The sequence below is a fragment of the Arthrobacter sp. LFS091 genome, from assembly GCF_047977885.1.
Classification (GTDB): Bacteria; Actinomycetota; Actinomycetes; order Actinomycetales; family Micrococcaceae; genus Arthrobacter.
In genome coordinates, this window is record NZ_JBFPFP010000003.1 from 337,402 (window position 1) to 390,936 (window position 53,535).

Sequence of the window (53,535 nt, forward strand, 5' to 3'; positions counted from 1 at the left end):
CTTTTCATCATCCTTTGCGCCACGTTGTTGGCCCGTGGGGAGCATGCGTGGGGCCTGGACGCCAACTCGTATTCCTGGCTCCTGATCGTTGCGACCACCATCGTGGCCGGCGCCTGCTCCGTAGTGGTAGCTGCCTGGCGACTCCGCCCCGGCGGCTCCCTCTTTCACATTTTTGCTTTTGCCGCGATCGCTTCGATACCCACGCAACCGCCTCTGTGGGAGGCAATGCTGGTGGCAATCCTGACCACGGTTTTCTGCCTGTTGGTAGGGATGTCGTCCCGCGTGGTCAAAAGCCACCGGACGCCATGGAAGAAACCGCCGCGCATCCGGCACACGCCTGCCGAACTGCGGGCCATCTGGCTTGAAGGAGGTGGATACCTGGTAGCGGCCGGGCTCGCGGGGACCTTGGCGACGCTGGTGGGCCAACAGCTTGGCTTTGGCCACACGTACTGGGCCATGGTGGCAGCCGTGGTGCCGCTGGTGGGCCATTCCACCCGGCATCGGGTGAGCCGGGGCATCCAAAGGATCGCGGGAACGGTGCTTGGCCTGGTGCTCCTGGCAGGCATCCTGTGGCTCAATCCGGCTCCGTGGGCCATGGTCCTGGTCATAGCGGCGTGCCAGTTCGGGGCCGAGATGTTCATTGCCCGGCAGTATTTCATCGCACAGCTCTTCGTCACCCCGCTTGCCTTGATTGCCACGCTCCTCGCCGCGCCGGTGGACCCGAGTCTGCTCCTCCGGGACCGGATCATCGAGACCGTCATAGGTGCCGCCGTCGGTGTTGCAGTCGTGGTGGCCCCGGCAGTGTGGCGACGTGTACGGCTGCGCCAAGTCTCGTTCAGCGAACGGTAGTCCGGGATCTTCGCTTCATGGACTAGTATCAATTGGTTAGACAATCAAGATACATGTCTACCAAAGGACTGGTGTGAGCGACAAGGATGAACGCAAGGGATATTGGTACGGGCTGGAGAGCCGTAAGCAGATGGGCGCCGTGGACGTCCTGAACGCACTCAGGGACTACCGGACGGCCGAAGCTGACATGCGGCGGCGAACGCGCGCCTCGATGGGCATGGGGGAGACCGACCTGATGGCGTTGCGGTACCTGCTTGAAGCCGAGCGTGCCGGCCGGGAGGTGGGCCCGAAGGAGTTGGCGGTACGGCTTGGGGTGACCTCGGCCTCCATGACGTCCTTGGTGGACCGCCTGGTGAGGTCCGGCTACGTTACCCGAGAGCCCCACCCGACTGATCGTCGAGCCCTCATTCTCCGCCCGACGCCGGGGTCGGAACAGGAGGTCCGCAGCACCTTGGGCGACATGCATTCGCGCATGATGGAAGCCGCCGAAACGCTGAGCAGCAAAGACTCCGCGGTGGTGGTTGAGTTCCTTCGGCGTATGCGCAAGGCGATCGACAGCGTCTCCTCCTGAAGCTGAGTTGGACATTATTGATAAGTACACATATAACTAGATAGCCAAGCTACTTACTAGGGAATGTGTGGGCAAGCGATGACAATCGTGCTGCGTGAACCGAGTTCCACCCCCGTCGTCCACGATGACGTTGACGTCATCACTGACCAGGTCATCCCGGCAGGCCCCGTACATTGCGGTTCACGCATGGCGATTTCCGCTGGCCCGGCCCACGATGCCATGCAGTGGGTTTCCGTCGAACCGATCTGGCCCGAGTGGGCCTGCGGTTGCGGCTTCCGGATGGACATCGACGCCATAGATCCGGTGAGTGGCGTCTGGATCGCCGCCCTTCGTCGCCAGAGCCTGCAACATGAGCTGGCAATCTCCCAGAACACCCTGGCGCTCGCCTTCAAGAGGGCAGTCGATGCAGGAGTGGACCCCGTCGCCCTCGCCGAGGTGGCAGGTGTGCCTGCTGCCGAGATTGAATCACTGCTCCAATGACGCTCATGGAGACGGCGGCCGACCGCGCTGATCGCGGGGCCGCCCCTTCCGACGTGATCCTTGGAGGACGATATCGGCTGGGCAAGCAGCTGGGCGGGGGATCCGAGGCCTACGTCAAGGAAGCCCGGGACCTGGAGTCAGGCACCACTGTGGCCGTCAAGATCTTCAGGACCACAGCCAAGGACGCTCCCTTTCGACGCGAACTGGACATCCATGGCCCTTTGCGCCACAAGAACATCGCCAGGGTGGTGTCCTCCGGAAGCACCGAGGGCGACGACGTTCAAGGCGCCCACAACTACCTGGTGATGGAACTTGTGCGGGGCCAGGACCTGCGGACCCTCCTTGAGGAAGGGCCAGCCACGCCGGTTCAGACCGTTGGGTGGATGACCGGGATCGCAAGGGCATTGGCGTTCCTGCACCGGCGCGGGATTGTCCACAATGACATCAAGCCCGGCAACATCCTGGTGGATTTCGCCGGCGATCAGGGCGGCGCAGGAGTGGCCAAGCTGACCGATTTCGGCATCGCACTCAATGGGCGGCATCCTGCGCCGAGCTCCTCCTCCGGGACGCCGCACTATCTGAGTCCGGAAGAAGTCTGTGGAGGCACCTCAACTGCTGCCAGTGACATCTATTCGTTGGGCCTGGTTGCCCTCGAATGCCTCACGGGAACAAAAGCCTTTCCCGGCCCTCCCCTTGAGTCCATGGTTGCGAGGACCCTGGGCGAACCACGAATTCCCGGAACGGTCAGGCGGCGATGGTCCATGGTGCTTCATGCCATGACAGACCCCGACCCGGCGGGTAGACCGTCTGCCAGCCACGTTGTCGGTATGCTCCGACGGCTCGGCTGGTAGCCAACAATCAGGTCGATAGCGGCGTGCGCTCTCATGCCGAACTGGGACCTCATCACGAAAGAGAGATAAATAATGGGAATCATTGGCTGGATTATTCTGGGTCTGATCGCCGGCGCTATTGCCAAGGCCATCATGCCGGGCCGTCAGGGTGGCGGCTGGATCGCTACCCTGCTCCTGGGCATCGTTGGCGCCATCCTGGGTGGATGGATCGGCAGCGCGCTCTTCAACGTTGGCATCAACGAGTTCTGGTCGCTGTCCACCTGGTTGCTGGCCATCGTGGGCGCACTGATCGTCCTGGCCATCTGGGGCCTGCTCACGCGCAAGAAGGCGTAATCGACTGACAGCAAGGGAGGCCCCGACGCCGCGTTTCACGACGCAGGCGCCGGGGCTTTCTGGTTTTAAGGGGCCCTTTGAGTTTGAGGGGCCCTTTTGAGTGTCCCCTTTGATCTTCCCCCTTTTGAGGGCCGCCTGTTGAGGGGCCATGCACGGCGCTTTTCTGACCGCGGCCGGTCATATATCCCCCAGCCAGGCCCCGGCTGGGTGTGGCCCCGGGCCCTCCGCTACGCTGCTCGACGTCACCACCCACCGCACGCTAAGGGCCAACGATGTACTCTTCAGCCGCCGCCATCAAAGGTCCGCCGGGACAGAGCCCCAAACCAGGCACCCTCGGGACAGCCTTGGGCGCCTTCGGAGTCGCCGGCATCATGGGCATCGTCGCTGTGGTCCTGCATGGCTTGGGGCAGCAATCCCCGTATGTTGGCCCCGGTTACTCCGGCTGGGCCCAAGCGGCCGCGGATTCCCCGGCGGCTGCTGCAAGGTGGTTCCTGGGGGACATGACGGAGCCGCTCTTCTACAAGTCCGACCTCGCAGCCCTGGGGCTGTTGGCGGGAGCAGGGTTGGCCCGGTGGGTCGGCCGCCGACAGGGCCGCGTCGGGCGGCGGGAGAGCCTGGGTCCCTGGATTCTTGCGTCGGCTTCGCTGAGTTTGCTGCTGTCCAACGTGGCGTTCGGATGGTTGCTCGACGACGGGTGGCAGCCAACGTTCGTGCCTTTCGTTTGCGTGGCTCCGGCCGTGGTGATCCTCTACGGGGCCGGGTGGCAAACGTGCCTCACGGGCGCCGTGCTCGGTGCGGCCACCGTCACGCCCTTGGCGTTGATATTCATCCCCATCCTCGCCAACCCCCTTGGCCTGCCGCCCGTGGTGGCAAACGTCCTGGCGATGTCCGGGGGGTCCATTCTCTCTTTCCTGGTCGCACGACGGTTGCCCTGGCTTGTCCTGCGCGAGCGCGAGCCGGACCTCGGCGCGGAACGGAACCTGCCGGCGTCGGGCTTTAACCAGTCGCTCCTCGGGGAAGCCCTGTGGGCTGCGCGACGGGTCATCAGAGACTTCACGGAGACGCACTTCATCGCCAAGGGGTTCGCCAGCGTCGGCATGCTTTCCGGGGCTGTAGTGGCGCATGTCCTTAATCCTGGGTTGCCGTCCTACGGGTCCGGCCTGCTTCCGCACATCCTCTTTGCGCAAGCACTTACCTCCGCCATCGGCGTGGTCCTTTGGCGGGGCTGGTACCTGGATGGCGGCTGGGCTGCGACGTATGCGTCCGTGGTGTCCGTCGCCCCGGCGGCCGTCCTCGCCACCGGTGGTTCCTTTTTTGGCGTTGTGGGCGGGGCGATCCTGGGCGCTGTACTGGCCCCGCCGCTGGCCCGGGTTTTCTCCGCAAAGCTCCCCGCGGACTTCCACCCTGTCGTTGGCAACACTGCAGCCATGGCGGTATCGACGGCGGTAGCCGTACCGTTGCTTGGACTGCTGCCTGCCTGAGGCCGGGAGGCGGCCGGGTTGCGTCCGGAGGTCAGCCCCCGATGTGGTGGATCGTGAAGGCGCTAAGGAATCCGACGGCGGCCGTCAGGCCGGTCATGTTGTGGTGCTCCTCGAACGCCTCGGGAATCATCGTGTCTGCCAGCATCGCCAGGATGCCGCCGGCCGCAATGGCTGTAATGAAGGCGATTACCGATTCAGGCGCGTCCTCAAGGGCGGCGTACCCCACTAGGGCCGCAAGTCCGCTGAAGACTGCGATGCCAACCCAGGTTCCAAACACGTAAGCGGGGCTGCGGCCGGACTTCTTCATGCCGGCCGTGCTGGACAGGCCTTCGGGGACATTGGAGATGAAGACGGCGGCAAGCATCGCCGGACTGACGGCGCCACCGGCCAACAGCCCCACGCCAAGGACCACGGATTCGGGGATGCCGTCGATGAGCGCGCCCACGGCGATGGCCGTACCGCTGCCCGGGGAATCCTTCTCGGTGGGTTGGGGCTCACTGGAGCGCTTCCTGTGCTTCGCCCCCGCCCGGGCCAGGAGAACGTTGGACCCAACAAAGATCAGTGCCCCCAGAAGGAAGCCGAGGACCGTGGGGAGCAACCCTCCGCCGTTCACGGCCTCGTCCACCAGTTCGAAGGCGAGTGCGGAAATCAGGACCCCGGCGCCGAAGGCCATGACAGTGGAAACCACCTTGGCGGGCACTTTCCACATCCACGCCACACCAGCGCCAAGAACCAACGCCCCGCCTGCCAGCGTCCCCCACAGCAGGGCCTGTAACCACATCGGCATTGACTTGCCCTTTCATCGCCGGTCCATATGCATCAAGCAGTGTTTCATAAGGAACCTTAGAAACTGTAAAAAGTCTTGAGGTTTTCCTGAGGGACTGTTGCGGGTTTGCAGGATTGGTTCTTGAGGGTGGCCCTGCACAGTAGTTCTTGTCAGCCAGAGAGGCTGGAACGAAGAACGGCCGGCCGGTCTCACGGTGGCCTACCGAAAGGACACTGATTCCCATGGCCATCAGCCTCAAGACCACCTCCGGCAAGATCCTCGCTTCCGTCGCACTGGTCGGCACCGCAGCCGCCGTCGCCGGCATGGGAACCTACGGCGCGTTCACCTCCTCGACCTCCGCCTCACAGGCCGTCACCGCAGGAACCGTCACCATCGCCCTGGGCACCGGCGCCAACAACACCCTCAACGTCCCCGTCGCGGGCCTGCTGCCCGGGGACAAAGTCGAAAAGCTCGTCACCCTGGCCAACACCGGCAACTCCGACCTGAACAACGTCACCCTCACCACCTCCGCCGGTGCCACCGGATCCCTGCTCACCACCGACACCACCAACGGCCTGCAGCTGACCATCGAAAACTGCTCCGTTGCCTGGACCGGCGCCACCGCTCCCTACACCTGCGCCGGCACCAAGACCACCGTCCTGGCCTCAGGCCCGGTCATCGCCGCGAACAGTGTCCTGAACAACCTGACGTCCCTGACGAGCACCAAGACCGACAACCTCAAAGTCACCACCGCTTTGCCCGCCACCGCGGACAACACCTTCCAGGGCGCCACCTCCACCGTCGGGTTCTCCTTCACCGGCACCCAGCGCACGCAAACCACCAAGTAATCACCACGGCCCCGCGAAGGTCCCGAGAAGGCCCCGCGAAGGCCCCACGAAGGCCCCGCGAAGGCCCCACGAAGGCCCCGAGAGGGGGTCGGAAGGGGGCCGCACCAGACTCCGCCGGGCCTGATCGGCCACCCCCCTGCCTGATCAGGCCCGCCGGGTTTTTCCTGAGCCAGACTTGAGGAATTTCCGCAGTAAGCCTGAGCCACGCCCTGCAGACTAGAAGCAGAACAACAACCCCTCCCGGAAGGAACGCCAGGACAATGAGCGCACTGAGCACCATCACCACCCCCGCCCTTCGCGGCCGGCGTTCCGCCGCTTCAAAGCCTGCACCATCCCCAAAGACCGCCGCTGTGAAGCAGCCCGCAGCGGCCACAACCGTCCCCGCCGGTGAACGGAGCACGTTCCGCCGGATCACAAGCCTGGCTGTTAAGTCCGTCGGCGTTGGCATGCTGGTCCTGGCGGCGCTGGTTTTCCTGTTCCTAGCCATCGGCCCGCGGGTCCTGGGGTACCAGACTTCCACCATGCTGACCGGGTCCATGGCACCGCTGATCAACCCGGGCGACGTCGTCGTGACGGTTCCGACTCCTATCGCGGACGTCAAGGTGGGCGACATCATCACCTACCACATCCCGGTCGAAGATCAGCGGGTGGAAACCCACCGCATCACCGAAATCACCGCTACGGCCGATGGCGGCGTAGCTGTGCAGACCAAGGGCGACGCCAACAACGGCATCGACCCCTGGATCGCCACCTTGCAGGGCAAGACCGTGGACAAGCAGGTCGCAACCATCCCGTACGTCGGCAACGCAATCCGTGCACTCCGCGAACCGATGGTCCGGAACATCCTGATGTACGGCGCACCGGCGATCCTGGTCATCGGTATGCTCGCCTCCATCTGGACCAAGGACGGCAACAAGACGACGCCGAAGGGCGCCGCGGTGCCGCAGGCGGCCAGCGGTAAGTGAGGGACGGGGTGCTCCTGCCCTGGAACGGTGCAAGACGCAGGCGCCGGCCGAGGAGTTGGGCGACTCCCGGCCGGCGCTCCGTTTTCTCTCGACCTATCTCTCCATGCTGCTGGGAAGGATCCTGAGGAACTCCACCGCGCTCCCCGAACGCCGTCGTGGGGTTAGCGTCCGGCGAGCACGTTTGCGACGGCGGTTTTGACTTCGCGGGGCACCAGGACCAAGGCGGCAACGGCCAGCAGGCCGGCGATCGCGAAGACATAGAAGCCAGCAGGGTAGGCGATGTTGGCGGCAACCAATGTTCCCGTCACTGCCGGGCCGACGATTGCGCCGAGCCTGCCGACGCCGGCGGCGAAGCCCAGCGCAGTTCCCCTGAGCCGTGGCGGGAACAACTGGCTGACCCACGCATAAACGAGGACCTGGGAGCTGAAAACGAAAATGCCGGTTACGAAGACGGCGGCATTGAGCAGGAATTCGTTCGGGATCTTGACGCTGAGGATCGCCAGCAGCACTGCGGACAGTCCAAACCACAGCAAAACAATCTTCTTGGTACCGTGCTTGTCGGCGAGGAATCCGGCCAGGAACAGGCCTGCTACAGCGCCCAGATTAAGGACCAGCAGCAGCGTCAGTCCGGTGCTGACCGGGTACCCGGCGGCAGCCATCAGCTGCGGAAGCCAGGTGTTCAGCCCGTAAACCAACAACAAGCCCATGAACGACGCGATGCCGATGCCAACCGCAACCAGGGGGTACGGCTTCTGCAACAGGTCGCGGAACCCGGTCTTGGGTGCGGTTTGGCTGCTTTTAGCAGAAGGCACGACGGCGGCAGGCGCCTTGGTGGGCTGGCTGGACGCACCGGGGGCGGCTTCGGGCAGTGACTCGGGCAGCTTGGCCCAAAGGAACGGCAGGAGAACCAGCCCGGCAGCGCCGCCGATGATGAACATGAGCCGCCAGTTCGGAACGATCAGGATTGCCAGCAAAGCGGTGGCGACGGCACCAACGTGGTAGCCAGTCATGGTCCGGGTGGTGGACTTTCCTGCTGAACCCGCTGGCGCGTAGTCGTTCATGTAGGCCAAGGCTGCGGGAAGGCATGCGCCCAGTCCCAGCCCGGCGAGAAGGCGCAACACCGAGAACACTGCAACGTTCGGTGCGAACGCGACCCCAATGGTGAAGATTGAGAAACCGGCAACGCACGCGATCAGCAGCTTGCGGCGGCCGAACGTGTCGGAGAGGGGTGCAATGAACAGTGCGCCAAGTCCTACGCCCACCAAGGAGATGGTGGCGGCGAAGGTGGCTCCGACTGCATCGAATCCCAACTCCCCGGTCTTGATGAGTGTGGGTATGACGGTTCCCAGGACCACCAGGTCGAAGCCGTCCAGCACCATGGCTAGCCAGCACAGCCACACGGGCCATTGAGATCGGTGGGCAGATGGCATCGTTGGCATAGCGTCCTCGGTACGTCTGGGCAGTGCGTCTTGGTGATGGTCCCGGGCCAGCGGCGCGGCCTTTCGGGTATGAGAGTTGTATCACCGTCGCGTGTTGCCTGGCACACGTTCTACCATTGAATGAAGGCACCTCCGTGCTTTTTCTCAAGGACGCTCCAAATGAGGATGGCATCGTGGCTAACTCCGCATCCGGCGATTCCGTGGTGGACCGGGTCGTGCGGGTCATCGAGGCATTCCCTGAAGGTGTCACCACTCTTCAGCTGACGGAGCTGGCCGACCGGGCTGAGCTCCCTTTGTCATCGGCCCACCGGCTGATCCGTCAGCTTTCCCACCACGGGCTCCTCGACCTGGGGGCGGGCGGAACCGTCAGCCTGGGCTTGCGGCTCTGGGAACTCGTCAATCGAAATTCACCCACGCTGGCCCTCCGCCAGGCGGCAATGCCGTTCATGGAGGATATTCAGCAGGTCCTCAACCAGAACGTGAACCTTGCTGTGCTCGATGGCTGGGAGGCGCTTTTTGTTGAACGGCTCTCCCGTCGCGGATCGGTGGCCAACCGCGCACAAATCGCAGGTCGCATGCCCGTACACATTTCCTCAGCTGGCCTGGCCCTGATGTCCCACCAGTCGCGGGAGATGCAGGCCGAGTACCTCCGGCAGTTCCACGACCCGGCCGGGAAGGTGAGTGCCGACGTCGTACGCCACCTGCTGGCCGAGGCCGCCCAGCAGGGGTATGCGCAGCTGGCTGGCGTCGTGGATCCGGATACTTGGGGCATCGCCGTACCCGTGATGAACGGTAAGCGGAAGACGGTTGCCGCGTTGGGGGTCGTAGTGCCCCTTGCCGAGATGCGGCTCCAAGCGCTGGTTCCGGCCCTTCAGACTGCGGCCCGCGGAATCGGACGCCAGCTCGCCTAGCTGTCGGCTTCCGTTGAACGGAATTGCTGTAACGGTCATCACGCCTATGGGGACAGACTGATGCCAGACCAATACAGCCCTGGCCGAAGCGCCGGGATCCGCAACGAAGCGAGGAACAACCATGGCACGCACGCCCATCAAGACCCAAGTGGCCATTATGGGGGCCGGCCCCGCGGGCCTCATGCTCTCCCACCTTCTGGCCAAGCAGGGCATCGAGTCCGTGGTGGTGGAAATCCGCAGCCGCAAGGACATCCAGGAAACCGTACGGGCCGGCATCCTGGAGCACGGCACGGTGAACCTGCTGGTCGACTCGGGGGTGTCGGACCGAGTGCTCCGCGAAGGCGACCGGCACGACGGCATCGAACTGCGCTTCAACGGTGAAAGCCACCGCATCAACTTCAAGGAACTGGTCGGCGAATCCGTGTGGCTCTACCCGCAGACGGACGTTTTCATGGACCTGGCCGCCCGACGCGAAGCCGACGGCGGCGCCGTCCACTACAGCGTCACGGACACCACTGTGCACGACCTCGAAGGCAAGCCGAAGGTCTGGTTCACCAATGCCGACGGGCAGGAATTCGAGATTCAGGCCGACTTCCTCGTTGGCGCCGACGGATCCCGCAGCCACTGCCGCTTCCAGATTCCTGAAGCGAACCGCAAGTGGTACTTCCACGAATATCCGTTTGCGTGGTTCGGCATCCTTGCCGAAGCCCCACGCAGCTCAGACGAGCTGATCTACGCGAACTCGAACAACGGTTTCGCCCTGATCAGCCAGCGCACCGAGACCGTTCAGCGCATGTACTTCCAGTGCGACCCCAAAGAGAACGTTGCCGACTGGGACGACGAACGCATCTGGTCCGAGTTCCGCAAGCGCGTCAACGGCAACGGCTTCGAGCTCAAGGAGGGACCGGTCCTCGAAAAGATGGTCCTGCCCTTCCGCAGCTTCGTCCATACCCCCATGCGTCACGGAAACCTGTTCCTTGCCGGCGATGCGGCACACACCGTGCCGCCGACGGGTGCCAAGGGCCTCAACCTGGCCATCCACGACGTCAAGGTGCTCTTTGAAGGTCTCGACTCGTTCTACTCCAACGGCTCAACCACGCTGCTGGACTCCTATAGTGACCGGGCGTTGGAGCGGGTATGGAAGGCGCAGCACTTCTCCTACTGGATGACATCCATGCTGCACACCGTGCCCGGCGCCGGCGAGTTCGACCGCGCCCGCCAGCTTGGCGAACTCCACTCCGTGGTGACCTCGGAGCACGCCAAGGCGTACCTCGCGGAGTCGTACACAGGCTGGCCGACCTCACGCTGACGCTGCACCTGGCAGACCACCTCCAGCGCCCGACGTCGGGAAGTCCTCTTTGGGGCTCCCCGACAGTCGGGCGCTTGTTGCGTTAACTGCGCTCGACCTGAAGGTGGCCCAAAGGGTTTGCCTGGCTGGTCGCCGGCCCCACCAGCCTCAGGTTCTGAGTGGTGTGTGGTGGTGGTTGCGTCGTGGTGTTTGTGTGGGGTCGATGTGGGGTGGGGGGATGAACCAGGGGACGCCGGTTGTCGTGTTGATGGTCCATTGTTCTTGGTGGATGAGGTGGTGGTGGTGGGAGCAGAGGAGGGTTCCGTTTTCTGTTCCTGTGGTTCCGCCGTGGGACCAGTAGGTGATGTGGTGGGCTTCGCACCAGGGTGCGGGCATGGTGTAGTCGGGGAAGGCGCAGCCGCCGTCGCGGGCGGTGATGGCTTTGCGGATGTGGGGTGGGAAGATCCGGGTGGTGCGGCCGATGTCCAGGACGCGGGAGTCGGTGCCGAGCAGGACGGGGATGATGTCGGCGTCGCAGGCGATTTTGCGGATGGTGGTGGGGTGGAGGGGGCCGGTGAACGTCGCGGTGCCAGTGCCAGTGCCGGTGCCGGTGCTGGTGGTGGTCTTGGTGTCTGGGTTGGTGGGTGTGTTGGTGGGTGTGTTGCTGTGGGTGAGTTGGTCCAGGAGGTCTTGGTGGCTGATGGTGACGGTGAGTTGGGGTCGGAGTCCGCCGTTGGTGGGGAGTTTGCCGGTGGTCATCGCGAGGTTGCAGGCGCCGACGAGGCCGTCGAGGAGTTTTTGTGGCCGGGAGCGCCGGTCCAGGTCCGGTCCGGTGGTTTGGGTGGTGTGTCGGGGGTTGGTGGCGGTGTTCATGGCGGTGGTGAGGGTTTCGTATTGTTCGGTGGTGGCGAAGATTTCGAGGTGGTGCAGTCCGTAGCGGCGTCGGCGGCGGAGGAAGGTGCCTTGGAGTTGGCGGAGGGCTTCTTCGGAGGGTTCGGTTCCGTCTTGGTCGATCCTGTCGGTCCAGCGTTGGGCCATTTTGGTGAGGAAGTCCGGGTCGCTTTCGGTTGCGGTTCTGGTCAGGGCGTGTTCCATGCGGGTGGTGGTTTCGGCGTCGGTGAGGTGCCGGACTTTATCCAGGGCGGTGCTGATGATCGTGGCGGAGCGGGAGGGTATTTGGGCTGATCCGAGCGCGTCGGCGAGCGTTTCCCGTCGGGCGGGGAGGGGTTGTCCGGCTATTCCGGGCCGGGGGAGGACCTCGGCGGCGAGGGCGAGTCTGCGGCGGGCTTCGCTGATACTGATCCGCAACCGGGCGCGGAGGAACTGTGCGGCGTTCCGGTAGCCGTCATCGAGCAGGGCCGCGTCGCTGGTCCGGATGACCGCGTGAGCGTCGCTGGCCTCACCGGCCTGGCTGGGAACAGCCTGCTCCTGGGTGCCTGGCGAGGTGTCGGTCCATCCCGTGGACCAGCCGGGGGCGGCGGAGGACTGGGCGCCTCGAGCTTCATTCCGGGTCCGTTCCACAGCCTGGGCCGCGACCACCTGCAAATACTCCAACGACCGCGAAAGCTCCTCCACCCGCCCAGCAAAATCCGCAGCCTCAACCAGCCCAAGGAGCCGTGCTTGCCCAGGAGCCGACGCCCTCAGCCACCTCAGGGCGGACGCACTGTCCTCCAATGCGTCGGCCAGTTCAGGGGTGGAGTAATTTGTATCCGCAGGATCCAAGGCGCTTAACAGCTGTGAGACCTCGGACTGCGACGCCCCCGGATCGTTGGCACGGTCCGTGGTCGCCGTCGAACCTTCGAACAGGGCCCGCATCGGGTTAGTACCAGAATCGAGCGACAAGGCATCGCCGCGGGACGAACCCGTCCGCCTCTCCGCCTGCCTGCTGCTTCCCATACAGGAACCCTGTCACGCCGAACCTCCCCCGGATCAGCCCCTTTCCGGCCTATGTGGAAAACCCCGACAACGAGCCCGCACCACGAGCCCGCACCTCGAGCCCGAGCCACCACCCGCGGAGGCGGCAGGTCGCCGTCGAGCGTTACAGCCGTCGAGCGTTAGAGAGGTCCCAACCCGCAGCGGATTACGGCGTTTGCGAAGCCGCTGCCGTCGGTTCAAGATCCGCGAGCGTGAGGAGGCGGACGGGGTCGACGTCGAATGGCACCGTGGAGGTCACTGTAAGGTCCGCGCCAACATGGACCAGTTCGCCGGACGCCAGGGGGTGCCACCCAGGACTGTTGTCCATGGGCTCGGTAGCGAAGAGGACGTGAGGTGCTCGGGCAAGATCAGTGCTGCGGGAACTGATCCGCTTGCTCCTGGCATCGAGCGGGGCTCCGCGGTCCGGCGCTGTCGCGGGATTCCGCTTCAACATATAGAGAGGGTGGGTTGCTGGGTACCGGAGGGCCCACATGTCGGTCGCCGTGGAAAGGATGAAGTTGAGGCTGAAGACGGGCAGTTCCTGCGCAATCCAGTGGACAGCCTGCACAATGCCCGCACCAACATCGCCGCCGGCCAGCCGGGTTTCTGCAGTGATCAGCGCGAAGAACCGCTCGCTGTCGGATTGCCCCAGCACCAGTCCCGCGACTCCGAGCGATGTTAGTCGCCGGTCGAGTTCGTCCAGACCGTGAAGCACTCCGTTGTGGGCAAACAGCCGGTTGTCCTGCTCGAAGGGGTGGGTGTTGACCATAGTGAGCGCACCAGTGCTCGCGTATCGGACGTGGGCCAGGAAGGTGGTGCTCTTCAGGTCGCGCGCCTCGCGGGCGAAAGCATGATCCTCCCAGGCTGCCAACGGTTGCTTGGCCACGCGGGCCTCGCCCTCGGCGTCGTACGTGCCTATCCCGGCCCCGTCCGGCTCCCGGCGGCTTTGCACAGAGAGGCTGTCCGGGGCGTCCAGCAACCAGAAGGTGGCTCGTACCGGTCGGGCTCCGGCATGGAGTCCAAAGAGACGGCACATGGGTGCCTCCTGTTCACGGGGTCAGTGATGGAATCCTTCTGCTTGCTTGTCGCCGGGCATTGGCGCGGTGAGGCTGTCCAGGTAGTCGACCTCTTTCTTCAGGTCGGCGAGGAAACTTGAGGCGAGGTCGCGCGTGAAACCGTTTCGGACCACGATCCTTTGAACCGTGATGTCACTGAGGCCGTCGGGCAGGGGATAGGCAGGCACCAGCCATCCATTCATCCGCAATCGCTCCGACAAGTGGTGCAGGTTCCAGTGCTCGGTGTGGCCATCCGTGAGCTGCCAGGCGAAGACGGGAATGTCTGAACCATCGCTCCACAGCGTGAAGGCGTCCATGGCGCCGATTTCGTTGGACAGGTAAAGCGCGACGTCCCGGGAGGTCGCCTGAACCGACCGGTACCCTGCAAAGCCGAGCCGGAGAAAGAGGTAGTACTGCAACAGGACCTGGGCGCCGGGCCTTGAGAAGTTCAGCGCAAAGGTCGGCATATCCCCACCGAGATAGCTGACGTGAAAGATCAGGTCTTCGGGCAGTGCCGCTGCGTCCCGCCAGACCACCCAGCCCAAGCCGGGGTAGACCAACCCGTATTTGTGGCCTGAGGTGTTGATGGAAGCAACCCGCGGGAGCCGGAAGTCCCAGACCGTTTGTGGCTGCAGGAAAGGTGCCACCATGGCTCCGGAGGCACCGTCGACGTGGATGGGAATGTCCAGGCCGCGGCGTTCCTGGATGTCGTCGAGGGCCTGGGAAATCAGGTGGACAGGTTCGTAGACGCCCGTGTAGGTGACACCCATGATGGCTACGACGCCGATGGTGTTTTCGTCGACGTACCGGTCCAGGTCATGTCCGTCGAGCATGGGGTGTTCAGCGGAGACAGGAACGAACCTGGGCTCCACCTCCCAATAGTTGCAGAACTTTTCCCAGCACACCTGGACGGCGGAGCTGAGGATGAGGTTGGGTTTGTCGGTTGGCTTCCCTGCCTCGCGCCGGGCGTGCTGCCATCGGCGTTTCAACGCCAGGCCGCCCAGCATGCAGGCTTCGGAGGAGCCGATGGTGGATGTTCCGATGCTCTTTTCGGGATCCGGCGCATTCCACAGGTCCGCGAGCATCCGCCAGCATCGCGTTTCGATGAGTGCCGTTTGAGGGTACTCGTCCTTGTCGATCATGTTCTTGTCGAACGTTTCGGCATACAGCTGGGACGCTTCGGGTTCCATCCATGTCCCCACGAACGTCGCGAGGTTCAGTCGCGAGTTTCCGTCGAGCATCGCTTCGTCATGGACAACCTGGTAAGCCGTGGATGGCAGGGCCTCGCCCTCGGGCATGGTGAAGCGCGGAAAGATGGTTGACTCTCCGGGCCTGCTGAACAGGGGATTGAGCTCGACGGCGTTGTTCGGCTCGCGCTGTGACGTTCGATGGGATCTGCTCATGGGCTGGCTCCTAGGGGCTCGTCCTCGGGAATGGTCCGCGCGCTGCGGAGCAATACCTGTCTGTGGCTCACGCTACCTGCGGAAGCTGGCAAGCCCAAACACTGGCACGCGAACACTTGCGCCCACAATCACAGGTGCCTGGAGCGATCCGTGCGTCGGGCTTTGGCAGGCATACGAAAAGCGTCCGACGGCGGTGCTCGCCGACGGACGCTTCATGGCACGGGTGCCGCATGGGCGGCAGGCTAGTCCGGGATTTCCATCTGGAAGCCGCACTCATCGCAGTGCAGGACCCGGGTGTTGAGGTAGACCTCAAGCTCCGGATCGACGATGCGTCCGGTGGTGGCGGAAATCCGGTTTAGCTTCCCGGCGCCGGTGTGCATTGGTATCCCGCAGTGCAAGAAATGCTTTCCGAACTGCAGCAGTCCGGAGGATGGGTTAGGGGTGTTGAGGACATCGGCGACGTCGGCGACCGTTGCTGCATGCGCGCGGAAGGATCCGCACTTTCTGCAGTTGTAACCGACGCGGACAAGGCCCACCGAGAGGTCTGAATGGGCGTCGATGGTGTCGACCATGAGGTGTTGATTGGTGCGGCACTTTTCGCAACTGGGTTGGCGTGCCTGGTGGGAGGAAGAAAGAGGTTGCTGTGCTGACTGAGCAGTCATTGTGGACCCTGAAGGGTTAAAGAGAGGTGGATACCTTTGGCACAAGTACAGTTTCTCCTCATCGAGCGTAAGCTCCTGCTGGCCCGGATAGCAAGCGTGGGAATACTTGGCCCGGGGCCTTGCCAAGCAAATGCTAAGCATGCTTATCATTATTTGTTCCTTGAAGTCGATGGGTTGATTCAGTTCCCCGTCGGCGTCCGGAAATCCTGCCCGGTGATGCAGCCCGCTCGGCAAATCCACAGTAAGAGAACCGCATTCCAAGGAGACATCATGCTCGCGAGGGAAAACATTGACCGCCTGATGGGCCTGAATGGAAACGTCCGCACCACAGAGGGTGACAAGGTCGGATCCATCGGCACGTTCTACACCGACGATGACACCGGCGAACCCACATGGGTCACCGTCAAGACGGGCCTTTTTGGCAGTTCGGAATCGTTCATTCCACTCCAGGAAGCCACGGTGGACGGCGATGACGTGGTAGTTCCGTACAGCAAGGACCACATCAAGGACGCGCCGAGGGTTGCCGAAGACGGGCACCTCGACCCGGGCGAGGAAGCCCGCCTCTACAATCACTACCAGCTGGATGGTGGGACCGGATTTAGCGGACGGGATGACTACGCAACCCTCGACACCAACGCAACCCGCGACACGGAGGCGGTCCGCGACTCAGGGACAACCCGCGACGACGACGGCGCAATGACCCGCTCGGAGGAACGGCTCAACGTTGGCAAGGAAAGCCAGGCCACCGGCCGTGCCCGCCTGCGCAAGTACATCACCACCGAGAACGTCACCACGACCGTCCCGGTGCAGCGCGAGGAAGTCCGGGTCGAACGTGAACCGATCACGGACGGGAACTCGGGCGATGCCATGAGTGGTCCTGAACTCACGGAGAGCGAACATGAGGTAACGCTGCACGAGGAGCGTCCGGTGGTGGACAAGGAGACCGTGCCGGTGGAGCGCGTACGCCTCGAAAAGGACACGGTCACCGACGAAGTCCAGGTGGATGAGGAAGTCCGCGCGGAGCGCATCGATACCGAGGGCACCGTAACCGGCGAAACCCGCCGCTGACCACTCGTTGCTAGGCCCGCTCTGCGCCCAAAGATCACGTCGGAGGGTGCGGAGCGGGCCTCACAACACGGCTGCACGGTAAGTGCCGCTACCGCAAAGGCGCTGGCGATGGGACGATCTACGTATGGGCGAACAGGAGCGAGAGCAGCCCGACACGCCGTCGGGCACAGCGTCAGAGGACCGGGGAGACCCGACAACCCAGCAGATGAGGACCGTAGGGCAGCGCCGTCGGGAAGCCGAACGCAAGTTGGACCTGCACCTCGAAGAAGCCAGCCACAAGGGTGAACCGTCCGCTAGCGAAGGCGAGGATCATTCCGAAGCATAGATCCGCTGGCTGAGGCCGGATGCTTGGGATGGCCCATCGGCTGGTCGCTGCTGTGGGCCTCTCCGTGGTGCAGCTGCATGGCACTGTGGATGAGCGGGAAGTGGCTGAAAGCCTGCGGCGTATTGCCCAACTGCCGTTGGGTGCGCGGGTCCCATTCTTCGCTGAGCAAGCCAACATCGTTGCGTAGCGTCAGGAGCCTTTCAAAGAGTTCCGTAGCCTCATCCTTGCGGCCTATGCCCAACAAGGCGTCGACCAGCCAGAATGAGCAGGCCAGGAAAACGCCTTCGTCGCCGGGCAGTCCGTCGTGGCCGGAATCGGTGCGGTAGCGCAGCACGAAGCCGTCCTCGGTGAGCTCCTTTTGGATGGCATCTACCATCCCGACCACTCCGGGGTGCCTGTGCGGCAGGAAGCCAACACGGGGTATCAGGAGCAGGCTCGCGTCGAGTTCCTTGCTGCCGTAGGCCTGGACAAAGGTGTTGCGGGTTGTGTCGAAGCCCTTGGCCATGACGTCGGCGTGTATTTCGCTCCGCAGGGCGGCCCAGCGGTCGTGGGGTCCCGGCAATCCGGACGTGCGCACGGCCTTGACCATGCGGTCGGCGGCAACCCATGCCATCACCTTTGAGTGGGTGAAGTGCTGCCGCGGGCCACGCATTTCCCACAGGCCGTTATCTGGCTTGTCCCAGGCTCCTTCGAGGTACTCCATCAGTGCCACCTGGATGTCCCAGGAATTGTCCACGGTGCCCGCGGGAGAAGCGGCACGCGTGAGGGAGAGGCCGTCCAGCACCTCACCCCAGACGTCCAGCTGCAGCTGCGGAGCGGCTGCGTTGCCGGTGCGGACCGGCTGTGAACCTTCGTAACCGGACAGCCACGGTACGTCTGCCTCGGGGAGTCTCCTGGCGCCGTCGAGCCCGTAGACAATCTGAAGTTCGGAAGGGTCTCCGGCGATGGCGCGGAGCAGCCAATCACGCCAGGCGGCGGCCTCTTCCGTGTACCCGGCCGCGAGGAGGGATTGCAGGGTCAAGGTGGCGTCACGCAGCCAGCAATAACGGTAATCCCAATTGCGGGGACCGCCGATCTGCTCCGGCAACGACGTGGTCGCTGCTGCGACGATCCCGCCGGTGGGCGCGTAGGTCAGGGCTTTGAGGGTGATCAGGGACCTCTCGACGGGTTCCTTGTATTTGCCCGCCATTTCACTGCGGCCGATCCACTCAAGCCAGAAAGACCCGGTGGCCCCAAGGGCACGGTAGGGGTCGATCCGCCGTGGTTCCTTCTCGTGGCTCGGGGCCCAGCGGAGCACGAATGGGACCTTGTCTCCGGCGCGGACGGTGAAGTCGCTGTAGGTCCGGCGATCCCGGCCTTCGAGCGGGGCGTGTGTTGTGAGGTAGGCGGAATCAGGGCCGGCCACCGCGCTTATGCCGTGCTTTCCGTGCCGTACCCACGGCACTACCCGGCCGTAATCGAAGCGCAGGACCAGCTCCATGTGCATGTCCACCTCGCCGGAGAGCCCCTCGACGATCCGCACCACGTCCACTGCGTCATCGCGGACCGGCATGAAGTCGATGACCCGCACGGAGCCGCCGTCGACGTCCCATTCGGTTTCCAGGATCAACGTGTCTTCGCGGTACTGGCGGCGGGTGCAGACTCCCTCGCTTGGTGTCCCGGCGGGTGCGATCAACCAGCGGCCCGCTTCGGGGGAGTCCAACAATGCCGCGAAGCACGCTGGTGAATCAAACCGGGGGAGGCACATCCAATCAATGGACCCGCTCCGCCCCACCAGCGCGGCAGTGTTCAGGTCCCCGATCATCGCATAGTCCTCAATCCTGGCCATGGAAACGATCCTAGTCCGCGCCACCCCGGCAATGACCACCACGGTGATGCGCGGGAGGGTCTGGCCTCGCGTGGGTGGTCGTGCTACCAATGACCCAGGAACTACTTCCGGGAGAATCCATGGCTGACGATCTGCCTGTCCTTGTAGTTGGCGCCACCGGTTTCCTGGGTGGCCAGGTTGTTGATGAGCTGCTCAAGCGCGGCAAGAAGGTCCGGGCCCTGGTCCGGCCGCAGTCCAGCGCGGCGAAGCTTGAGGCGAAGGGCGTGGAGGTAGTCCGGGGCGATATGCTCGACGCCGGTTCCCTGATCACCGCGATGACGGGCGTGTCCGCGGTCGTCTCGACGGCTGCCGGATATACGCGGAACGACAAGAACGCCAAAGCCATCGATACCTACGGCAACAGCAACCTCGCGGTTGCGGCCAAATACGCCGGCGTGCCGCGGTTCGTTCTCATCAGCATCGTCACCAGCGACCAAACACCACAAATCCCGCACTTCTGGAACAAGAAACTGGCAGAGGACAAGCTGGAGGAACTCGGAGTGCCATTCGTCGCACTCCGTCCCGGGGCTTTCTTCGACCAGGTGGCCACCATGGGTGGCGGCAACCCCTTCGATAGAGGGCGGCTTACGTGGCTGGGTTCCAAGGATGTGCCGCTCACGTTCGTGCTCGCCAGCGACCTTGCCGGGTATTTGGCGGAGGCGGTGGACGCCGACGTGGCTGACGGGGAGAGGATCGATATCGGCTGGACCCGCCCGGTCAGCATCCTCGAGGTGGCATCCCTGGTTGAGAAGCACTCCGATAAGCCGGTCAAGGTCATGGCCATGCCCGAGCCCTTGCTCATTGGCCTCGGCAGGGTCACCTCAAAGGTCGTCCCGCTGGTCAGTGACATGGCCAGCATGGTGGCATGGTGGGATACCGGGAAATACGTGGCCGACACCAGCCGCCAGGAGCAGGTCTTCGGCCCGGTTCCCACCCCGGAGGAAGCAATCGCCAGGCTGGCGGCCCGCTTCGGGCGCTGAACACGGCATTCAGCAAATGCTGGTGGGACCGGCAAAAGATAAGTATCCTGATGACACGAATCCGGCCGAGGGTGCTACCTCGCGCTGGACAAACATGAGGAGCACGTTATGAGAATCGGTTCTTCCATTGCCCTGATCGCCATCGGTGCCATCCTGGCCTTCGCGCTCGCCCCCGGACTCATCCCCTTCCTGGACCAGGTCTTGGTTGGGTACATCCTGATCGTGGTAGGCGTCATCGGCCTGATCATCTCCATTGCCATGTCCAACAGGACCCGCCGCACCGTCGTCGAGCGGCGCACGGCGCCGACGACAGTAGTTGAGCATCGTCCCGAGGTCTGAGCGGCTAAGATTCAGCAGCCGACCTTAAGGCAAGAAAGGCACGACGGCGACCTTCCGCCGTCGTGCCTTTCCTCATGTCCCGCGGTGGACAGCAGGACACTGCGCACAGCGTAGGCTGCTTCCATGGAGAAGACATTCGACATCGAGCCCGTGAACCAGAACGAATACCTGGTGCGCTGGAGATCTGAGGGGCAAACCGGGGAATCCCTGGTCCACACCAACCCGGAATTCCTCGCCGAAGCCGGCCTGGACGGCTTCGACGAGCAGCTGGTGGTTGAGGAAACCACCACCTATCTGGCGGAGCACCAGCCCGTGATCGACTTTCCCCAAACTGTGGACCTGGAAGAGATCGCGGCAGCCTACGGGGACTATGCGGAGCAGCTCAAAGCGCGGCTCGGGGCCAGGTAGTTGGCGGGGCCAAGGCGGTCATCTCAGGCGCCGACGTCGGCCGTCACCCGTTCGCCGTTGAAGTACTCCAACTCCCAGCCGTCCGTGACGTGGTGGTGGGCAAGGTTCAGGACAGCGTTCTGGACGCTGTCCAGCGTTCGGCCGATAGCGCGATTGAGCGTCAAACGGATCAGGGTGCCGTGCGCAACCACCAGGACGCGCTTGCCGGCGAACTCACTGGCCAGTGACTCAAGTGCCGCCAGTCCGCGCGTGGCAGCGTCGTCGTCGCTCTCGCCTCCGCGGAAGCCGCCGGGGATACGCAGTGCCTCCAGCTCGGGGCCCGCCTGCAAGCCTTCCGCAGGCCCAAAGCTGCGTTCGATGAGGTCGGGAACGAGCCGCGAAACAGTGAGTCCAAGGCCCTCGGCGATGATCTCCGCGGTCTCGGCAGCACGGCCCAACGGCGAAGACACCACCACATCCCACTGCCGGTCCGACAATGCGGCCACCGCGTCGCGCGCCTGGCCACGACCGACGTCGTTGAGCGGGATATCGGTGGAACCCTGCAACCGGCGCTCTGCGTTCCAGTCGGTCTGGCCGTGGCGGACGAGGGCGAAAGTTGTTCGGGTCATGCTTTCCATTGTGCCTTGCGCCCAGGCGGGTGGTCGAAGTCAGCTCTCCTGGACGGCGGTCTCTGTCGTCTCGCGCTGGGTGGCTGCCCAGCTGGCGAGCATTTTCAGGGCGTCTTCTGAAGGTGAGCCCGGATCGGCAGTGTAGACGTTGATGCGCAGTCCAGGGTCGGCGGGAAGTTCCATTGCTTCGTAGCTCAGGTCCAGGTCGCCGACGACGGGGTGGTGGAGCCGCTTGCGGCCGGTGCGGTGGTATTTCACGTCGTGCCGGGCCCACCGCGTGCGGAACTCTTCGCTGCGGGTTGAGAGTTCACCGACCAGGTCCGTGAGGTCTTTGTCGTAGGGGTTTTTCCCTGCTGCGGAGCGAAGGACCGCGACGACGTCGTCCGCGCTGCGTTCCCAATCTGCGAAGAACTCCTGCGCTTTCGGGTTCAGGAAGGTGAACCGTGCACTGTTCGGCGGGGTGACCTTTTCGGCCATCATGTCCAAGTACAGGGCCCGGCCGAGTTCGTTGGCAGCAAGGACATCGCCACGGTCGTTGCGCACCCAGGCGGGCGCGGCGGTGATCGCATCGATGACGCGCTGCACGCTGGGACGCACCGTCTGCGGGCTGCGCTTGCGCCGCACCCGCGGGGAAGCGGTGGCAGCGCGGGCGAGATCAAAAAGGTGGGCCGTTTCGGCGTCGTCGAGTTTGAGCGCACGGGCGAGGGCTTCAAGGACGCTGTCGGAGGCGCCGGAGAGGTTTCCGCGCTCAAGCCGGATGTAGTAGTCGATGCTCATCCCGGCGAGCATCGCGACTTCCTCGCGGCGCAGCCCGGTAACGCGCCGGTTACCGCCATAGGCAGGCAGGCCGGCCTCCTCCGGCGTGATCCTGGCACGGCGGGAACTCAGGAATTTCCGCACGTCATCGCTCTGTGTCATGGCATCCACGCTACGCGCCCCCACTGGGACCAGGGAGGGACTGGCGGTACCCGGATCGACAGTGACTCCCGGAGCATAAGGAACCACTGTTGCATTGAAAGCACGAAACCTGCCACGGCCCTAATCCGGCCCACCTGCATACCGTGAAAGGCATGATCATGGAACTTACCCTCAACAACGGCGTAACGATGCCGGCCCTTGGTCTTGGCGTCTTCCAAAGCGCCCCCGAGCAGACAACGGCGGCCGTTGAGGCTGCGCTCGCTGTCGGGTACCGGCACATCGACACCGCCGCAGCGTATGGCAACGAACGAGAGGTCGGCCAAGGCATCAGGAAATCGGGACTTGACCGTTCCGAAGTGTTCATCGAGACCAAGGTCTGGGTGAGCGACTATGGCTACGACCAGACGCTGCACGCCTATGAGAAGGCTGTCGGCAAGCTCGCAACGGGTTACCTTGACCTGCTCATCCTGCATCAGCCGGCCCCCGACCGCTTTGACAAGACCGTCGCGGCATATAAGGCACTTGAAACCCTTCTGGCCGACGGTCGGGTGCGGGCTATCGGGGTCAGCAACTTCATGCCACACCACATGGAGCAGCTGCTCGACTCCACGACCATTGTCCCTGCAGTGAACCAGATTGAGCTGCACCCGTACTTTGCCCAACTGTCCGTCCAGGCAAAGGATGCCGAGCACGGCATTCTTACCCAGGCGTGGTCACCGATCGGCGGCATCACTTTCTACCCCGGCTGGGGCGGTGAGGACCGCCGCAACGTCATGCAGGACCCGGAGATTGCCGTCATCGCTCAGGCCCACGGGAAAACCCCGGCGCAGGTCATGCTTCGCTGGCACCTGCAGCAGGGCCGTTCGGCTATCCCCAAGTCAACCAACCCGGCGCGCATCGCCGGGAACTTCGACGTGTTCGACTTCGAACTTTCAACCGGGGAACTCGCGGCCATAGACGCTCTCGACACCGGCGTCCGCAACGGGCCTGACCCCGACGTGGCACGCGAAGAACGCTTCGCCATGGCCATCCCCGAAGCCTAAGAGCACATCACCGACGACGAGTACAACGGAGGATGACGCCGCATTGCCCTTCCCCCCTCTTACTAAGTATCCTGATTACTAATCTGGTGAACCGGATGATGCTGTTTGGGCTGGGGGTCGCTCAAGCCGCGGTTGTTGAAGCAGTCGGCGACGCGCGGCTACCGTGAAAGTTTGATTGACGGCATTACTTGGTGACGGCGGACCCCCCGGGGTTACGTGCAGCCGGGTGGGGCCTGAAGGGCGTGACAATTCGTGGGCAACAATGACGAGGCCGTGGACTCCCGCGTCCCCGATTCCATCGACGACACACTGGATGGCCGATACCAGCTGGGTCCGGTTTTGGGCCGTGGGGCCATGTCGACCGTGTACCGGGCCACAGACCTGCTTCTTGGCCGTGACGTGGCCATCAAGATCTTCCTCCCGGGCTCAGGCGACGATTCGTTCCGTGCCCGGCAGGAAACTGAGATGCGTCTCCTGGCCAGTTTTGACCACCCCGGGCTCGTGGCTGCCTTCGACGTGGGCGTCGATACACGAAACGATGAAGAGCGGGCGTACCTGGTCATGGAACTCGCTGAAGGCCGTGACCTCCGGGCCCTATTGGCCGACGGTCCGCTCACCGTCCCCGAGGTTGCCCGCATCGGGGCGCAGATCGCGGGCGCACTCTCCCAGGTGCATGGCCACGGCGTCATCCACCGGGACATCAAGCCGGCCAATATCCTGGTATCCGACGACGCCGGGCTCGCCCAAAAGGTTAAGCTGGCGGACTTTGGCGTCGCCCTGGTGGTGAACGACAGCCGCCTGACGGCAACGGGCTTCACCGTGGGCACTGCCCAGTACCTCAGCCCCGAGCAAGCGCAGGGCCTGGGCCTGACTCCCGCGAGCGACATCTACTCCTTGGGGCTGGTGCTCCTGGAGTGCCTCACTGGCAGGGCTGAATACCCCGGAACGCCGATCGAAACAGCTTCCGCGCGCCTTCACCGCGCGCCCGAAATACCGGCCGGGTTGCCCGCGCCCCTGCGTTCGCTGCTGGAGTCCATGACTGACATGGATCCCGGAAAACGTCCCGCCGCAGCTGGCGTAGAGCAGGCCCTTGCTGATGACGGAATCCAGTCGGGGCGAAGGACAGCGGTGCTGCCGCCTTTGCCCTCCCGGCCGCCGGTGCGCGCTGCCGAAACCAAGGTTTCGATGGCCACGGTCATGACCCTTCATAAGCGGCGGCCCAAGACTGTCTGGGGTGTCGGAGCAGCTGCGGTGACCGTGCCTTTGGCGCTGGTGCTGTTTACTCAAGGCCTGGCTCCCTCAGGTTCCACGGCAGACAACTCCCTGCCCGCAGAATCGGAAGTGTCGCAAGCGGATCCTCAGCCTGCCGCGCCGGTTGTTCCGGTTGTGCCGACGCCCGCCGGTGTCACGCCCGTCGAGGCCGACCCCGCGGCCGCCGTTCCTGCTGACATCGTCAACCTGCCGGAACCTGCGCCAGTCCCCACCGTTCAGGCGCCCGCAGCCGTTCCCGCCGCCGTTCCGGCCGCAACGACGCCGGATAACAAGGGCAAGGAACACGGCGGCAACAAGCCGGACAAACAAAAAGGAAACGGCCCCGCCAAGCAGCCCAAGGACCGGTAAGAAAGGCACGACGGCGGGTGTCCGCCGTCATGCGGCCCCATCACCAGGTGCGTGGCTAGGGTTCGGCGGGAAAGCTGACGGCCACCGTGGTGCCGCCGCCCGGTGTTTCTGCGAGGTTGAGATCCCCGCCGTGTGCTTTGGCGATGTTGCTGCACGTAGCCAGGCCGAGGCCGGAGCCTGGTCCATCACCATTGCGTCGCAGGCGCACCAGGGGTTCCAGGACTTTGGCGCGGTCCTCCGGCGCGATGCCCTTGCCGTTATCGGCCACGAACACGGTGGTGCCGTGGTAGTTGGACACGCCGCTGATGCGGATCCTGAGTTCCCGCTCGGGGCTGCTGTAGTTCATGGCGTTGGACACCAGGTTCTGGAGCAGGATGCGGAGCTGGCCACGGTCCGCACGCAAGCTGATGTCTTCAACTTCCACGATTCCGGCGTGCTCCACCCCGAGGTCGCCGATGACCTCCTCCGTGACGTCCCGCAGGGAGATCTGTTCCGGCTGGATCCCGCCACCCACGCGGGAGTAGCTGAGGACGTCTTCGAGCATGCCCAGCATTCGCCGCCCGCTGGCACCGATCCGGTCCAGGTATCGTGCGGCAGTGCTGTTTGGTTCGACGTCGGGGTCGTCCTCCACCAACTCCACATAGCCAAGGATGGTGGTCAGCGGGATGCGGAGGTCGTGGCTGACCCTGCCCGCGAAACCGGCAAGCTTGGCGTTGCTGTCCTTGAGTTCGCTGTAGGTCCTGTCCAGCTGGACGGTGCGGTGCTGCAACTCAAGCAGCTCCACCACCTGCTTGGCGAGGACCTCTAGCATGCTCACCTGCTCAGGCCGCAGCTCGTTGGTCTTGTCGGAGAAAACACAGAGTGTGCCCGGGACAAAACCCGACTCTGTCTGCAGGGGCACGGAGGCATAGAAGCGTACTTTGCCGATTTCCCCGGTGACGAACGGGTTGTCGGCGAAACGCGGATCCTTGGAAGCGTCGGCCACGACGGTCCGTTCACGCGACAGGAAGACTTTTGCGCACATCGAATCTTCGCGGGAGCACACGCCCGGGTCAACGCCCCAGGCGCCGATCTGGTGCTGGTACTCGGCACTGATGATGTTCACCACTCCGAAGGGAGCGCCGCACAACTCAGTTGCGAGACGCACGAGGTTCTGCAGGGCGCTCATCACCGCAGCGTTGGGAAGCAAGGGGGAGCCTGCCTCGGGGTCCAATCCGTACTCCTGCAGTTGCAGGTCACGGCCAAGGTCCTCGGTGAAGGACAGCTGCCCCCGAACTTCCGTCATTAGAACATTCCCCCAAGCTTCTTCAGGATTCCTTGCCGATACTACCGGGGAAATAGCCCGGATGGTTTACTAAGGGGCATGAGCGAGCAGGTCCCGGCCCAGGCCGGCGATTCCGACGCCATCGACCTCTCCCTACGGACGCCGGCAGAGCGGTCCCGTACCTTTACCGGGATCCTGATCAACACTGCCCTGGCGAATATCACCACCAGCTATTTGTGGTTCGCGTTGACCTTCTGGGTGTACCTGGAAACCCGCAACGTCATTGCCACAGGGGTTATCGGCGGCGCCTACATGCTGTTGATCGCCCTCTCCAGCATCAGTTTCGGCACGTTCGTGGACCGATACCGGAAGCTTGCCGTGATGCGGTTCGCCGGAGCCTTCACCATGGTGATGTTTGTGCTCTCAGGCCTCATGTTCCTGGTGACGCCCGAAGCGGCGCTGCTGGACCTTGCCAAGCCGTGGTTCTGGATCTTCACGGTCATCATCCTCGTCGGTGCCGTGGTGGAGAACCTGCGCAACATTGCCCTCTCCACCACGGTGACCATCCTGATCGAACCCGATCGGCGGGCCAACGCCAACGGCCTGGTCGGGATGGTGCAGGGGCTGATGTTCATTGTCACTTCCGTGCTCTCGGGCCTCTCCGTCGGCCTGTTGGGGATGGGCTGGACGGTGGTGGTGGCCATCGTCATGACCGTTCTCGCCTTCGCTCATCTGCTGAGTCTCCGGCTGCCCGAAGAAGTGCGTGCTGCTGCGTCCGATGCCCAAGGCGGCTTTGACCTGCGCGGATCATGGGCGGCCGTCATGGCGATCTCCGGGCTGTTCGCACTGATCCTGTTCTCAACGTTCAACAACTTCATCGGCGGCGTCTACATGGCGTTGATGGACCCCTACGGCCTGGAGATGTTCTCCGTGGAAATGTGGGGAACTGTCTTCGCCATCGGAGCCACGGGCTTCATCCTGGGCGGCGCGTTGATCGGCAAATTCGGTCTCGGGCAGAACCCGTTGCGGACCTTGCTCCTTGCTGTGGCAGTCATGGGCTTAGTGGGTGCCGTGTTTACGTTGCGCGAATGGGCCTGGCTCTACATTGTGGGGATCTGGCTCTACATGGCCTTGGTTCCCGTGGTGGAAGCGGCTGAACAGACCGTCATACAGAAGGTGGTGCCGCTCCACCGCCAAGGCAGGGTCTTTGGCTTTGCCATGGCTTTCGAATCCGCAGCGGCACCCGTTACTGCTTTCCTCATTGCCCCGATCGCCCAGTTCTGGCTCATCCCCTATGCCCGCTCCGCGGAAGGTGCAGCCCGGTTGGAGCCGTTGCTGGGCGAGGGGACGTCCCGCGGCATCGCGCTGGTGTTCCTTGCGGCCGGCACCATCATGATCGTGGTGGCCGGGATCGCGTTCCTTACGCCGGTCTACCGGAGGGTCTCCGCTTCATACGCCGGGTCCGGGGCGAAGGAGACGGAGAGCGAGAACGCAGCGACCAATTGAAAGCCCCCCGCCGTGGGCGACAGCCCGCTGGACCGGACACCAAGGCAAGAGACGCGCGACGGCGGGAGGTCGCCGTCGTGCGTTGCGTCGGTCCGCGCCCGGGTCACCTACGCCATGAAGGCGAGGTCCTCACGCCTGACCCTGAACCGAAGGGGTTCGCCGCGTGCCAGCCGCAGTGCCTCGTCGACGGCGCTCGCCGCCATACGCTCAAGCTCACTGCCCAGGGAACCCGCCACATGCGGGGTCAGCAGCACATTGGGATGGGTGTAAAAAGGGGAGTCGGAAGGCAGCACCCAGGGCGTCGTGACGTCCAGGATGGCGTACAGGTCACCCTGTTGGACCCTGGCGAGCAGCGCATCCTGGTCCACCAGTTCGCCTCGAGAGGTGTTGATGAACGTGGCACCGGGCCGCATCCGCTGCACCATCGCAGCGTCCATGAGGTTCCTGGTGGAAGGCAACGACGGCGCGTGGAGGCTCACGACGTCGGAGGTCGCCACCAGTTCGTCCAGGCTGACGCTGACGACGCCGAGGGCCGCAGCCGCTGCATCGTCCAGGTAGGGGTCCGAAACCACGACCTCAAGATCGTAGGGGGCGAGCAGCCGGATGACGTGCCGGCCGATCTTTGAAGCCCCAATGATCCCTACTCTTTTGCGGTAGTTTCCCATGTCCGGAAAGAGCTGCTCGGGCAGCACCCCGGTCCGGGTGGAGTGCAGGGCCCGGGCAATCTGGAGGACCCGTTTATTGGCCAGGATGATCATGGCCACGGTGTATTCGGCCACGGGGATGGCGTTGGCGTCGGCCGCGGAGCTGACCTGGACACCACGTTCCCAGCAGGCTTCACCAACGTGGTGTTTCACGCTCCCGGCGGCATGCAGGACGTAACGCAAACGCGGCGCGGCATCCAGGACAGTTTCGTCGATCAGGGGGCAACCCCAGCCGGTGATGAGGACATCGGCGTCAGCCAGCAAGGAACGGCCGGCCGGTGAATGGAAGTCCTGGATGGGCGCGCGGCCCAGCAGGTTGACGGAAGGTTCCAGTGGGTCCAGGCTTCGCGGCGGAAAAACGGCCCGTGCTGTGTGGACCGGCATGGCCAAGGCAACGTTCAAGTTCACTTGACGCTCCCTGCGGTGAGGCCGGATTTCCAGAAGCGCTGGAGCAGGATGAACGCCACCAGTAGCGGAAGGATGGACAGCAGCGAGCCGGTGATGACCATGGGTGTGAACTCGGGTTGGGGCAGCGCGTAGCCCTGCCAGATGGAGATGCCTACACTGACCGGAAGCAACTTCTGGTCCTGCAGCATCACCAACGGAAGCATGAAGTTGTTCCACACGCCCACGAACTGGAACAAGGCGATGGTGACATAGCCGGGCATCATCATGGGCAGGCCCAGGGAGAAGAAGCTGCGGATGGGTCCCGCGCCGTCAACGCGGGCTGCTTCCAGGGTCTCGGCAGGGACATACGCCGCCGAGTAGACCCTGGCCAGGTACACGCCGAACGGATTGCAGAGCACTGGGATGAGGATGGCCCAGACGGTGTTGGTGATACCAAAGACGGAGGCCAGCAGGTACATGGGCAGGACGGTCGCGGTGTTGGGAATCAGCACGCCCACCAGGACGATGCCAAAGAACGAGTCCCGGCCGCGGAACTGGAATTTGTCGAAAGCGTAGCCGGCCATGACAGAGATCAGCCCACCGAACACCGCGCCGAAGGCGGCATAGAACATCGAGTTCGCCATCCAGCGAAGGAAGACTCCGCCGTCCTGGTTCAGCACGGCGGCGACGTTGTCGAAGAATGCCGGCTGGCCGAATGCGTAAGCGGCGGTGCCGTAGAGGTCTGCCGTGTTCTTGGTGGATGCAAAGAGCAACCACACCACGGGAAGGACCATGTAGGCGCAGCCCAGGATCAGGAGTGCGTTGACGGTGAACGAACTGGCAAAACCGCCGCCGCGGGCAGAACGCCGCCGTTTCAGTGGCGAAGCCGGGGCGGAAATCCCCGGGCGCGGCATCGTTGAGGTGCTCATGCTTTGTTCGTCCTTGAGCTGAAGCGGGTGACGGCCCAGGACAGCACGGCGGCCATGAGCGCGATAATGATGGAAGCGGCGGCGGCCTGGTTCAGGTTGTGCCGGTTGAACGCGGCGTCGTAGGCCCACATGTTGGGAACCCAGGTGCTGGTGACGGACGCCGTGGCCTTGGAAATAATCGACGGTTCCGTGAACAACTGAAGCGTTCCGATCACCGTGAACAGCATGATCACGCTCAGGGCCGGGAGGATCAACGGCAACTTGATGCTCAGGGCACTCCTGATTTCACCGGCCCCGTCAACGCGGGCTGCTTCCAGGATTTCCCGCGGAACAGCCTGCAACGCGGTGAAGAGGATGATCACGTTGTACCCGGTCCATTCCCACACAGCGATGTTCACGATGGAGGGCAGGATCATCTGGTGGTCCAGGAAGTTCACCGCAACCCCACCCGATTCCAGGGCTGAGACGATCGGGCTGACACCGGGTGTGTACAGGTACGCCCAGATCAGTGCGGCGATGACGCCTGGGACCGCATGCGGGAGAAAGACCAGCAACTGAAAGAGCTTCCTGGCCCGTGCCACGGCAGCATCCAGCAGGAGCGCGAAAGCGAGCGCCCCGCCCACCATGCACGGGATGTAGAGGGCACAGTACAGGGCGAGCCTGCCGATTCCTCCCACAAAGCTTTCCGACTGGAGGACCTGCAGGTAGTTTTCCAGGCCCACGAACGATGTTTTGGCCTCGCTGAAGCCAAGACCGGATTTCTGCTGGGCAAAGAAGCTCAGCACCACCGCGTAGATAACAGGTGCCACCATCGCGACGGCGAATACTGCGAAGAAGGGGGTTAGGAACAGTGCCGCGGTCCGTCCTCCCGTTCCGGACATGGGGCGTTGTTTGCGGGATCCCGGGCGTTTGGCGCCACGGACGGCAGGTACTTGGGTGACCATGGTTAATCTCCTCGCCGGCTGGTCGGCCCGGTGCTCCCGGGCCGACCAGCCTCGCGGGCCTACTCCTTGACGGAGAGGCCGTTCTGCTTGAGTCCGTCAACGGTGGCCTTCTGGGCCGCATCCACGGCATCCCGGACTTTGCCCCCGGTGCTCAACGTGCCGTAGGCGTCCTTGAGGGCCGTGTTGGTGATGTCCCAGTTGGGACCCCACTGCCAGCCCGGTGTGATGGTGGAGTAGGCCTTATTGAAGACTTCGTAGATGTCGTTACCGAAGTAGCTGGCATCGAAAGCGCTTTGCGCAACGGGGGTCAGCCCCGGCGAGGCGAGGAAAGCGGAGCCGGTGTTGCCGCGGGCCTTGATGGCGTCCGGGCTGGTGGTCAGGTATTCGATGAACTTCGCCGCCGCAGCAGGGTTCTTGCTGCTCTTGGTGACGTTGAAGCTGGAGCCACCGTAAAAGGCGTCCGACGGCGAACCCCAGTTGGGCACCTCCGCTGCGATCCACTGGCCCTTCTGCCCGCTGGCTTCGGTGCGCTTCTGGATGCCGGTTGCGCTCCAGTTGGCCCCCAGGACACCCACGACGGCGCCACTGGCCAGGTCCGCGGACCATTCGTCGCTGAAGGACTGCTGGACTTTGACGATTTTCTGGTCGATCAGCTTCTGCCAGTAGTCCGCTACCTTCCGCGTGGACTGGTCATTGATCCCGACCTTCCAGCTGTCCGCGTCGGTACCGAACCATTTGGCCCCGGCCTGCCAGGAGAGGGCGGCGGTCAGGGCAGCTTCGTTGGGGTTGAAGCTGGCCAGGTGGGCTTCGGGAGCCACGGCCTTGATCTTTTGGCCTGCGGCCTCGAACTCTTCCCAGGTCTTGGGCACCCCGACGCCGGCCTTCTCCAGCATGTCTTTGCGGTACCACATGATCATCGGGGCTGCGTCGTAGGGGAGCGCGTAGGTCTTTTCGTCGAACTGCACCAGGGCTTTGGTCTCATCGCTCAGTTTGTCGAGTGTTGCGGCCTTATCGATCAAGCCGTCCAGGGGCTGGAGTTGGCCGTTGCTGACGAACTGCGGCAGCTGGGGGTATTCGATGGTGGCAACATCGGGGCCGTTGCCGGCCGTGATGGCGGTGGACAGCTTTGCGTACCCTCCGCTCGCGCCGTTGGGAACGGTCTCGAAGGTGACTTTGATCTTGTCCTCGCTGGCGTTGAACGCGGCAGCCACTTTGTCCATTCCGGCCAGCGATGACCAGAAAGTGACGGTGCCGGTGGGGTCCCCGGTAGGGGCGGGCGCGGATGTCGCGGCCGGGGAACTGCCGCAGCCGGTGATGAGGGCGGCGCTGGCCATGAGGCTGACCGTTCCGAGCAGAAGCTGGCGACGCTTCATTCTGTTCTCCTTTGAAGTTCACGATGCGAAGTTGCGGAGTGCTCCGGGGCACTATCGAACTAACCACCATTGAATCCACAAAAGTGAACATTGACCACGAAGTGAACAGAAGTAAACAGATAGGTAGTGCCGAAGCTACCTTCGCGTCGAGTCCCGCACCACCAGCGCGGGCGAAAGGTTGACCCGCTGAAGCGCGGACGTGCCTCCACGTCCGGCTCCGATGCGGTCCAGGCACATCCGCAAGGCCTGGTGGCCGACGTCGTACTTGGGTGGTGCCACTGCAGTCAGGGGGACCGCTCCCAAAGCCGCAATCTCGTCGTCGTACGCGATGATCGCGAAGTCCTTCGGGATCCGGATTCCCTTTTCCTGACAGACGCTGGCGAACTGGAGGGCGTCCTCGTCCGTGTGGACGATTGCGGCCGTGACCTGCGACCCGGCACACCAGGACAGGATTCCGTCCACCATGACCCGGTGCGCCTGGGGATCGTTTTGCGCGCGCGGCATAGTGCGCACCAGGGAATCGTCCCGGGCATGGCCTGCCCGCTGCAGGGCCAGGTGGAAGCCACTGATGAGCTGTGGGGCGGTGGGGCTGTCCTCGCGCAGGCAGATGGCGATGCGTTGGTGGCCCAGCCCGAGGAGGTGGTTCACGGCGATTTCCGCGCCGCGGACGTGGTCGCTGCGGACCGATTCGAGGCGGCCGTGGTCCAGGGCGTCATCGATGGATCGCTCCACCACTACCACGGGAACCTCCGCTTCCGCGAGCAGCCCCAGTGTTTCCGTGCCCGCGAGCGACTGCCCTCCGGGCGTGACGAGGATCCCGTCCACGCCGTGCTCGTAAAGCCGTTTCAGCTGGCGCCGTTCCTCCGTCCCCGAGTAGTTCGAGACCCCCAGCACCAGCCGGACGCCCGCTTCCTGCGCCGCCGCTTCCGCACCCCGGATGACGCCCGGAAAATAGTACGACGCCGACGGCACGATCATGCCGACCGTCGCCAGCGGCCGCCTGCCGCCGGGACGCCAGGTGGTGGATCCGGCGGTACCGGTGCCAGGCTTTCCGCCGCTTGAGATGGCACCCCCGTGGACCCGCTCCAGGAGGCCCCGCTCGGCGAGGACCGCCAGGTCCCGCCTGATGGTCATCCCGGAAGTGCCGATCCTGGCGGCGAATTCCCCGGCGTTGAGGGATCCGTGAAGGGCGAGTTCCTTCAGGATGAGCTGTTGGCGATCCTCGGACAGCATGCGGGACTCCGTCTATCAAGTTCACTTGTGTTCAGTTTGTTCATTATGAACCAGAAAACCTCGTCGGCGGGAGCGCGAATGCCCTAGCTGCCAACTTTCACAACGGAAACCTCGACGGCGGCGGCGCGGGGGAGGAGGTGCCTCCGGATCGCGTCGGCTACTTCGCGGGCTACGGCCGGGGCCGGACGGGGTGTGCTGACACCGATCCGCGCTTTGACTGCCAGAGTGCCGGCCGTGTCCGTCAGGCCAATCAGGGGGAGGGGTTCGCCTGTGACCGCGGACAGCGCTGCGCCGGCTATGGACTGCCACAGCGGCTGCGTGGGGTAGACCGCGCTGACGCCAGGAACGGATTGGACCACGTCCAGCAGTTCCTCGGCCACGCCGGTGGGAGGGATGGCCGCGGATGAGGCCGCGGCGTCCAAGGGCTCGGTCATGGCTTCTCCTCCAGGACGTCGGTCACGGTGATGTTGATGGCTTCGATGGCGAGTTCGGTGTGGGTGGCCAAGGTCCTGGCCAGTTCCTCCCGCAACTGGTCGGCCCGCTCCTCCATGGAGTGCCCGTAGACAACCGCTATCTCTACCTCCACGGTGGTCAGCGCCCCGGGGGTGGTGACGTCGCCATGCAGTCGGCATTTGCCGGCGGCCGTGCCTGGATGTGCATCAACAACGGACCGGATCAGTGCCGAGATGGATCCTTCGGTTTCCCAGAGGGTGTCATCAGGATGGTCCGACTGCAGGGGAATGCTGCGACCCGGCCGCAGTTCCAGCCGAAGGTTATCGAGAATGGACTGCATCCAGTCATCAGTGCCTGAACCGGCGTCGGCCACGTCCGAGCTGAGGAGCTCACTGCCCAAAGCAGAGAGGTTTCGCAGGGATGCGAGGCCCGCTTGGCATTCGGGGCATGAGTCCAGGTGGGCAGGGTCAGCGATCTGCCCCGTGTCCAGGTAGGCACTCAATTCCGCCAGGCTATGCCCGCATTCGAGGGTGTCGCGGGGATTGTTCATCGCCATTCCTCCATCCTGCGCGCCAGGGTAATCCGGGCCCGGGCCAGACGGCCCCGGACACTGTCGGGGCTGATGTTCAACGTCAGCGCAATCTCCTCGTAGCTCTGGTCATTGAATTCCTTGAGCACCCAGCAGCGCCGCTGTTCCTCGGGAAGGGCTGCCAGAGCGGCCTTCAGCGCCTCCACCCGTGAGCTGCTGAGGGCATTCCCCTCGGGGTCTTCGTGCCGTGGCCGCGTGTGTTGGTCCACGTGGTTCTCCGCATCATCAAGGTCCGCGTGGTTACGGCGTTTGCGCAGGTAATCGATACTCCGGCTGCCAACGATCCTCAACAGCCAGCCCTTGACCGCAGCGGGGTCGCGAAGGCTGTCCAGCTGCTTCCATGCCTGCACCAGGGTTTCCTGGACGACGTCGTCGGCGTCTGCCAACGAGCCGGTCAATCGTCGCGCAGTGGCCCGCATCAACGGACCGTGCCGGCGGGCAAGCGCTTCGAAGGCAGCAGTGTCGCCGTCGGCCGCGCGGCCCGCCAGCAGGGAGTCGGGTACGAGGTCCAGTTGATGCTGAGCTGCGGGTGAACCAGTCACGTTCCTGCCTTCCTGTCCTCGTTGGTCTGTCCGGAATCACGTTGGCTCATTTCGCACGCTGGGCCCCGGACGTCCGGGTGCGGGCGCCGCTGGTGATTCGCACCAGTACGGGCACCGGATGGCCCAGCCACGAATCGATCTGCCTGACCAGCTGTTCGGCTGTATCCGCCAGCTCCCGCGGCGAGCTTCCGTGACGGGCTTCCATGCGGAGCCGCAATGCTGTTCCCTGCCTGGATTCCCATGCGGAGACCGATGTGGCCAGGACGTTCCGGTTCCCGCTGAGGGCATCCTGCACCGCTGCGGAAATGAGTCCGACGTCCACCACGGTCCGCCCGTCGGCTCCTTCTGATCGTTCGGCCAGGCGTGGCGTCCGCCCCCCACCTTGGGAAGCCAGCCATGCGGCGCTGAGTCCAGCACCGAGCAGGAGGACGCCGATTCCGGCCACCAGCCACCAGCTCCGTGCCGGTCCCGGGATGGGTGCGGTGCTTGCCAGTTGCCGAACCTGGTCCGTGAGGTTCGAGCCGATGGTCGTCCACGTGTCGGCAACTCCCGGCAGGGTACCGGCCGCGATGAGTACGGCTCCGGCGCCCAGCAGGATGATCCCCAGGATCGCCAGCAGGATGCGGTTAAGCGCCCGATTGGTTCGTCTCATTGTCCTACCGCTCCTTCGTTCGCGACCCGGACTTTGCCCGTGACCTGCCGGTCGAGCGCGTAGGCGGCCAGTTCGCCGTCGAGCGCTGTTTTGATGGACGCAAGGTCCAATGGAACGCCCGACGTCGGACGCACCTGGACGCGCACGGAGCGTCCGCCGACGGTTGTGGTCACTTGGCCCGGTGCCAGGCCCGCAGCGAGGCGCGACGTGCTGGACACTGCGGCGGCGATGACGTTGTCGTCCACGACTGTGGCGATGCGGTCGCTGGCCAGCGCGCGCCGGGCGCGGCGGCCTTTGCCTACGGCCACGCCAAGCAGCAGGAGCCCCAGGATTCCCAAGGCGACACCGGCCGCGGTCAGCCCTGCCGGCACGGTGGAGCCGGGGAGCCCGACGAGCCACTGACGGATGTGGGCCGGGCTGGCCAGCAGCGGCCGGTCATTGAGCAGCCACAGGACGCTTTCCGCAGCCAGCCAAAGGAAAACGAGGAGCAGGATACTTGCCACAATGATCGACGGGAGGGCCCGCGAGGAATGGGTTTCGCGTCGGACCATGCGCCTAAGAGTTCGATCCTGGGTCATTCCACTCTCCTTTCCTTGGACTGTTGGGGCTTGGCTCCCATCAGCCGGACATCGACCCGGCCAAATTCCAACCCGGTCAACTCCAGCCCCCGGGCCACCAGTTCGGTGCGCACAGCGTGGGCTTGGTCGAAGACGGTGCCGCCACCGTCCCTACGTGGTGCCAGCAGCGGGGGAAGAGCCATCTTCACCGTGAGGTTGACGCCCAGCTTTCCGGCGTCGTCCTCCAATTCAGCCCGCACTTGGTGCGGGTCCACCCGGAATGCGCGGGCGGTGATTGCTTCCACCGTCTTTTGCAGTGCCGAACGGGCGATTCGGGTGTGTCCTGCCCTGGCTGGCGTGGTCGCGGCAGGCATGGTCCCGGCTTCCCCGCTCATGTGGAGGAGCGCTTGCCCGACAAGGCATCCAGCACCCCGCGGAGGTCAAGCTTTCCTTCGGCGGAGCGGCCCACCACTGCCCCGATCGCCATGAACAGGGCTGTCAGCAGCAGGCCCCAGAAACCGAAAGCCAACGAAACGACAGCCAGGACCGCGCCTACGGCCAGTCCGGTAATGGTGGGGCTCATGCGACCCTCGGCTCACGCCCGGCATCATCGGCGTCCGCATCCTCGGACGGGACATGGATGTCCGTGATCGTGATGTTGACTTCCGTTACTTCCATGCCCACCAGGTCCTCGATAGCCGTGTAAACGGCGTCGCGGGCGTTGTCAGCCACTTCCTGGAGCGGGTGCGGGTACTCAACGACCAGGGTGACGTCGACAGCCACTTGGGTCTGGCCAACCTCAACGCTGACACCTTGCGTGAGGTCTTTCTGGCCGACCTTTTCACGGAGTGTTCCGATAGCCCTGGCTGCGCCTCCGCCGAGGGCGTGGACGCCGGGGATTTCCTGGATGGCGATACCGGCGATCTTGGCAACGACGCCGTCGGCGACGGTGGTGGCTCCGCGACCATCCTTGCCCTTATCCGGTGCCCCTGCGGGGGTGGTGGCTGCGGCGTTCTTGGCCGGTACGTCTGCGGGCGTGTGCGTCTGAACGGTCATGGCATTGACTCCTATGCGTTGGGTTTGCGTTGGGTGCGGCGCCCTCTGCGCCGTCATGAATAAGACGTGCCGGTGCGGTGATTCCTCACGCACAGTTTTGTGTGACGTGCATCACTGCTGGTTTCTTGATGCGGAATCATGTAGTTAGATTGCCATATAACTAGTCAATCAAGTTACATCTGTCCTTGGAGGAAGCGCTATGACTGTTGCATTGACGACGGGAACGACGGCCCAAGCTCTTCCCGGGCCTGCGCAGGAGGGTGCCCCCTCCCTGTCTGCGCCATCGCGGCGAACCATGTTGCTGGACGACGTCTGGGCGGCCTCGGCTCGAGTTGAGAGCCTGCAGTGGGAAATGGACGGAGCAGAGGACTCTTTATTGCAGGCCATGAGAAGTGCGGCCGCGGCGGGAGCGCAGCTCCCCGATCTTGCGATCGCGTCAGGGCTGGGCTTCGCCGACATTGAGCGCCTGCTAAACAGCGGCCCCACTCAGGCGGGTCGGGCGGAGATCGGAAATTCTTGACCCAATCTTGAGATGACCCGGCGGGGTTCTTGAGGGCCCGGTCCGATGGTTGAAACATCAGCCAACAGAGTTGATGGAACTTCCAGGAAGGACCACCGAGATGCCTGACCAGATCACCGCCCTGTCCGTCAGTGCCGGCCCGGCGCCTGTCACGTCCAGCCCGCTCGCCGGAACGGCCGAGCCTTCCCGGCACGCAGCCGAGGTCCCGGGCCAGGCCCGGGCCGTGGTGAGCGTACGCGAGCAGTTCAACCCGCTCGGCGTGGGCCTGAGGAGTATCTGGCCTCAGTCGGTGGTGGGTTTCTAAGGCCCGCAAACGTGTCGTGGCGGGCAGGCACCAAGGGTGCCTGCCCGCCGTCGTTAATGCGGTGGCCTGGACAACGATCGAATGGCACCATGGAGTGCAGGCGATAGCTAAGGAGGCTTGTCATCAAAGAGGAGATGAAGAAGGCGGCTGATGTGGCCGAGGACGCCTCAAACTCACGTGCCTTCGAAATCGTTGCCAGAACCGGCTTTGCCGTCAGTGGACTGTTGCATCTGCTCATTGGTGTCATCGCCTTGCAACTGGCGTTCGGGCGCACGGGTGAAGCCGATGTGTCCGGAGCTGTGGCATCCCTGGCTAACCAACCTGCTGGACCGTTCCTGCTCTGGGCCTGCTTCGCCGCTTGTGCAGCGTTGGCACTGTGGCAGTTGGGCAACGCCGTCCTGGGTTACCGCAGGAAGTCCGACAATAAGCCTGCCAAGCGATTCTCCGCAGCTGGCCAGGCCCTGGTATTCGCCGCGCTCGCCGCCACGATCATCTCCTTCATCATGGGCAAAGGCCGGAACAGCCGGGAATCCACCAGCGACTGGACCCTCACGCTCCTGAAAGCTCCTTTCGGGGTTTTCCTGCTGGTCGCAGTGGGCGCGGGCGTTGCCATCACGGGCATAGTTTTCGCGGTGCGTGGTTTCAAGCAAACGTTCACGCGGGACCTGTCCCTGTCTTCCAGCCAGAGTGTGCGGAAGTTCCAAACCGGTGTTGGCGTGGTGGGCTACATTGCCAAAGGAATAGCCCTTTTCCTTGTGGGGCTCTTGGTGGTCATTGCAGCTTTGCGGGCCCAGCCCGAGCAATCCACGGGGCTGGACGGCGGCCTCAAGGCCCTCAAGGAGCAGCCGTACGGGCCGTACCTTCTGGCGGCGGTTGCCGTTGGCCTTATTGCGTATGGGTTGTTCATGGTGGTCAAGGCCAGGACTTTGCGGACGTAGACCCCGGCAGAACGCGGCCCTGACGCGTCGGGGGCCTACGGAAGAACGACCAACGTAAAGAACCCGGAGGCTGCCAGTGCAGTCCTCCGGGTTCTTTGCTGTATTCAGGTGTTACGGACGGCTTGAGCCCGAGGCTTCGTCGTCCGGCTCGGATGAAAACGGACGATCCTTCGGGGTGTCCTCCGTGTTGCGCTCATCAAGCTCGGCGTCAGCTGAAGGGACCGTCTTCTCGGCGTAGTCACCCTCGGTGTAGTCCCCGCCGGCGTCCTCCTTCAGCGTTTCCGGTGAAGCGCCTGCGTCGCCGTAGTCGCCCTCAACATACTGGCCGTCCAGTTCCTCGCCGTTGGCGTCCCGATTCTGGTTGTTAGCCATGGTGTGCCCTGCGGTTGGTGAGGAGTCCCCAGATCAGCAGGACGATGATGGAGCCGCCGATGGCCAGCAGCCAGGTGGTCAGGGAGAAGAATTCCTGCAGTCCTGTGCCGAAGATGAGGCCGCCGATCCAACCGCCCAGGAGGGCACCTACGACGCCCAGCAGGAGGGTTACCAGCCAGCCGCCACCCTGGCGGCCGGGAAGAATAAGCTTTGCGATAGCGCCGGCCAAAAGACCAAGCAGTAGAAAACCAAAGAAACCCATTTTTGTTCCTTCTTTCTTGTTGATGGAAATTCCATGAACATTATGAAGAGGTTCAGTTCATCGGGTGCCTGTTCCAGTGTTCAGGCACCTTAATGGGGCCCTTGAAGGCCCTTTTCAATGCGGGGATTGGAACGGTTACGAAACCCCGATGAATTTGTTAACGACGGCCAATAAAGCACTCCTGCCGATTGGGTCGGTCTTGCTGCTACACCAGTAACGCTAGCCGCTCCGCGGACTAGTAGCAAGTAACCTGTCTAATTGTCGGCACGCGGCCCCCGCCACTGGGATCCAAGGATTTGCGGGCAGGCGCCTATGAACGGAGCCTTCAACACCCTTGGCTACCCCTTGGGGTTTCCCGCCGAACCGCTTCAGCTTGGCCTGGCCGAGGTTGCCTTGGTCCCCACCTGGAGCACCCTGTTGGTGGTCGATTAATAGGTCTTCTGCTCCATCTTGTCCGGCCTTGGCATAACGGCTGGATGGTTGCTTCAAATTCAGCAAATGTTCACGGATCGGCACATTAGTAATGTGCGCGTGACAGCAGGTGCGCTACCCGGCTAGTGTCGAAGGATAAACACCTCGGAAGGAGTGATTGCTGTGAAAGGGAAGGCATTGTTCGCCGTTGGCGTGGCCGTCGGCTACGTGTGGGGATCAAAATCCTGGCCGGAGGTGTATCGCCGGCTTCGCGGGGGCACCGAGAAGGTCCTGAACAACCCCGACGTCCAGCAGAACGTCCACCAGGCTACTGAGGCTGTCCAGGAGTCTGTACCGGACATCCTGGACAACCTCTATGACGCGGGAAAGAAGCTGCTCGAGAAGGTCGAAACCCTGTTCCCGGGTATCAGCGCCCCAAAGTCAGGCCAGGATTCCAGCTCCAAGCCCACTGTCACGACGGTGCCCACGGTCACGTCGGACGTCATTTCGGATCCCGCGTTGGATGACAGCACGGGCGCTGACTGGACGGACGAGGGCGGCGCCGCGCCGGAGGGGCCTGCAACGAATACGCGACCCCGCTCCTAGCTGGAACGTTCAATGGACCGCAGGATCGCCTCGCCCAACTCCTTGGGCTTGGTGAACTGCGGCCAGTGGCCTGTTGGCAGGTCGATGTAGTCCACGTCCCGGATCCTCGCGAGCTCGGCCGTGAACGGATGCCCGGCGTCCATCCACTCCTTGAGGAGCGAGGACGGGAACTCGCAGGCGATGATAGTGGCGGGGACCTCGTAGCGCCGCACATCGTGGAGGTGTTGTTGGTCGAACGCGACACCCCTGGGCTGGGGAATCGCGCGGGCACGGAAAGACTTGCGCAGTTCGTCGGTGAGGTCAACGAGGTCTTCCTCTTCGAAGGCTTCCCACGGCGGCAGTGGAATCTCGTCGCCGTCGTCGGGCAGTTCATCATTGATGACACCGCCCTCGCCCAAGGGGCCGCTGTCCACGTAGATGGCGCGGGCTACACGGTCCGGGCGGGCATCCGCCACGCCATGAATGATTGCCCCGCCGCCTGAGTGCCCTACCAGGATGACCTTGCCTTCGAGGGAGTCCACGGTGGAGGTAACGGCGTCGATATGTGTCTGCAGGCCAATTCCGGCACGGCTTGAATCGGCCGACTCCAGTCCTGGCAGTGTGAGCGGATGAACTGTGTGCCCTGCTGCCACCAGCGGGGGCGTTACCTCCGCCCAGGATGAGGCGTCCAACCAGAAACCGGGTACAAGGATGATGTCCATGCCGGTACCCTACGGGAGCCCACCGACAGTATGTAGGGGGTCGCCGCCCTCCCCGCGTTGCCTCCCTCGGCCTGCATCGGAAGGTATCGGGAACAGGGGTTGACGTGCCGTGGATCACGAGCCATAGTTATCGTATACGATTTCGTACCTGATAACGCTTGATGGAGCGTGCTCGCCGAAAAGGAGGACCCGTGACGCTGGAGTTCCGGACCCAGGAAGTCAACCAGGACATGCTGGCGCGGACGCGCAAAGTCATTGCCGTCCACATCAACTACCCCAGCCGCGCAGCCCAGCGGGGCCGCACACCGCAGCAGCCCTCCTACTTCCTGAAGCCGGCAACGTCCCTGGCGCTTGGTACGGCCGACGCTCCGGGAACTGTTGAACGGCCCGCCGGTTGCGAGCTGCTCGGCTACGAAGGCGAGATCGCCTTGGTCATGGGCAAGGCCGCCCGCCGGGTAGGGCTGGAGGACGCGTGGAGCCATGTCCAGTGGGTTACCGCATCCAACGACCTCGGCGTCTACGACCTCCGTTACGCGGACAAGGGCTCCAATGTCCGGTCCAAGGGCGGCGACGGCTTCACGCCTGTCGGTCCTGCACTGATCCCGGCGGACGCTGTGGATCCCGCTGCGCTGCGGATCCGGACCTGGCACAACAACGATCTCGTCCAGGACGACACCACGGAGGACCTGCTCTTTCCGTTCGCGCAGCTCGTGGCGGACCTTTCCCAGCTGCTCACCCTGGAAGAAGGCGACATCATTCTCACCGGCACCCCGGCCGGCGCGTCGGTCGCCCAGCCGGGAGACGTCGTCGAAATTGAGGTCACCGGCGGTGATTTCAGCAGCGGACGCCTGGTTACCAAGGTGACGGAAGGTACGACGCCGTTCGCGGACTTTGGTGCCCAGCCCAAGAGCGATGACACCCAGCGGGAAGAGGCGTACGGTTCGCGGGAAGCTGCGGGATTGGCCCCCGCCGCGGCTGATGCCGAGACCGGGAGTGCCCTGACGCCGGAGTTGAAAGCCAAGCTCGAGTCCGTCGCGACGGCCACGTTGTCTTCGCAGCTGCGCAAGCGCGGCCTCAACAACGTGAGTATCGATGGCCTGCAGGCCACCCGCCCGGACCGCAAAGTTGTGGGCCTCGCACGGACGCTGCGCTACGTTCCCAATCGGGAGGATCTCTTCAAGACCCACGGTGGCGGGTTCAATGCCCAGAAGCGCGCCATCGATTCCGTCAACGAAGGCGAAATCCTGGTCATGGAAGCCAGGGGAGAAAAGGGTACCGGCACAGTGGGGGACATCCTCGCGCTGCGGGCCCAGGTCCGCGGGGCAGCTGCGATCATCACCGACGGCGGCGTCCGCGACTACTCCGCCGTGGCCGATCTGGAGATGCCCACCTACTTCGCCAACCCGCACCCGGCCGTGCTGGGACGCAGGCATATCCCGTGGGATACGGACATCACCATCGCCTGTGGCGGGGCCACCGTGCAGCCCGGCGACATCATCGTGGCCGACTCCGACGGCATCCTGGTGATCCCGCCGGCCATCGCCGATGAACTCGTGGATGACTGCATTCAGCAGGAAAAGGAAGAGACGTTCATTTTCCAGATGGTCCAGGAAGGCAACAGCGTGGACGGGCTCTACCCGATGAACAAAGAATGGCAGGCGCGGTACGCGAAGTGGGTCACAGACGAGTGGAACGCCACGCAAAGCCCGGAAGGAGCATCCGGTGACTGAAACCGCCGTCGGAAGTAAGTCCCAGCAGGCCTATGACGCCGTCAAGGCCAGGATCGTCGAGGGTACCTACACCCCGGGCTACCGGCTGGTGCTGGCGAAGATCGCCGAGGATCTGGGCTTCAGCGTGGTTCCCGTGCGCGAAGCAATCCGCCGCCTGGAGGCCGAAGGGCTGGTGAAGTTCGAACGCAACGTCGGTGCGACGGTGTCCGGGATCGACCCCACCGAGTACCTGTACACGATGCAGACCCTCAGCATCGTCGAAGGTGCCGCCACGGCATTGTCGGCTCCGCTGATCGATTCGGTGGCGATTGCCCGGGCACGTGCGGTGAACGAGGAGATGCGTGAGTGCCTGGAACACTTCGATCCCGTCCGCTTCACGGCTTTGAACCAGGACTTCCACAGTGTCCTCTTTGAACACTGCCCCAATCCACACATCCTTGACCTGGTCCACCGGGGCTGGAACCGGCTCGCATCCCTGAGGTCCTCCACGTTCCGGTTCGTCCCCGGCCGCGCCCAGGAATCAGTCCGCGAACACGAAGCACTGCTGCAGCTCATCGAGTCCGGAGCAGACGCCGACACCATCGAAAAAGCAGCCCGCCAACACCGCGCCGCCACCCTGGACGCTTACCTCTCCACAGCAAAGAACCAGTAAGGACTTCAACGATGACGACCTCAGTAGAAACCAGCAAGCATTACATCCCCGAGAACCTCCCCACGCACATCCAGCACTTCATCAACGGCGAGTTCGTTGACTCTCTCTCAGGCAAGACCTTCGACGTCCTGGACCCCGTATCCAACGGCAACTACGCCACGGCCGCGGCTGGCCAGAAGGAAGACATCGACCTCGCCGTCGCCGCAGCCCGCGAAGCATTTGTGAACGGTCCGTGGCCGAAGATGAAGCCCCGCGAACGTGCCCGTGTGCTGAACAAGATCGCCGATGCTGTCGAGGCCCAGGAAGCGCGCCTCGCGGAGCTGGAAACGTTCGATACCGGCCTGCCGATCACCCAGGCCAAGGGCCAGGCCCTCCGCGCTGCCGAGAACTTCCGTTTCTTTGCCGACCTGATCGTTGCCCAGTTCGACGACGCCATGAAGGTCCCGGGTTCACAGATCAACTACGTGAACCGCAAGCCGATCGGCGTCGCCGGCCTGATCACCCCGTGGAACACCCCGTTCATGCTCGAGTCCTGGAAGCTTGCCCCAGCACTCGCCACCGGCAACGCCGTGGTCCTGAAGCCAGCCGAATTCACGCCGCTTTCCGCCTCCCTGTGGGCGCAGATCTTCAAGGATGCCGGGCTGCCCGACGGCGTGTTCAACCTGGTCAACGGCTTGGGCGAGGAAGCCGGGGACGCCTTGGTCAAGCACCCTGACGTACCGCTGATTTCCTTCACGGGCGAGACCACCACCGGACAGACGATCTTCCGGAACGCCGCGGCAAACCTCAAAGGCCTGTCCATGGAGCTCGGCGGCAAGTCGCCCTGTGTGGTGTTCGCCGACGCTGATCTGGACGCAGCCATTGATTCGGCCCTCTTCGGGGTGTTCTCCCTCAACGGCGAACGCTGCACCGCCGGTTCCCGCATCCTGGTTGAGCGGGCCATCTACGACGAATTCTGTGAAAAGTACGCCGCCCGCGCCAAGAACATCGTGGTGGGTGATCCCCACGATCCCAAGACCCAGGTGGGTGCGCTCGTCCACCCTGAGCACTACGAGAAGGTCGCATCGTACGTGGAGATCGGCAAGTCCGAAGGCCGCCTCTTGGCCGGCGGCGGCAGGCCCGACCACCTGCCCGAAGGCAACTACATCGCACCCACGGTGTTTGCCGACGTCGCACCTGACGCACGGATCTTCCAGGAAGAAATTTTCGGGCCGGTCGTGGCCATCACGCCGTTCGAGAACGACGACGAAGCCCTCGCCTTGGCGAACAATACCAAGTACGGCCTGGCGGCCTACATCTGGACCCAGAACCTGACCCGTGCGCACAACTTCTCCCAGAACGTCGAAGCCGGCATGGTGTGGCTCAACAGCCACAACGTCCGTGACCTCCGCACCCCGTTCGGCGGTGTGAAAGCCTCCGGCCTGGGCCACGAGGGCGGTTACCGTTCCATCGACTTCTACACCGACCAGCAGGCCGTGCACATCACCCTCGGCTCAGTCCACACCCCTAAATTCGGCGCCTAAGACCTTTCAACGAAGAGAGAATCCCATGAGCAACCCCTTTACCGGCCCCATCCCCACTCCCACGGTTCCGGCTCCGGACATTGTCCGCTGCGCTTACCTGGAACTCGTGGTCACGGACCTCGCCAAGTCTCGCGCTTTCTACGTGGACCTCCTCGGCCTGCACGTCACCGAAGAAGACGAGAACACCATCTACCTGCGCTCCTTCGAGGAGTTCATCCACCACAACCTGGTCCTCCGCAAGGGCCCGGTCGCCGCAGCCGCTGCCTTCGCCTACCGCGTGAAGTCCCCGGCCGAGGTCGACGCCGCCGAGGCCTACTACCGCGAACTCGGCTGCCGGGTGGAGCGCCGCAAGGAAGGCTTCACCAAGGGTGTGGGCGACTCCGTCCGCGTGGAGGATCCGCTGGGCTTCCCGTACGAGTTCTTCTACGACGTGGAGCACGTCGAGCGCCTCACCCAGCGCTACGACCTCTACTCCGCCGGCGAACTGGTCCGCCTGGACCACTTCAACCAGGTCACCCCGGACGTCCCGCGCGGACGCAAGTACCTGGAGGACCTCGGCTTCCGCGTCTCTGAGGACATCAAGGACTCCGACGGCGTCACGTACGCTGCGTGGATGCACCGCAAGCAGACCGTGCACGACACCGCCCTGACCGGCGGCAACGGGCCGCGCCTGCACCACATCGCGTTCTCCACCCACGAGAAGCACAACATCATCCAGATCTGCGACAAGATGGGTGCCCTGCGCATCTCCGACAGGATCGAACGCGGCCCCGGACGCCACGGTGTGTCCAACGCGTTCTACCTCTACATCCTTGACCCGGACGGGCACCGCGTGGAGATCTACACCCAGGATTACTACACCGGCGACCCGGACAACCCCACCGTCACGTGGGACGTCCACGACAACCAGCGCCGCGACTGGTGGGGCAACCCCGTGGTCCCGTCCTGGTACACCGAGGCTTCCCTGGTCCTGGACCTCGACGGCAACCCCCAGCCCATCATCGAACGCGAAGACAAGTCCGAAATGGCTGTCACGGTAGGCGCCGACGGCTTCTCCTACACCCGCCCCGAAGGCGCTTCAGATACGGCGGAGGGCTTCAAGCTGGGGGCGCAGGTCTAAACCATGATGGACGCGAAGACGATCGAAGCCATTGCCGACGAACTCCTTGAGGCGAACCGCAACCGCAAGCCGGTGCCGCGCCTGACCGCACGCTACCCGGAGATGACGGTGGAGGATTCCTACGCCGTACAGCAGTTGTGGCGGCAACGGAACGAGGAAGCAGGCCGGACGCTGGTAGGGCGCAAGATCGGCCTCACGTCCAAGGCCATGCAGGCCGCCACGGGCATTACCGAACCCGACTACGGAGCCATTTTTGATGACATGGTCCTCGAAACCGGGTGCTCCGTGGAATGGGACCGGTACACGCATCCGCGGGTTGAGGTGGAGCTGGCCTTCGTGTTGAAGTCGGGTCTCAAGGGGCCCGGCTGCACCATCTTCGACGTCCTCAACGCGACCGACTACGTGGTTCCGGCCCTCGAAATCCTGGACTCCAGGATCGAAATGGAGGGCCGGACCATCGTGGACACCATCTCTGACAACGCCGCCATGGGTGCGATGGTGATCGGTGGGCGGCCGGTGCGTCCCGACGCCGTCGACCTCCGCTGGGTGTCGGCGATCCTCTACAAAAACCAGACCGTGGAAGAGACCGGGGTCGCTGCCGGAGTGCTCGATCACCCGGCCAACGGAGTGCACTGGTTGGCCAACAAGATCGCCGCGCACGGTGATTCGATGAAGGCCGGAGATATTATCCTGGCGGGCTCGTTTACCAGGCCGTTGTGGGTGTACAAAGGGGATACCGTTCACTCGGACTATGGACCGTTGGGAGTTGTGACATGTCACTTCAGCTGAGCCCTACCTTTTATTCGGCCCTTGCTTCCGCCGGCCGTCCACTCGCCGGCATGTGGGTGTGCTCCGGCAGTCCGTTGGTAGCGGAAATCTGCGCCGGGTCCGGGCTTGATTGGGTGCTGATCGACGCCGAGCACAGCCCCAACGGCCTCGAATCGATCCTCGCCCAGCTGCATGCCGTCAGCGGATATCCCGTGCAGGCCATGGTCCGGCCGCCGGTGAACGACACCGTGGTCATCAAGCAATACCTGGACCTCGGCGTGCAGAACCTCATGGTGCCCATGGTGAACTCGGCGTTCGAGGCGTCTGCCGCCGTTGCTGCGGTGAGGTATCCGCCGCATGGGGTCCGCGGCGTGGGATCCGCCTTGGCCCGTTCCTCGCGCTGGAACCGTGTTCCCGACTACCTTGGCTCCGCGTCGAATTCCATCAGCCTCACGGTCCAGATCGAATCCGAAGCTGCGGCATCGGCTGTGGAGGAGATCCTGGCCGTCGACGGCGTCGACGGCATCTTCCTGGGGCCCTCGGATCTGGCCGCCTCCATGGGGTTGCTGGGACAGCAGGAAAACCCGTTGGTGAGGGCCGTCGTCGAGCATTGCCTTGAAGCCGCCAAAGCGGCCGGTAAGCCTGCCGGCGTGAACGCCTTCAACCCCGATACCGCCCACGCCTACCTCGACGCCGGTGCCTCCTTTGTGCTGGTCGGCGCCGACGTTGCGGTGCTGGCGAGGGCGTCCGAAGGGTTCGCTTCAACGTTCATCCCGGTTCCCGAAACGGCCGAGCGCGAGAGCTACTGACGGGACTACTTCCGGGCCATGTACCACTCGGTGAATTCGCGGGCACGGCCGTCGTCGGCGAAGCGGATGACCCAGAGGTTGTCGTACGTGGGGTCGCCGTTGAGGTACGTGGTGAGGCCCTGGACGAACGCTGTGTCTCCGTCCTGGCCCAGGAGAGTCCATTCAAACGTCCAGTCCTCCGGCTGATCGGCCGAATCGCCGGACCAGTGCTGAACGATCTCATCATGCCCGTGCCACGGTTTCTCGGTGTTTGGCCGGTCGTAGTAGACGGCGTCCTCGGTGAACATGGCCCGGATATCGTCGGGCTCATTCGAGGTCCACGCTTGCAGGTACAGATCCATCCATGCGTTTACGTCGCTCATCCCACCGTTCTACCGTCTGCGGCCGTCGGGTTCAACGGTGGGCTCAGGCCGGGGGCTGCCCCGGTGCGACCGGGCTCAGGCAGGCCGGGCACTGCCCCGGTGCGACCGGCGAATGTGGTCCGGAGTGAGTCCGGTCAGCGACGCGAGCTCCAGCTCATCACAGACCTGGTTCCGGAGGGCCATCACAATCAGCGCTTCGCGGCGTTCGATGATCCGGTCGCGATGCTGCTCAGCTGCCCTGAGCTCGTCGGTTTTGTGCCGGAGCGCGGACAAATGTGCGCTGCGGGGGACGTCGCTCGGGTGCAGATCGTCATAAGCCAAAGCAATGGCCCGGACCGATTTCATGTTCTCCCCGGTGACCGCTGAAACGGTGGCGATGGTGAGCCCGTCCTTAATTGCCTGCGCAAGCAACTCGTTTCTGGCGGCGGTCAGGGTGCGAATCGCGCTGTTGGCATGAGATAAGAGCTGCCGGTGCGTTCCCAGCGCATGCGCCAGCTTGGCGTGTTCGATGTGTTCCGCGTGGTCCAAAGCCTGCCGCCGGGCTGCTTTGGCCCGGTAGGCATACCGTCCTGTGGCTGGGCGGCCTTGGAGTGAAACGGTTTGGGCCGGCATTGGCTCCCTTTCGGAGTGGACCACACTTCTGACTCTTTGAATCTAGGCAGGGTTCGCCTCCATCAGGAAATACCAATCCACAGTGAACCCATAAGCAAAGTGCATGTTCAGGGCCGTTTAGGCGCACACATAGGCCGCCAAGGCTGCGGTGGCCCCCCTTGTCATAAGGCTCCCTTATAGATCCACGCACATTAGGTCTTATCCAACAGAGCCAGCAAATACCTAGTCTCGAAAAGGGGACACGCTAATCAGCGGGTCCTGAGTCCCACATTCCTGGAGGAGACATGGCCGACTACCTGCCGGCGTCGAGGGTCATCCGCATTAAATCCTCGGCGAGCGTCGCCGCGGCTGCACGCGTCCGCGAACTCAAAGCCGAGGGCATCCCGATCATCGACCTGACCGTCGGCGAGCCCGACTTCGACACCCCGGACCACATCAAGGCAGCCGCCATCGCAGCAATCACTGCCGGCGAGACAAAATACACCTCGGTGAACGGTACGCCCGAGTTGCAGGCGGCCATCCTGCGCAAGATCGAGGCCCACACCGGGCAGCACTATGAGCGGAACCAGCTGACCATCGGCGGTGGTGCCAAGCAGGTCCTGTACGTGGCGTTGATGGCCTCGCTGAATGAGGGCGACGAAGTGATCGTCCCCGCGCCCTACTGGGTTTCCTACCCGGACATGGTGCTCGCCAACGATGGCACGCCTGTGATCGTCGCATGCGGTGAAGAGACAGGCTTCAAGCTCACCCCTGATGCCCTGACAAACTCCATCACCCCGAAGACCAAGTGGCTCATTCTCAACGCGCCGTCCAACCCGACCGGAGCTGTGTACTCCCGCGAGGAATTGCAGGCACTTGGAGCAGTCCTTGAGGAGCACCCGGAGGTCTTCGTCCTCACCGATGAGATCTACGACGAGGTCTACTTCGGCGAAGGCCGCGTGACCAGCCTGGTCTCTGCGGTGCCTGCGCTGAAGGACCGCATCCTGCTGGTCAACGGCGTTTCCAAGGCCTACGCAATGACCGGCTGGCGTTTGGGCTACGGTGTGGGTCCCGCCCCGCTGATCGCAGCCATGAACAAGCTGCAGTCCCAGACATCGTCGTGCCCGTCGTCCATCAGCCAGGCGGCCGCAGTTGCTGCGTTGGACGGTGACCAGGCCTTTGTCCGCGACTCTGTGGAGGTGTACCGCAAGCGCCGGGACGCCGCCGTCGACGGTTTGAACTCCATCAACGGACTGTCCGTGGCCCCGGCGGAAGGCGCCTTCTATGCCTACGTGAACTGTTCCGGGGTGATCGGCAAGACCGCGCCGGACGGCCGTGTGATCGGGAACGACCAGGACTTCACGCTGTATTTGCTGGACGCTGCCCGCGTGGCCGTTATCCAGGGCTCGGCTTATGGCCTCGGCCCCTACTTCCGTATCTCCTTCGCAACCTCGCTGGAGACCATCAACGCCGGTATGGATTCGATCCGCGAAGCCGTCAACGCCCTCACCTAGAAAGATCCAGAGATGATCCACGTCAAAACCAAGTTTGAACGTCCGGATGCTGACGTTGTCAGCCGCCTTGCCGCTTTTTCCTCGGCAACCATCCATGAAGCCCAGGGCCGCCGCGGCGCCTTGAGCTCCAGGATCAAGCCGATCGATCGTTCAATGTCGTTCTGCGGGCCCGCCGTCACGGTGGCCTGCGCCCCGCAGGACAACCTCATGCTGCAGGTGGCGATCCACTACGCCCAGGCAGGCGACGTGGTCTTGGTGGGTGCGCAGGAGATGGCCGAGGCCGGCACGTTCGGCGACGTCCTCGGCAATGCCATGAAAGCCAAAGGCATTGCCGCCATGGTTACCGATTCCGGTGTGCGCGACACCCAGGACCTGATCGAGCTGGGCCTTCCCGTCTTCTCCGGCAGCGTCAGTATCAAGGGCACTGTCAAGGAGACCCTGGGGCCCATCAACCACCCGATCGTTTTCGGCGATGAAATCATCTATCCGGGCGACATCCTCCGCGGCGACGCTGACGGTGTCGTGGTGGTTCGCCGCGAAGAGGCCGAGGAAGTCATCGCACTGTCCCAGGCCCGTGACGACCATGAACGCGAACTCATCAAGCTCTACCACGACGGCGGTAACACCTTAGAGCTCTGCGGGCTGACCGAGAAGCTGAAGGAGAAGGGTCTTCTGGTCGAGGACTAGGCGCCTCTGCCAGGGCCGGTCGCGGATCGTCGAAAGGCGAGGTGGCCGGCCCCTTTCGCATGCACTCCCACGGCAGCGTTGTCCTTGCCGACGTGAACGCCTGCCCATATGGAAAAGGCGCCTTGCCGGTGGCAGGGCGCCTTTGGGGGCTGCACATCATGGTGATGTACGACGGCGGGCGGTCGGGTTGGGTGGTTCGCCCTCAATCCAGTCCGGCGTGTCCGGGCCGCGTGTCCACGAAGTGCCATTCGATGCTGCCGCCGGCGTGCGTGGGCATCAGGCTGCCTTCGAAGACGAAGAGCGGTTCGCCAATTCCACCGGTGGGCCGCCAAAAACCATTTCGTGGGCAGTGGAATCCGGTCCGTGCGCTGACTGTTCCGCGGGTTGGATGTGATGCCCATCCGGTTGTGCTGATCTTTTTCACCGTTGTTTCCTTTGAATGTGCCCACGGAATTCGGGGTCTGGTTTCGAATTGTTTGCTGATTCGATATTAGGAAATTAAAACGGTCCTGAATAAGACCAAAGCTGACTGTCCGGATAAGGCTTTGTTATGGATGGGCGGGCAGCTGGACGGGATCGGTCCCGTACTTGGTGATCAGTTGTTGGTGCAGCATCTCCTTGACCACCAGCAACACCGCTGACGCTGCCTCCGACAGTGGCTCATGGTCCGGGGTGCAAAGGGCGATCTTGCTCTGCAGGCCGGGTTCGACGATCCGCATTACCTTGAAGTCCTGGTCTGGGAAGAGGGCGTCGGCAGCGGACTTGGGCAACACTGTGCCACCGAGGTTGGCCTGGATGAGCCTTGTCAGCGAAGGAACAGATTCCACTTCGCCTACCAGCTTCAGGGGAAGGTCCTGGTCCGCCAGGCCCTTTTCGATGAGCTGACGCAGTGTGTGGTTCTTCTCCGGAAGGAACAGTCCCAAAGTGCTTGCCTCCGCGAGGGTGACGGTGTCCTTGCCGCGGTTGATGTCCACGTCAGGGTGGACCACCAAATGCAGATCCTCCACGATCATGGTGGTGAACTGGACGCCACGGATCTTCCCCGGTTCGTAGATCAGCGCCATGTCCAAGCGGCCGTTCTTGATGGCCTCGCTCAGCACGCCGCCGAAGATCTCGGTCAGGTGGACCACGATGTCCGGGTATCGCCGGCCTACCTCGCTGATGATCTGTGGTGTCAGGCTGGAGGCCATGCTGTAGGGCGCAATGGCGATTGACACCCGTCCGGAGGGAGCCGCGCCGGAGGATGCGACATCCTGCCTGGCCTGCTCAACCAGACGCAGGATCGATTGTGCGTGACGGTAGAGCGTGTGCCCGGCTGCCGTGGGCTCAACCCCTTGTTTGCTGCGAATCAGCAGGCGCTGCTTAAGGTCCGTCTCCAGTGCGGATACCTGCTGGCTCAGGGCGGGCTGGGCAACGTGGAGGGCAGCTGCAGCCTTGGTGATGCTGCCTGAGTCAACGATCTGCACGAAGTATGAGAGCTTGCGCGTGTCCATGGGTCTGCCTTCCTGGAGGGCCACGTCCCCCGGGTGGCATGCGTAAAGGAAATTCTATCCGGGTGTGGTTGGGACCCAAGCCACAGTACAGGGTGGCGCAGGTCATAACGGAGAGCTATCACGGGATAGCGAATAGGTCTTTGTGCGGCATGCCCGGCCGGTGCGAGACTTTTGGAAAGAACTTCAGGCAAAACTTTGGTTTCCCTGAAGAGTCTTCCCGCAGTGGAAATTCCTTGAATTTCCTTTTCCCCACTGTCAAAGCCATGGAAAGAGAATTACGTGAATCCGATCATTGATCTTGTAGCGGATCTGGGAGAGGGGTTTGGCGCCTATACCATCGGCGACGATTCCGAGCTCCTGGACATCGTGACAAGCGCCAATATCGCTTGCGGGTTCCATGCTGGCGACCCCGACATCATGGCCGCCACCGTCGCCGAGTGCGTTCGCCGCGGAGTAGGCATCGGGGCCCACCCGAGCTTCCCGGACCTGCGTGGCTTTGGCCGCCGGGATATGGGCCTCACTGCGGGCGAAGTACAGAACGATGTTCTGTACCAATTGGGTGCGTTGAACGGATTTGCCGCTTTCCACGGCACCAAGGTGGCCCATCTCGCGCCGCACGGCCGGCTCGGCAACCTGGTGGCGGTCCGGACCGACTATGCCAAGGCCGTTGCCGAGGCAGTCGCCCGCGTGGATGCCGGCCTCACAGTGGTAGCCCAAGAGGGCCAACTAGCCACCGCAGCACGTGAAGCAGGGTTGAACGTCGCCATCGTGGGAATCGTGGACCGCGCCTACCAGGAAGATGGCACCCTGGTTCCCCGCAGCCAGCCCGGGGCAGTCCTCCACGATCCCACCGAGATCGTGGACCGAACCCTTCGCATGGTGACCGAAGGCAAGCTCCGCTGCGCAAGCGGGGTGGACATGGACATCACCGTAGACACTGTTCTGCTCCACGGCGACAACACTGGTGCGGTAGAACTGGCGCGGCTGATCC

Annotated in this window: 61 protein-coding genes (2 of these 61 cut by a window edge); 31 read left to right on the top strand and 30 right to left on the bottom strand. The window is 63.7% G+C overall.

The window, feature by feature from the left end; translation table 11 throughout:
• The 6 genes from ACNQOP_RS07240 to ACNQOP_RS07265 form a co-directional block, all read left to right on the top strand.
• On the top strand, positions 1 to 849 hold the 3' portion of the coding sequence (locus ACNQOP_RS07240; RefSeq protein WP_416404079.1) for an FUSC family protein. The gene continues 225 nt to the left of window position 1, outside the view; 849 of the gene's 1,074 nt are visible here — the last part of the coding sequence; its start codon lies off the left edge, out of view; it ends in the stop codon at positions 847 to 849.
• 73 nt (positions 850 to 922) lie between these two features.
• Positions 923 to 1,420 (top strand): MarR family winged helix-turn-helix transcriptional regulator, encoded by a 498-nt coding sequence (locus tag ACNQOP_RS07245; protein WP_235518516.1) that lies wholly within the window; start codon positions 923 to 925, stop codon positions 1,418 to 1,420.
• Positions 1,421 to 1,498: 78 nt separating this feature from the next.
• Positions 1,499 to 1,900: a hypothetical protein gene (locus tag ACNQOP_RS07250; RefSeq protein ID WP_416403818.1), complete on the top strand. Its 402-nt coding sequence runs from the start codon at positions 1,499 to 1,501 to the stop codon at positions 1,898 to 1,900.
• Positions 1,897 to 2,751 (top strand): serine/threonine-protein kinase, encoded by an 855-nt coding sequence (locus ACNQOP_RS07255; protein ID WP_416403820.1) that lies wholly within the window; start codon positions 1,897 to 1,899, stop codon positions 2,749 to 2,751. The genes ACNQOP_RS07250 and ACNQOP_RS07255 overlap by 4 nt, the downstream gene beginning before the upstream one ends.
• Positions 2,752 to 2,823: 72 nt before the next feature.
• A complete protein-coding gene (locus ACNQOP_RS07260; protein WP_235518535.1) occupies positions 2,824 to 3,084 on the top strand; it encodes a GlsB/YeaQ/YmgE family stress response membrane protein in 261 nt (86 codons plus the stop codon).
• Positions 3,085 to 3,356: 272 nt separating this feature from the next.
• The gene (locus ACNQOP_RS07265; RefSeq protein ID WP_416403823.1) at positions 3,357 to 4,565 is read left to right on the top strand and encodes a hypothetical protein; all 1,209 of its coding nucleotides are present in this window, start codon (positions 3,357 to 3,359) and stop codon (positions 4,563 to 4,565) included.
• Positions 4,566 to 4,596: 31 nt separating this feature from the next.
• Here the strand turns inward: ACNQOP_RS07265 and ACNQOP_RS07270 are convergent, their stop codons facing one another.
• A complete protein-coding gene (locus ACNQOP_RS07270) occupies positions 4,597 to 5,352 on the bottom strand; it encodes a ZIP family metal transporter (protein ID WP_235518540.1) in 756 nt (251 codons plus the stop codon).
• 221 nt (positions 5,353 to 5,573) lie between these two features.
• On the opposite strand from ACNQOP_RS07270, the gene ACNQOP_RS07275 reads away from it, so the two are divergent.
• The gene (locus ACNQOP_RS07275) at positions 5,574 to 6,179 is read left to right on the top strand and encodes a TasA family protein (RefSeq protein WP_416403825.1); all 606 of its coding nucleotides are present in this window, start codon (positions 5,574 to 5,576) and stop codon (positions 6,177 to 6,179) included.
• Between the two features lie 260 nt (positions 6,180 to 6,439).
• The gene (locus ACNQOP_RS07280; RefSeq protein ID WP_235518543.1) at positions 6,440 to 7,144 is read left to right on the top strand and encodes a signal peptidase I; all 705 of its coding nucleotides are present in this window, start codon (positions 6,440 to 6,442) and stop codon (positions 7,142 to 7,144) included.
• A 161-nt stretch (positions 7,145 to 7,305) separates the two neighbouring features.
• Here the strand turns inward: ACNQOP_RS07280 and ACNQOP_RS07285 are convergent, their stop codons facing one another.
• Positions 7,306 to 8,583, bottom strand: a complete 1,278-nt coding sequence (locus ACNQOP_RS07285; RefSeq protein ID WP_416403828.1) for an MFS transporter — start codon at positions 8,581 to 8,583, stop codon at positions 7,306 to 7,308.
• A gap of 173 nt (positions 8,584 to 8,756) precedes the next feature.
• Between ACNQOP_RS07285 and ACNQOP_RS07290 the strand changes: the two genes are divergently transcribed.
• Together ACNQOP_RS07290 and ACNQOP_RS07295 are read left to right on the top strand one after the other, a co-directional pair.
• Positions 8,757 to 9,494, top strand: a complete 738-nt coding sequence (locus ACNQOP_RS07290; RefSeq protein ID WP_416403830.1) for an IclR family transcriptional regulator — start codon at positions 8,757 to 8,759, stop codon at positions 9,492 to 9,494.
• 121 nt (positions 9,495 to 9,615) lie between these two features.
• A complete protein-coding gene (locus ACNQOP_RS07295) occupies positions 9,616 to 10,803 on the top strand; it encodes a 4-hydroxybenzoate 3-monooxygenase (RefSeq protein ID WP_349469293.1) in 1,188 nt (395 codons plus the stop codon).
• 147 nt (positions 10,804 to 10,950) lie between these two features.
• Here the strand turns inward: ACNQOP_RS07295 and ACNQOP_RS07300 are convergent, their stop codons facing one another.
• From ACNQOP_RS07300 to ACNQOP_RS07315, 4 genes are all read right to left on the bottom strand, one after another.
• Complete coding sequence (locus ACNQOP_RS07300; RefSeq protein ID WP_416403833.1) at positions 10,951 to 12,678, bottom strand: DUF222 domain-containing protein; 1,728 nt, start codon at positions 12,676 to 12,678, stop codon at positions 10,951 to 10,953.
• A gap of 184 nt (positions 12,679 to 12,862) precedes the next feature.
• Positions 12,863 to 13,732 carry a class II glutamine amidotransferase gene (locus ACNQOP_RS07305; protein ID WP_416403835.1) on the bottom strand — a complete coding sequence of 290 codons (870 nt, stop codon included), beginning with the start codon at positions 13,730 to 13,732 and terminating at the stop codon, positions 12,863 to 12,865.
• A 21-nt stretch (positions 13,733 to 13,753) separates the two neighbouring features.
• On the bottom strand, positions 13,754 to 15,154 hold the full coding sequence (locus tag ACNQOP_RS07310) for a glutamate decarboxylase (RefSeq protein WP_284986765.1): 1,401 nt from the start codon (positions 15,152 to 15,154) through the stop codon (positions 13,754 to 13,756).
• Positions 15,155 to 15,396: 242 nt separating this feature from the next.
• Positions 15,397 to 15,726, bottom strand: coding sequence for a hypothetical protein (locus ACNQOP_RS07315; RefSeq protein ID WP_416403838.1), 330 nt, complete (start codon positions 15,724 to 15,726; stop codon positions 15,397 to 15,399).
• 360 nt (positions 15,727 to 16,086) lie between these two features.
• On the opposite strand from ACNQOP_RS07315, the gene ACNQOP_RS07320 reads away from it, so the two are divergent.
• Together ACNQOP_RS07320 and ACNQOP_RS07325 are read left to right on the top strand one after the other, a co-directional pair.
• Complete coding sequence (locus ACNQOP_RS07320; RefSeq protein ID WP_416403840.1) at positions 16,087 to 16,884, top strand: DUF2382 domain-containing protein; 798 nt, start codon at positions 16,087 to 16,089, stop codon at positions 16,882 to 16,884.
• A 124-nt stretch (positions 16,885 to 17,008) separates the two neighbouring features.
• Positions 17,009 to 17,209: a hypothetical protein gene (locus tag ACNQOP_RS07325; protein WP_416403842.1), complete on the top strand. Its 201-nt coding sequence runs from the start codon at positions 17,009 to 17,011 to the stop codon at positions 17,207 to 17,209.
• On the opposite strand, the gene ACNQOP_RS07330 is transcribed toward ACNQOP_RS07325, so the two are convergent.
• The gene (locus tag ACNQOP_RS07330; protein ID WP_349469290.1) at positions 17,178 to 19,037 is read right to left on the bottom strand and encodes a glycoside hydrolase family 15 protein; all 1,860 of its coding nucleotides are present in this window, start codon (positions 19,035 to 19,037) and stop codon (positions 17,178 to 17,180) included. The two genes, ACNQOP_RS07325 and ACNQOP_RS07330, sit on opposite strands and share 32 nt — an antisense overlap.
• A gap of 119 nt (positions 19,038 to 19,156) precedes the next feature.
• On the opposite strand from ACNQOP_RS07330, the gene ACNQOP_RS07335 reads away from it, so the two are divergent.
• The 3 genes from ACNQOP_RS07335 to ACNQOP_RS07345 all read left to right on the top strand — a co-directional run bounded on the left by ACNQOP_RS07335 (position 19,157) and on the right by ACNQOP_RS07345 (position 20,803).
• Positions 19,157 to 20,056 carry an SDR family oxidoreductase gene (locus tag ACNQOP_RS07335; protein WP_257370706.1) on the top strand — a complete coding sequence of 300 codons (900 nt, stop codon included), beginning with the start codon at positions 19,157 to 19,159 and terminating at the stop codon, positions 20,054 to 20,056.
• Between the two features lie 108 nt (positions 20,057 to 20,164).
• A complete protein-coding gene (locus ACNQOP_RS07340) occupies positions 20,165 to 20,395 on the top strand; it encodes a DUF6458 family protein (RefSeq protein ID WP_235521211.1) in 231 nt (76 codons plus the stop codon).
• Between the two features lie 123 nt (positions 20,396 to 20,518).
• Positions 20,519 to 20,803, top strand: a complete 285-nt coding sequence (locus ACNQOP_RS07345) for a hypothetical protein (protein WP_235521209.1) — start codon at positions 20,519 to 20,521, stop codon at positions 20,801 to 20,803.
• 23 nt (positions 20,804 to 20,826) lie between these two features.
• On the opposite strand, the gene ACNQOP_RS07350 is transcribed toward ACNQOP_RS07345, so the two are convergent.
• Together ACNQOP_RS07350 and ACNQOP_RS07355 are read right to left on the bottom strand one after the other, a co-directional pair.
• On the bottom strand, positions 20,827 to 21,420 hold the full coding sequence (locus ACNQOP_RS07350; RefSeq protein WP_416403845.1) for a histidine phosphatase family protein: 594 nt from the start codon (positions 21,418 to 21,420) through the stop codon (positions 20,827 to 20,829).
• Between the two features lie 30 nt (positions 21,421 to 21,450).
• Entirely contained in the window at positions 21,451 to 22,329 is an 879-nt protein-coding gene (locus ACNQOP_RS07355) for a helix-turn-helix transcriptional regulator (RefSeq protein WP_416403847.1), read from the bottom strand.
• Positions 22,330 to 22,487: 158 nt separating this feature from the next.
• Between ACNQOP_RS07355 and ACNQOP_RS07360 the strand changes: the two genes are divergently transcribed.
• Together ACNQOP_RS07360 and ACNQOP_RS07365 are read left to right on the top strand one after the other, a co-directional pair.
• A complete protein-coding gene (locus ACNQOP_RS07360) occupies positions 22,488 to 23,372 on the top strand; it encodes an aldo/keto reductase (protein ID WP_416404081.1) in 885 nt (294 codons plus the stop codon).
• Positions 23,373 to 23,624: 252 nt separating this feature from the next.
• Positions 23,625 to 24,992, top strand: coding sequence for a serine/threonine-protein kinase (locus tag ACNQOP_RS07365; RefSeq protein WP_416403849.1), 1,368 nt, complete (start codon positions 23,625 to 23,627; stop codon positions 24,990 to 24,992).
• Between the two features lie 55 nt (positions 24,993 to 25,047).
• Here the strand turns inward: ACNQOP_RS07365 and ACNQOP_RS07370 are convergent, their stop codons facing one another.
• On the bottom strand, positions 25,048 to 26,277 hold the full coding sequence (locus tag ACNQOP_RS07370) for an ATP-binding protein (RefSeq protein ID WP_416403851.1): 1,230 nt from the start codon (positions 26,275 to 26,277) through the stop codon (positions 25,048 to 25,050).
• 78 nt (positions 26,278 to 26,355) lie between these two features.
• On the opposite strand from ACNQOP_RS07370, the gene ACNQOP_RS07375 reads away from it, so the two are divergent.
• Positions 26,356 to 27,762 carry an MFS transporter gene (locus tag ACNQOP_RS07375; protein WP_416403853.1) on the top strand — a complete coding sequence of 469 codons (1,407 nt, stop codon included), beginning with the start codon at positions 26,356 to 26,358 and terminating at the stop codon, positions 27,760 to 27,762.
• 107 nt (positions 27,763 to 27,869) lie between these two features.
• Here the strand turns inward: ACNQOP_RS07375 and ACNQOP_RS07380 are convergent, their stop codons facing one another.
• The 13 genes from ACNQOP_RS07380 to ACNQOP_RS07440 all read right to left on the bottom strand — a co-directional run bounded on the left by ACNQOP_RS07380 (position 27,870) and on the right by ACNQOP_RS07440 (position 37,181).
• The gene (locus ACNQOP_RS07380; protein WP_416403855.1) at positions 27,870 to 28,874 is read right to left on the bottom strand and encodes a hydroxyacid dehydrogenase; all 1,005 of its coding nucleotides are present in this window, start codon (positions 28,872 to 28,874) and stop codon (positions 27,870 to 27,872) included.
• Positions 28,871 to 29,782, bottom strand: a complete 912-nt coding sequence (locus ACNQOP_RS07385; RefSeq protein WP_416403858.1) for a carbohydrate ABC transporter permease — start codon at positions 29,780 to 29,782, stop codon at positions 28,871 to 28,873. The genes ACNQOP_RS07380 and ACNQOP_RS07385 overlap by 4 nt, the downstream gene beginning before the upstream one ends.
• Positions 29,779 to 30,726 (bottom strand): carbohydrate ABC transporter permease, encoded by a 948-nt coding sequence (locus tag ACNQOP_RS07390; protein WP_416403860.1) that lies wholly within the window; start codon positions 30,724 to 30,726, stop codon positions 29,779 to 29,781. Before ACNQOP_RS07390 ends, ACNQOP_RS07385 begins: the two co-directional genes overlap by 4 nt.
• A 59-nt stretch (positions 30,727 to 30,785) precedes the next feature.
• Positions 30,786 to 32,099 (bottom strand): extracellular solute-binding protein, encoded by a 1,314-nt coding sequence (locus ACNQOP_RS07395; RefSeq protein ID WP_416403862.1) that lies wholly within the window; start codon positions 32,097 to 32,099, stop codon positions 30,786 to 30,788.
• A gap of 135 nt (positions 32,100 to 32,234) precedes the next feature.
• On the bottom strand, positions 32,235 to 33,332 hold the full coding sequence (locus tag ACNQOP_RS07400) for a substrate-binding domain-containing protein (protein WP_416403864.1): 1,098 nt from the start codon (positions 33,330 to 33,332) through the stop codon (positions 32,235 to 32,237).
• Between the two features lie 83 nt (positions 33,333 to 33,415).
• Entirely contained in the window at positions 33,416 to 33,766 is a 351-nt protein-coding gene (locus ACNQOP_RS07405) for a hypothetical protein (RefSeq protein ID WP_416403866.1), read from the bottom strand.
• Positions 33,763 to 34,335, bottom strand: a complete 573-nt coding sequence (locus ACNQOP_RS07410; protein ID WP_416403868.1) for an Asp23/Gls24 family envelope stress response protein — start codon at positions 34,333 to 34,335, stop codon at positions 33,763 to 33,765. The genes ACNQOP_RS07405 and ACNQOP_RS07410 overlap by 4 nt, the downstream gene beginning before the upstream one ends.
• Entirely contained in the window at positions 34,332 to 34,916 is a 585-nt protein-coding gene (locus ACNQOP_RS07415) for an RNA polymerase sigma factor (RefSeq protein ID WP_416403871.1), read from the bottom strand. Before ACNQOP_RS07415 ends, ACNQOP_RS07410 begins: the two co-directional genes overlap by 4 nt.
• A 46-nt stretch (positions 34,917 to 34,962) precedes the next feature.
• Positions 34,963 to 35,568, bottom strand: a complete 606-nt coding sequence (locus ACNQOP_RS07420) for a hypothetical protein (protein WP_416403873.1) — start codon at positions 35,566 to 35,568, stop codon at positions 34,963 to 34,965.
• Complete coding sequence (locus ACNQOP_RS07425) at positions 35,565 to 36,146, bottom strand: hypothetical protein (protein ID WP_416403875.1); 582 nt, start codon at positions 36,144 to 36,146, stop codon at positions 35,565 to 35,567. Before ACNQOP_RS07425 ends, ACNQOP_RS07420 begins: the two co-directional genes overlap by 4 nt.
• Positions 36,143 to 36,520 (bottom strand): hypothetical protein, encoded by a 378-nt coding sequence (locus ACNQOP_RS07430; protein ID WP_257370722.1) that lies wholly within the window; start codon positions 36,518 to 36,520, stop codon positions 36,143 to 36,145. Before ACNQOP_RS07430 ends, ACNQOP_RS07425 begins: the two co-directional genes overlap by 4 nt.
• Complete coding sequence (locus tag ACNQOP_RS07435) at positions 36,517 to 36,708, bottom strand: DUF2273 domain-containing protein (protein ID WP_284986743.1); 192 nt, start codon at positions 36,706 to 36,708, stop codon at positions 36,517 to 36,519. The genes ACNQOP_RS07430 and ACNQOP_RS07435 overlap by 4 nt, the downstream gene beginning before the upstream one ends.
• On the bottom strand, positions 36,705 to 37,181 hold the full coding sequence (locus ACNQOP_RS07440) for an Asp23/Gls24 family envelope stress response protein (protein ID WP_257370724.1): 477 nt from the start codon (positions 37,179 to 37,181) through the stop codon (positions 36,705 to 36,707). The genes ACNQOP_RS07435 and ACNQOP_RS07440 overlap by 4 nt, the downstream gene beginning before the upstream one ends.
• A 199-nt stretch (positions 37,182 to 37,380) precedes the next feature.
• Here ACNQOP_RS07440 and ACNQOP_RS07445 point away from each other — a divergent pair, with 199 nt between their 5' ends.
• The 3 genes from ACNQOP_RS07445 to ACNQOP_RS07455 all read left to right on the top strand — a co-directional run bounded on the left by ACNQOP_RS07445 (position 37,381) and on the right by ACNQOP_RS07455 (position 38,943).
• The gene (locus ACNQOP_RS07445) at positions 37,381 to 37,701 is read left to right on the top strand and encodes a hypothetical protein (RefSeq protein ID WP_235521172.1); all 321 of its coding nucleotides are present in this window, start codon (positions 37,381 to 37,383) and stop codon (positions 37,699 to 37,701) included.
• 100 nt (positions 37,702 to 37,801) lie between these two features.
• Positions 37,802 to 38,005: a hypothetical protein gene (locus ACNQOP_RS07450; protein WP_416403879.1), complete on the top strand. Its 204-nt coding sequence runs from the start codon at positions 37,802 to 37,804 to the stop codon at positions 38,003 to 38,005.
• A gap of 134 nt (positions 38,006 to 38,139) precedes the next feature.
• On the top strand, positions 38,140 to 38,943 hold the full coding sequence (locus tag ACNQOP_RS07455; protein ID WP_416403881.1) for a DUF1206 domain-containing protein: 804 nt from the start codon (positions 38,140 to 38,142) through the stop codon (positions 38,941 to 38,943).
• Between the two features lie 111 nt (positions 38,944 to 39,054).
• Here the strand turns inward: ACNQOP_RS07455 and ACNQOP_RS07460 are convergent, their stop codons facing one another.
• A complete protein-coding gene (locus tag ACNQOP_RS07460; protein ID WP_257370727.1) occupies positions 39,055 to 39,315 on the bottom strand; it encodes a hypothetical protein in 261 nt (86 codons plus the stop codon).
• The gene (locus ACNQOP_RS07465; protein WP_235521163.1) at positions 39,308 to 39,577 is read right to left on the bottom strand and encodes a GlsB/YeaQ/YmgE family stress response membrane protein; all 270 of its coding nucleotides are present in this window, start codon (positions 39,575 to 39,577) and stop codon (positions 39,308 to 39,310) included. Before ACNQOP_RS07465 ends, ACNQOP_RS07460 begins: the two co-directional genes overlap by 8 nt.
• A 594-nt stretch (positions 39,578 to 40,171) precedes the next feature.
• On the opposite strand from ACNQOP_RS07465, the gene ACNQOP_RS07470 reads away from it, so the two are divergent.
• The gene (locus ACNQOP_RS07470; RefSeq protein ID WP_284986740.1) at positions 40,172 to 40,594 is read left to right on the top strand and encodes a hypothetical protein; all 423 of its coding nucleotides are present in this window, start codon (positions 40,172 to 40,174) and stop codon (positions 40,592 to 40,594) included.
• Here the strand turns inward: ACNQOP_RS07470 and ACNQOP_RS07475 are convergent.
• Positions 40,591 to 41,295 carry an alpha/beta fold hydrolase gene (locus ACNQOP_RS07475; RefSeq protein WP_416403884.1) on the bottom strand — a complete coding sequence of 235 codons (705 nt, stop codon included), beginning with the start codon at positions 41,293 to 41,295 and terminating at the stop codon, positions 40,591 to 40,593. The two genes, ACNQOP_RS07470 and ACNQOP_RS07475, sit on opposite strands and share 4 nt — an antisense overlap.
• 230 nt (positions 41,296 to 41,525) lie before the next feature.
• Here ACNQOP_RS07475 and ACNQOP_RS07480 point away from each other — a divergent pair, with 230 nt between their 5' ends.
• The 6 genes from ACNQOP_RS07480 to ACNQOP_RS07505 are packed head-to-tail and all read left to right on the top strand — an operon-like array spanning position 41,526 to position 47,897.
• A complete protein-coding gene (locus tag ACNQOP_RS07480) occupies positions 41,526 to 43,025 on the top strand; it encodes a fumarylacetoacetate hydrolase family protein (protein ID WP_416404083.1) in 1,500 nt (499 codons plus the stop codon).
• The gene (locus tag ACNQOP_RS07485) at positions 43,018 to 43,677 is read left to right on the top strand and encodes a GntR family transcriptional regulator (protein ID WP_284986737.1); all 660 of its coding nucleotides are present in this window, start codon (positions 43,018 to 43,020) and stop codon (positions 43,675 to 43,677) included. Before ACNQOP_RS07480 ends, ACNQOP_RS07485 begins: the two co-directional genes overlap by 8 nt.
• Before the next feature lie 11 nt (positions 43,678 to 43,688).
• Positions 43,689 to 45,200, top strand: coding sequence for a 5-carboxymethyl-2-hydroxymuconate semialdehyde dehydrogenase (hpaE, locus tag ACNQOP_RS07490; protein ID WP_416403886.1), 1,512 nt, complete (start codon positions 43,689 to 43,691; stop codon positions 45,198 to 45,200).
• A 25-nt stretch (positions 45,201 to 45,225) separates the two neighbouring features.
• Positions 45,226 to 46,320 carry a 3,4-dihydroxyphenylacetate 2,3-dioxygenase gene (gene hpaD / locus ACNQOP_RS07495; RefSeq protein ID WP_284986735.1) on the top strand — a complete coding sequence of 365 codons (1,095 nt, stop codon included), beginning with the start codon at positions 45,226 to 45,228 and terminating at the stop codon, positions 46,318 to 46,320.
• A 3-nt stretch (positions 46,321 to 46,323) separates the two neighbouring features.
• Positions 46,324 to 47,109, top strand: a complete 786-nt coding sequence (gene hpaH / locus ACNQOP_RS07500) for a 2-oxo-hept-4-ene-1,7-dioate hydratase (RefSeq protein ID WP_416403889.1) — start codon at positions 46,324 to 46,326, stop codon at positions 47,107 to 47,109.
• Entirely contained in the window at positions 47,094 to 47,897 is an 804-nt protein-coding gene (locus ACNQOP_RS07505) for an HpcH/HpaI aldolase family protein (protein WP_235521148.1), read from the top strand. Before hpaH ends, ACNQOP_RS07505 begins: the two co-directional genes overlap by 16 nt.
• A 5-nt stretch (positions 47,898 to 47,902) precedes the next feature.
• Here the strand turns inward: ACNQOP_RS07505 and ACNQOP_RS07510 are convergent, their stop codons facing one another.
• Positions 47,903 to 48,259, bottom strand: a complete 357-nt coding sequence (locus tag ACNQOP_RS07510; RefSeq protein WP_235521146.1) for a nuclear transport factor 2 family protein — start codon at positions 48,257 to 48,259, stop codon at positions 47,903 to 47,905.
• Positions 48,260 to 48,334: 75 nt separating this feature from the next.
• The gene (locus tag ACNQOP_RS07515; RefSeq protein ID WP_416403892.1) at positions 48,335 to 48,871 is read right to left on the bottom strand and encodes a hypothetical protein; all 537 of its coding nucleotides are present in this window, start codon (positions 48,869 to 48,871) and stop codon (positions 48,335 to 48,337) included.
• Between the two features lie 284 nt (positions 48,872 to 49,155).
• On the opposite strand from ACNQOP_RS07515, the gene ACNQOP_RS07520 reads away from it, so the two are divergent.
• Both ACNQOP_RS07520 and ACNQOP_RS07525 read left to right on the top strand, forming a co-directional pair.
• Entirely contained in the window at positions 49,156 to 50,364 is a 1,209-nt protein-coding gene (locus ACNQOP_RS07520) for an aspartate transaminase (protein WP_416403894.1), read from the top strand.
• A gap of 12 nt (positions 50,365 to 50,376) precedes the next feature.
• On the top strand, positions 50,377 to 51,051 hold the full coding sequence (locus tag ACNQOP_RS07525; protein WP_284986731.1) for a 4-carboxy-4-hydroxy-2-oxoadipate aldolase/oxaloacetate decarboxylase: 675 nt from the start codon (positions 50,377 to 50,379) through the stop codon (positions 51,049 to 51,051).
• Positions 51,052 to 51,253: 202 nt separating this feature from the next.
• Here the strand turns inward: ACNQOP_RS07525 and ACNQOP_RS07530 are convergent, their stop codons facing one another.
• Together ACNQOP_RS07530 and ACNQOP_RS07535 are read right to left on the bottom strand one after the other, a co-directional pair.
• Positions 51,254 to 51,475, bottom strand: coding sequence for a hypothetical protein (locus ACNQOP_RS07530; RefSeq protein WP_416403896.1), 222 nt, complete (start codon positions 51,473 to 51,475; stop codon positions 51,254 to 51,256).
• 124 nt (positions 51,476 to 51,599) lie between these two features.
• The gene (locus tag ACNQOP_RS07535; protein ID WP_284986729.1) at positions 51,600 to 52,544 is read right to left on the bottom strand and encodes a LysR substrate-binding domain-containing protein; all 945 of its coding nucleotides are present in this window, start codon (positions 52,542 to 52,544) and stop codon (positions 51,600 to 51,602) included.
• Between the two features lie 279 nt (positions 52,545 to 52,823).
• Between ACNQOP_RS07535 and ACNQOP_RS07540 the strand changes: the two genes are divergently transcribed.
• On the top strand, positions 52,824 to 53,535 hold the 5' portion of the coding sequence (locus ACNQOP_RS07540; protein WP_284986728.1) for a LamB/YcsF family protein. The gene runs 77 nt beyond the window's last position; only the first 712 of its 789 coding nucleotides appear in the window; the start codon lies at positions 52,824 to 52,826; the stop codon falls past the right edge of the window.

Coding starts and splice junctions, on each gene's coding strand:
- ACNQOP_RS07250 (WP_416403818.1), top strand. CDS start 1,499: ATGACAATCGTGCTGCGTGAACCGAGTTCCACCCCCGTCGTCCACGAT.
- ACNQOP_RS07255 (WP_416403820.1), top strand. CDS start 1,897: ATGACGCTCATGGAGACGGCGGCCGACCGCGCTGATCGCGGGGCCGCC.
- ACNQOP_RS07260 (WP_235518535.1), top strand. CDS start 2,824: ATGGGAATCATTGGCTGGATTATTCTGGGTCTGATCGCCGGCGCTATT.
- ACNQOP_RS07265 (WP_416403823.1), top strand. CDS start 3,357: ATGTACTCTTCAGCCGCCGCCATCAAAGGTCCGCCGGGACAGAGCCCC.
- ACNQOP_RS07270 (WP_235518540.1), bottom strand. CDS start 5,352: ATGCCGATGTGGTTACAGGCCCTGCTGTGGGGGACGCTGGCAGGCGGG.
- ACNQOP_RS07275 (WP_416403825.1), top strand. CDS start 5,574: ATGGCCATCAGCCTCAAGACCACCTCCGGCAAGATCCTCGCTTCCGTC.
- ACNQOP_RS07280 (WP_235518543.1), top strand. CDS start 6,440: ATGAGCGCACTGAGCACCATCACCACCCCCGCCCTTCGCGGCCGGCGT.
- ACNQOP_RS07285 (WP_416403828.1), bottom strand. CDS start 8,583: ATGCCAACGATGCCATCTGCCCACCGATCTCAATGGCCCGTGTGGCTG.
- ACNQOP_RS07295 (WP_349469293.1), top strand. CDS start 9,616: ATGGCACGCACGCCCATCAAGACCCAAGTGGCCATTATGGGGGCCGGC.
- ACNQOP_RS07300 (WP_416403833.1), bottom strand. CDS start 12,678: ATGGGAAGCAGCAGGCAGGCGGAGAGGCGGACGGGTTCGTCCCGCGGC.
- ACNQOP_RS07305 (WP_416403835.1), bottom strand. CDS start 13,732: ATGTGCCGTCTCTTTGGACTCCATGCCGGAGCCCGACCGGTACGAGCC.
- ACNQOP_RS07310 (WP_284986765.1), bottom strand. CDS start 15,154: ATGAGCAGATCCCATCGAACGTCACAGCGCGAGCCGAACAACGCCGTC.
- ACNQOP_RS07315 (WP_416403838.1), bottom strand. CDS start 15,726: ATGGTCGACACCATCGACGCCCATTCAGACCTCTCGGTGGGCCTTGTC.
- ACNQOP_RS07320 (WP_416403840.1), top strand. CDS start 16,087: ATGCTCGCGAGGGAAAACATTGACCGCCTGATGGGCCTGAATGGAAAC.
- ACNQOP_RS07325 (WP_416403842.1), top strand. CDS start 17,009: ATGGGCGAACAGGAGCGAGAGCAGCCCGACACGCCGTCGGGCACAGCG.
- ACNQOP_RS07330 (WP_349469290.1), bottom strand. CDS start 19,037: ATGGCCAGGATTGAGGACTATGCGATGATCGGGGACCTGAACACTGCC.
- ACNQOP_RS07335 (WP_257370706.1), top strand. CDS start 19,157: ATGGCTGACGATCTGCCTGTCCTTGTAGTTGGCGCCACCGGTTTCCTG.
- ACNQOP_RS07340 (WP_235521211.1), top strand. CDS start 20,165: ATGAGAATCGGTTCTTCCATTGCCCTGATCGCCATCGGTGCCATCCTG.
- ACNQOP_RS07345 (WP_235521209.1), top strand. CDS start 20,519: ATGGAGAAGACATTCGACATCGAGCCCGTGAACCAGAACGAATACCTG.
- ACNQOP_RS07350 (WP_416403845.1), bottom strand. CDS start 21,420: ATGGAAAGCATGACCCGAACAACTTTCGCCCTCGTCCGCCACGGCCAG.
- ACNQOP_RS07355 (WP_416403847.1), bottom strand. CDS start 22,329: ATGACACAGAGCGATGACGTGCGGAAATTCCTGAGTTCCCGCCGTGCC.
- ACNQOP_RS07360 (WP_416404081.1), top strand. CDS start 22,488: ATGGAACTTACCCTCAACAACGGCGTAACGATGCCGGCCCTTGGTCTT.
- ACNQOP_RS07370 (WP_416403851.1), bottom strand. CDS start 26,277: ATGACGGAAGTTCGGGGGCAGCTGTCCTTCACCGAGGACCTTGGCCGT.
- ACNQOP_RS07375 (WP_416403853.1), top strand. CDS start 26,356: ATGAGCGAGCAGGTCCCGGCCCAGGCCGGCGATTCCGACGCCATCGAC.
- ACNQOP_RS07385 (WP_416403858.1), bottom strand. CDS start 29,782: ATGAGCACCTCAACGATGCCGCGCCCGGGGATTTCCGCCCCGGCTTCG.
- ACNQOP_RS07390 (WP_416403860.1), bottom strand. CDS start 30,726: ATGGTCACCCAAGTACCTGCCGTCCGTGGCGCCAAACGCCCGGGATCC.
- ACNQOP_RS07395 (WP_416403862.1), bottom strand. CDS start 32,099: ATGAAGCGTCGCCAGCTTCTGCTCGGAACGGTCAGCCTCATGGCCAGC.
- ACNQOP_RS07400 (WP_416403864.1), bottom strand. CDS start 33,332: ATGCTGTCCGAGGATCGCCAACAGCTCATCCTGAAGGAACTCGCCCTT.
- ACNQOP_RS07405 (WP_416403866.1), bottom strand. CDS start 33,766: ATGACCGAGCCCTTGGACGCCGCGGCCTCATCCGCGGCCATCCCTCCC.
- ACNQOP_RS07410 (WP_416403868.1), bottom strand. CDS start 34,335: ATGAACAATCCCCGCGACACCCTCGAATGCGGGCATAGCCTGGCGGAA.
- ACNQOP_RS07420 (WP_416403873.1), bottom strand. CDS start 35,568: ATGAGACGAACCAATCGGGCGCTTAACCGCATCCTGCTGGCGATCCTG.
- ACNQOP_RS07425 (WP_416403875.1), bottom strand. CDS start 36,146: ATGACCCAGGATCGAACTCTTAGGCGCATGGTCCGACGCGAAACCCAT.
- ACNQOP_RS07430 (WP_257370722.1), bottom strand. CDS start 36,520: ATGAGCGGGGAAGCCGGGACCATGCCTGCCGCGACCACGCCAGCCAGG.
- ACNQOP_RS07435 (WP_284986743.1), bottom strand. CDS start 36,708: ATGAGCCCCACCATTACCGGACTGGCCGTAGGCGCGGTCCTGGCTGTC.
- ACNQOP_RS07440 (WP_257370724.1), bottom strand. CDS start 37,181: ATGACCGTTCAGACGCACACGCCCGCAGACGTACCGGCCAAGAACGCC.
- ACNQOP_RS07445 (WP_235521172.1), top strand. CDS start 37,381: ATGACTGTTGCATTGACGACGGGAACGACGGCCCAAGCTCTTCCCGGG.
- ACNQOP_RS07450 (WP_416403879.1), top strand. CDS start 37,802: ATGCCTGACCAGATCACCGCCCTGTCCGTCAGTGCCGGCCCGGCGCCT.
- ACNQOP_RS07455 (WP_416403881.1), top strand. CDS start 38,140: ATGAAGAAGGCGGCTGATGTGGCCGAGGACGCCTCAAACTCACGTGCC.
- ACNQOP_RS07460 (WP_257370727.1), bottom strand. CDS start 39,315: ATGGCTAACAACCAGAATCGGGACGCCAACGGCGAGGAACTGGACGGC.
- ACNQOP_RS07465 (WP_235521163.1), bottom strand. CDS start 39,577: ATGGGTTTCTTTGGTTTTCTACTGCTTGGTCTTTTGGCCGGCGCTATC.
- ACNQOP_RS07475 (WP_416403884.1), bottom strand. CDS start 41,295: ATGGACATCATCCTTGTACCCGGTTTCTGGTTGGACGCCTCATCCTGG.
- ACNQOP_RS07480 (WP_416404083.1), top strand. CDS start 41,526: ATGCTGGCGCGGACGCGCAAAGTCATTGCCGTCCACATCAACTACCCC.
- hpaE (WP_416403886.1), top strand. CDS start 43,689: ATGACGACCTCAGTAGAAACCAGCAAGCATTACATCCCCGAGAACCTC.
- hpaD (WP_284986735.1), top strand. CDS start 45,226: ATGAGCAACCCCTTTACCGGCCCCATCCCCACTCCCACGGTTCCGGCT.
- hpaH (WP_416403889.1), top strand. CDS start 46,324: ATGATGGACGCGAAGACGATCGAAGCCATTGCCGACGAACTCCTTGAG.
- ACNQOP_RS07505 (WP_235521148.1), top strand. CDS start 47,094: ATGTCACTTCAGCTGAGCCCTACCTTTTATTCGGCCCTTGCTTCCGCC.
- ACNQOP_RS07510 (WP_235521146.1), bottom strand. CDS start 48,259: ATGAGCGACGTAAACGCATGGATGGATCTGTACCTGCAAGCGTGGACC.
- ACNQOP_RS07515 (WP_416403892.1), bottom strand. CDS start 48,871: ATGCCGGCCCAAACCGTTTCACTCCAAGGCCGCCCAGCCACAGGACGG.
- ACNQOP_RS07520 (WP_416403894.1), top strand. CDS start 49,156: ATGGCCGACTACCTGCCGGCGTCGAGGGTCATCCGCATTAAATCCTCG.
- ACNQOP_RS07525 (WP_284986731.1), top strand. CDS start 50,377: ATGATCCACGTCAAAACCAAGTTTGAACGTCCGGATGCTGACGTTGTC.
- ACNQOP_RS07535 (WP_284986729.1), bottom strand. CDS start 52,544: ATGGACACGCGCAAGCTCTCATACTTCGTGCAGATCGTTGACTCAGGC.